The sequence below is a fragment of the uncultured Rhodospira sp. genome (assembly GCF_937138205.1).
Lineage (GTDB): Bacteria > Pseudomonadota > Alphaproteobacteria > Rhodospirillales > Rhodospirillaceae > Rhodospira.
This window is the reverse complement of sequence record NZ_CAKZOT010000071.1, coordinates 1-57,671: the sequence shown is the minus strand read 5'-3', so window position 1 is coordinate 57,671 and position 57,671 is coordinate 1. Positions and strand designations below refer to the sequence as shown.

45 protein-coding genes and 1 pseudogene are annotated in these 57,671 nt (G+C 69.8%); 31 read left to right on the top strand and 15 right to left on the bottom strand.

Annotated elements, in window-relative coordinates:
- Window positions 1-339 precede the first annotated feature (339 nt).
- Window positions 340-933, bottom strand: coding sequence for a uracil-DNA glycosylase family protein (locus tag Q0309_RS09690; protein WP_299440009.1), 594 nt, complete (start codon window positions 931-933; stop codon window positions 340-342).
- Window positions 934-939: 6 nt separating this feature from the next.
- Complete coding sequence (gene cobB / locus Q0309_RS09685) at window positions 940-1,668, bottom strand: Sir2 family NAD+-dependent deacetylase (RefSeq protein WP_299440007.1); 729 nt, start codon at window positions 1,666-1,668, stop codon at window positions 940-942.
- 292 nt (window positions 1,669-1,960) lie between these two features.
- Here cobB and fliF point away from each other — a divergent pair, with 292 nt between their 5' ends.
- From fliF to pgmG, 15 genes are all read left to right on the top strand, one after another.
- Window positions 1,961-3,601 carry a flagellar basal-body MS-ring/collar protein FliF gene (gene fliF / locus Q0309_RS09680; protein ID WP_299440005.1) on the top strand — a complete coding sequence of 547 codons (1,641 nt, stop codon included), beginning with the start codon at window positions 1,961-1,963 and terminating at the stop codon, window positions 3,599-3,601.
- Window positions 3,602-3,631: 30 nt separating this feature from the next.
- Window positions 3,632-4,651, top strand: coding sequence for a flagellar motor switch protein FliG (gene fliG, locus Q0309_RS09675; RefSeq protein WP_299440003.1), 1,020 nt, complete (start codon window positions 3,632-3,634; stop codon window positions 4,649-4,651).
- Between the two features lie 70 nt (window positions 4,652-4,721).
- Window positions 4,722-5,606, top strand: coding sequence for a FliH/SctL family protein (locus tag Q0309_RS09670; protein ID WP_299440001.1), 885 nt, complete (start codon window positions 4,722-4,724; stop codon window positions 5,604-5,606).
- Window positions 5,607-5,643: 37 nt separating this feature from the next.
- Complete coding sequence (fliN, locus tag Q0309_RS09665) at window positions 5,644-6,003, top strand: flagellar motor switch protein FliN (protein WP_299439999.1); 360 nt, start codon at window positions 5,644-5,646, stop codon at window positions 6,001-6,003.
- A 6-nt stretch (window positions 6,004-6,009) separates the two neighbouring features.
- Window positions 6,010-6,852, top strand: coding sequence for a MotA/TolQ/ExbB proton channel family protein (locus tag Q0309_RS09660; RefSeq protein WP_299439996.1), 843 nt, complete (start codon window positions 6,010-6,012; stop codon window positions 6,850-6,852).
- Between the two features lie 72 nt (window positions 6,853-6,924).
- Complete coding sequence (locus tag Q0309_RS09655; RefSeq protein ID WP_299439994.1) at window positions 6,925-8,313, top strand: sigma-54 dependent transcriptional regulator; 1,389 nt, start codon at window positions 6,925-6,927, stop codon at window positions 8,311-8,313.
- A 71-nt stretch (window positions 8,314-8,384) separates the two neighbouring features.
- On the top strand, window positions 8,385-10,553 hold the full coding sequence (flhA, locus tag Q0309_RS09650) for a flagellar biosynthesis protein FlhA (RefSeq protein WP_299439992.1): 2,169 nt from the start codon (window positions 8,385-8,387) through the stop codon (window positions 10,551-10,553).
- Between the two features lie 163 nt (window positions 10,554-10,716).
- Window positions 10,717-11,778 (top strand): GTP-binding protein, encoded by a 1,062-nt coding sequence (locus Q0309_RS09645; protein WP_299439990.1) that lies wholly within the window; start codon window positions 10,717-10,719, stop codon window positions 11,776-11,778.
- Window positions 11,775-12,566, top strand: coding sequence for a MinD/ParA family protein (locus Q0309_RS09640; protein ID WP_299439988.1), 792 nt, complete (start codon window positions 11,775-11,777; stop codon window positions 12,564-12,566). Before Q0309_RS09645 ends, Q0309_RS09640 begins: the two co-directional genes overlap by 4 nt.
- Before the next feature lie 14 nt (window positions 12,567-12,580).
- A complete protein-coding gene (locus Q0309_RS09635) occupies window positions 12,581-14,395 on the top strand; it encodes a hypothetical protein (RefSeq protein WP_299439986.1) in 1,815 nt (604 codons plus the stop codon).
- A 235-nt stretch (window positions 14,396-14,630) separates the two neighbouring features.
- Complete coding sequence (locus Q0309_RS09630; protein WP_299439984.1) at window positions 14,631-15,032, top strand: MarR family transcriptional regulator; 402 nt, start codon at window positions 14,631-14,633, stop codon at window positions 15,030-15,032.
- 131 nt (window positions 15,033-15,163) lie between these two features.
- Complete coding sequence (gene dacB, locus Q0309_RS09625) at window positions 15,164-16,909, top strand: D-alanyl-D-alanine carboxypeptidase/D-alanyl-D-alanine-endopeptidase (RefSeq protein WP_299439982.1); 1,746 nt, start codon at window positions 15,164-15,166, stop codon at window positions 16,907-16,909.
- 148 nt (window positions 16,910-17,057) lie between these two features.
- Complete coding sequence (locus Q0309_RS09620; protein WP_299439980.1) at window positions 17,058-18,383, top strand: UDP-glucose/GDP-mannose dehydrogenase family protein; 1,326 nt, start codon at window positions 17,058-17,060, stop codon at window positions 18,381-18,383.
- A 34-nt stretch (window positions 18,384-18,417) separates the two neighbouring features.
- The gene (locus Q0309_RS09615) at window positions 18,418-20,058 is read left to right on the top strand and encodes an alpha-D-glucose phosphate-specific phosphoglucomutase (protein WP_299439978.1); all 1,641 of its coding nucleotides are present in this window, start codon (window positions 18,418-18,420) and stop codon (window positions 20,056-20,058) included.
- Window positions 20,059-20,103: 45 nt separating this feature from the next.
- On the top strand, window positions 20,104-21,525 hold the full coding sequence (gene pgmG / locus Q0309_RS09610) for a phosphoglucomutase/phosphomannomutase PgmG (protein ID WP_299439976.1): 1,422 nt from the start codon (window positions 20,104-20,106) through the stop codon (window positions 21,523-21,525).
- Window positions 21,526-21,651: 126 nt separating this feature from the next.
- Here pgmG and Q0309_RS09605 read toward each other — a convergent pair whose 3' ends face one another.
- Window positions 21,652-22,602 (bottom strand): glycosyltransferase, encoded by a 951-nt coding sequence (locus Q0309_RS09605; RefSeq protein WP_299439974.1) that lies wholly within the window; start codon window positions 22,600-22,602, stop codon window positions 21,652-21,654.
- 143 nt (window positions 22,603-22,745) lie between these two features.
- Between Q0309_RS09605 and Q0309_RS09600 the strand changes: the two genes are divergently transcribed.
- Window positions 22,746-23,822: a glycosyltransferase family 2 protein gene (locus Q0309_RS09600; protein WP_299439972.1), complete on the top strand. Its 1,077-nt coding sequence runs from the start codon at window positions 22,746-22,748 to the stop codon at window positions 23,820-23,822.
- On the opposite strand, the gene Q0309_RS09595 is transcribed toward Q0309_RS09600, so the two are convergent.
- The 3 genes from Q0309_RS09595 to rfbA form a co-directional block, all read right to left on the bottom strand.
- On the bottom strand, window positions 23,819-25,717 hold the full coding sequence (locus tag Q0309_RS09595; protein ID WP_299439970.1) for a hypothetical protein: 1,899 nt from the start codon (window positions 25,715-25,717) through the stop codon (window positions 23,819-23,821). The genes Q0309_RS09600 and Q0309_RS09595 overlap by 4 nt on opposite strands.
- A gap of 247 nt (window positions 25,718-25,964) precedes the next feature.
- Window positions 25,965-27,725: a type I secretion system permease/ATPase gene (locus Q0309_RS09590; RefSeq protein WP_299439968.1), complete on the bottom strand. Its 1,761-nt coding sequence runs from the start codon at window positions 27,723-27,725 to the stop codon at window positions 25,965-25,967.
- Between the two features lie 50 nt (window positions 27,726-27,775).
- A complete protein-coding gene (rfbA, locus tag Q0309_RS09585) occupies window positions 27,776-28,648 on the bottom strand; it encodes a glucose-1-phosphate thymidylyltransferase RfbA (protein ID WP_299439966.1) in 873 nt (290 codons plus the stop codon).
- 589 nt (window positions 28,649-29,237) lie between these two features.
- Here rfbA and Q0309_RS09580 point away from each other — a divergent pair.
- Window positions 29,238-29,927 (top strand): thioredoxin domain-containing protein, encoded by a 690-nt coding sequence (locus Q0309_RS09580; RefSeq protein ID WP_299439963.1) that lies wholly within the window; start codon window positions 29,238-29,240, stop codon window positions 29,925-29,927.
- Window positions 29,928-29,948: 21 nt separating this feature from the next.
- Window positions 29,949-33,431 (top strand): AAA family ATPase, encoded by a 3,483-nt coding sequence (locus tag Q0309_RS09575; protein ID WP_299439961.1) that lies wholly within the window; start codon window positions 29,949-29,951, stop codon window positions 33,429-33,431.
- Between the two features lie 108 nt (window positions 33,432-33,539).
- Here the strand turns inward: Q0309_RS09575 and Q0309_RS09570 are convergent, their stop codons facing one another.
- On the bottom strand, window positions 33,540-34,529 hold the full coding sequence (locus tag Q0309_RS09570; protein ID WP_299439959.1) for a PRC-barrel domain-containing protein: 990 nt from the start codon (window positions 34,527-34,529) through the stop codon (window positions 33,540-33,542).
- A 376-nt stretch (window positions 34,530-34,905) separates the two neighbouring features.
- Between Q0309_RS09570 and Q0309_RS09565 the strand changes: the two genes are divergently transcribed.
- The 3 genes from Q0309_RS09565 (at window position 34,906) to Q0309_RS09555 (ending at window position 40,201) form a co-directional block, all read left to right on the top strand.
- Entirely contained in the window at window positions 34,906-36,930 is a 2,025-nt protein-coding gene (locus tag Q0309_RS09565; RefSeq protein WP_299439957.1) for a YgiQ family radical SAM protein, read from the top strand.
- Between the two features lie 714 nt (window positions 36,931-37,644).
- Window positions 37,645-39,057 (top strand): FAD-linked oxidase C-terminal domain-containing protein, encoded by a 1,413-nt coding sequence (locus tag Q0309_RS09560; protein ID WP_299439955.1) that lies wholly within the window; start codon window positions 37,645-37,647, stop codon window positions 39,055-39,057.
- A 133-nt stretch (window positions 39,058-39,190) separates the two neighbouring features.
- Window positions 39,191-40,201 (top strand): BMP family ABC transporter substrate-binding protein, encoded by a 1,011-nt coding sequence (locus Q0309_RS09555; RefSeq protein WP_299439953.1) that lies wholly within the window; start codon window positions 39,191-39,193, stop codon window positions 40,199-40,201.
- Window positions 40,202-40,460: 259 nt separating this feature from the next.
- Here the strand turns inward: Q0309_RS09555 and Q0309_RS09550 are convergent, their stop codons facing one another.
- The 3 genes from Q0309_RS09550 to Q0309_RS09540 form a co-directional block, all read right to left on the bottom strand.
- A complete protein-coding gene (locus Q0309_RS09550; protein ID WP_366940585.1) occupies window positions 40,461-40,919 on the bottom strand; it encodes a cold shock domain-containing protein in 459 nt (152 codons plus the stop codon).
- 170 nt (window positions 40,920-41,089) lie between these two features.
- Window positions 41,090-43,081: a Crp/Fnr family transcriptional regulator gene (locus Q0309_RS09545; RefSeq protein ID WP_299439951.1), complete on the bottom strand. Its 1,992-nt coding sequence runs from the start codon at window positions 43,079-43,081 to the stop codon at window positions 41,090-41,092.
- 54 nt (window positions 43,082-43,135) lie between these two features.
- On the bottom strand, window positions 43,136-43,399 hold the full coding sequence (locus Q0309_RS09540) for a hypothetical protein (RefSeq protein WP_299439949.1): 264 nt from the start codon (window positions 43,397-43,399) through the stop codon (window positions 43,136-43,138).
- A 165-nt stretch (window positions 43,400-43,564) separates the two neighbouring features.
- Here Q0309_RS09540 and Q0309_RS09535 point away from each other — a divergent pair, with 165 nt between their 5' ends.
- A complete protein-coding gene (locus tag Q0309_RS09535) occupies window positions 43,565-43,828 on the top strand; it encodes a hypothetical protein (RefSeq protein WP_299439947.1) in 264 nt (87 codons plus the stop codon).
- Between the two features lie 102 nt (window positions 43,829-43,930).
- Here Q0309_RS09535 and Q0309_RS09530 read toward each other — a convergent pair whose 3' ends face one another.
- The 3 genes from Q0309_RS09530 to Q0309_RS09520 form a co-directional block, all read right to left on the bottom strand.
- The gene (locus tag Q0309_RS09530; protein ID WP_299439945.1) at window positions 43,931-46,108 is read right to left on the bottom strand and encodes a DEAD/DEAH box helicase; all 2,178 of its coding nucleotides are present in this window, start codon (window positions 46,106-46,108) and stop codon (window positions 43,931-43,933) included.
- A gap of 353 nt (window positions 46,109-46,461) precedes the next feature.
- Window positions 46,462-46,851 carry a DUF6858 family protein gene (locus Q0309_RS09525; RefSeq protein ID WP_299439943.1) on the bottom strand — a complete coding sequence of 130 codons (390 nt, stop codon included), beginning with the start codon at window positions 46,849-46,851 and terminating at the stop codon, window positions 46,462-46,464.
- 113 nt (window positions 46,852-46,964) lie between these two features.
- Window positions 46,965-47,540: a hypothetical protein gene (locus Q0309_RS09520; RefSeq protein WP_299439941.1), complete on the bottom strand. Its 576-nt coding sequence runs from the start codon at window positions 47,538-47,540 to the stop codon at window positions 46,965-46,967.
- Between the two features lie 118 nt (window positions 47,541-47,658).
- On the opposite strand from Q0309_RS09520, the gene Q0309_RS09515 reads away from it, so the two are divergent.
- Genes Q0309_RS09515 through modC form a run of 3 tightly spaced genes read left to right on the top strand, consistent with a single transcriptional unit; the run spans window position 47,659 to window position 52,228 of the window.
- Complete coding sequence (locus Q0309_RS09515; RefSeq protein ID WP_299439939.1) at window positions 47,659-50,406, top strand: YdbH domain-containing protein; 2,748 nt, start codon at window positions 47,659-47,661, stop codon at window positions 50,404-50,406.
- Window positions 50,407-50,453: 47 nt separating this feature from the next.
- The gene (gene modB, locus Q0309_RS09510) at window positions 50,454-51,134 is read left to right on the top strand and encodes a molybdate ABC transporter permease subunit (protein ID WP_299439937.1); all 681 of its coding nucleotides are present in this window, start codon (window positions 50,454-50,456) and stop codon (window positions 51,132-51,134) included.
- Window positions 51,131-52,228, top strand: a complete 1,098-nt coding sequence (gene modC / locus Q0309_RS09505) for a molybdenum ABC transporter ATP-binding protein (protein WP_299439935.1) — start codon at window positions 51,131-51,133, stop codon at window positions 52,226-52,228. Before modB ends, modC begins: the two co-directional genes overlap by 4 nt.
- A 12-nt stretch (window positions 52,229-52,240) precedes the next feature.
- On the opposite strand, the gene Q0309_RS09500 is transcribed toward modC, so the two are convergent.
- Both Q0309_RS09500 and Q0309_RS09495 read right to left on the bottom strand, forming a co-directional pair.
- Entirely contained in the window at window positions 52,241-52,492 is a 252-nt protein-coding gene (locus Q0309_RS09500; RefSeq protein ID WP_299439933.1) for an XRE family transcriptional regulator, read from the bottom strand.
- Window positions 52,493-52,635: 143 nt separating this feature from the next.
- Window positions 52,636-52,884 (bottom strand): hypothetical protein, encoded by a 249-nt coding sequence (locus Q0309_RS09495; RefSeq protein ID WP_299439931.1) that lies wholly within the window; start codon window positions 52,882-52,884, stop codon window positions 52,636-52,638.
- A gap of 450 nt (window positions 52,885-53,334) precedes the next feature.
- Here Q0309_RS09495 and Q0309_RS09490 point away from each other — a divergent pair, with 450 nt between their 5' ends.
- The 6 genes and pseudogenes from Q0309_RS09490 to Q0309_RS09465 form a co-directional block, all read left to right on the top strand.
- Window positions 53,335-55,131, top strand: a complete 1,797-nt coding sequence (locus tag Q0309_RS09490; protein WP_299439929.1) for an autotransporter outer membrane beta-barrel domain-containing protein — start codon at window positions 53,335-53,337, stop codon at window positions 55,129-55,131.
- Window positions 55,132-55,281: 150 nt separating this feature from the next.
- Window positions 55,282-55,731 (top strand): hypothetical protein, encoded by a 450-nt coding sequence (locus tag Q0309_RS09485; RefSeq protein WP_299439927.1) that lies wholly within the window; start codon window positions 55,282-55,284, stop codon window positions 55,729-55,731.
- An 18-nt stretch (window positions 55,732-55,749) separates the two neighbouring features.
- Window positions 55,750-56,394, top strand: a complete 645-nt coding sequence (locus Q0309_RS09480; protein WP_299439925.1) for a MotA/TolQ/ExbB proton channel family protein — start codon at window positions 55,750-55,752, stop codon at window positions 56,392-56,394.
- Window positions 56,395-56,441: 47 nt separating this feature from the next.
- Complete coding sequence (locus Q0309_RS09475) at window positions 56,442-56,840, top strand: biopolymer transporter ExbD (protein WP_299439923.1); 399 nt, start codon at window positions 56,442-56,444, stop codon at window positions 56,838-56,840.
- Window positions 56,837-57,247 (top strand): biopolymer transporter ExbD, encoded by a 411-nt coding sequence (locus Q0309_RS09470; protein ID WP_299439921.1) that lies wholly within the window; start codon window positions 56,837-56,839, stop codon window positions 57,245-57,247. The genes Q0309_RS09475 and Q0309_RS09470 overlap by 4 nt, the downstream gene beginning before the upstream one ends.
- Window positions 57,244-57,671: pseudogene (locus tag Q0309_RS09465) on the top strand (hypothetical protein); the annotation flags it as partial. The gene Q0309_RS09470 and the pseudogene Q0309_RS09465, both read left to right, overlap by 4 nt.

The following is a 57,671-nucleotide window of genomic DNA, read 5'->3' as shown; positions in this document are numbered from 1 at the left end:
CATCTGATTTATCAACAAAGCTAAGCCATTAAGACAAAACGACTGCAGCGCCCCTTACGGCAGTCTCCACGTCGTTTCTCGGTATGGTCCGACGCGAGGGTGGCGGTGGACGCTGTGCTTCCACTCTGCGGGCCTGCCGGCTCTGTCATACCCGGCGATGATAGAGTCGACTCGTCCGGTCTTCACGACGCCCAGCCGGCTTTGTTGCGTTTTTTGTTTTTCTCGCCGCAGCGCCCCTTTGGGGCGCGCGGCTCCGCGGCTTCGCCGCGCCGGCGCAGTCGCGCCGGCCGGCCGACGAATCGTTGTCACCGCAAGTGAAGCTGCCACACGCCACCGCCGTCAAGGCCGTTCGAGCAGCGTCGCCAAACGGTCTCGCAGCACCGGCAGCAACTCGACCTCGAACCAGGGATGGCGGCGCAGCCAGGCGGTATTGCGCCAGCTTGGGTGCGGCAGTGGCAGCAGGCCGTGTTCAAGCGTGGTGGGGAAGGCGCGCACGGTCTCGGTCAGGGTGCGGCCGCGCCCTTCGCCCAGATAGCGTACCTGGGCGTACTGCCCCACCAGCAGGGTCAAGGCCACGTCCGGCAGTCCGGCCAGCAACGGCGGGTGCCACGTCGGCGCGCATTCGGGCCGGGGCGGCGCGTCGCCGCCACGTGGCAGGCGGCCCGGGTAGCACAGGCCCATGGGGACAATGGCGATCCGGCGATCGTCGTAGAAGGTCTCGCGGTCGACCCCCATCCAGTTGCGCAACCGATCGCCCGAGGGGTCGTTCCAGGGCAGGCCGGTGGCGTGCACCTTCGTTCCAGGCGCCTGGCCGATGATCAGCACCCGCGCCGTCTCGCGCGCCCGCAGCACCGGGCGCGGCCCCAGCGGCAGATGCGCCGCGCACAGCGCACAGGCGCGCGCCGCCGCCACGGTCTCGTCAAGGGTCGGCACGTCGCCCTACCCCGGAATCCCCTCGTTCAGAAGGCGGTCCACATACGCCGGCACAAGCGCGGTCGCCGGACCCTGGATGGCCTCGCGGAACAGCGTGGCGCCGTGGCTGGCCTCCATGTTCAGTTCGACGGTGTGCGCGCGGCCGAACCGGACCACCTCGGCGACGAAGCCGGCGGCGGGATAGACGGTGCCGCTGGTGCCGACGGACATGAACAGAGCACAGCGGTCCAGAGCGTCGGCGATCCGCTCCATGCCCAGCGGGATCTCGCCGAACCAGACCACATGCGGGCGCATCAGGCCGGCCGTGCCACACGCCGGACAGATGTCGTCGGCGCCGAGATCGGTGTGCCATTCGTGCACACCGCCGCAGTGCTCGCACCGGACCTTGAGCAACTCGCCGTGCATGTGCAGGATGTTCGTCGAGCCGCCGCGTTCGTGCAGATTGTCGATGTTCTGCGTGACCAGCAGCACCTCGTCGTCCCAGTCACGCTCCAGCCGGGCCAGGGCCTCGTGCGCGGCGTTGGGCCGGATGTTGTCGGTCAACAGACCGCGCCGGCGGTCGTTATAGAACGCCTGCACGCGCACCGGATCGCGGGCGAACCCCTCCGGTGTCGCCACATCCTCCAGGCTCACCTGGGTCCAGATGCCGCCGGCGCAGCGAAACGTGTCCAGGCCGGATTCTTTTGAAATGCCGGCGCCGGTGAGAATGACGATGGGGCCTGAGCGGGTGGGCATGGCGTGGGCTCCCTCGCGCGGTCGCTTTCTCGATCGGGGGACTGGGTATCACGCCACACGCCACGAGGCGAGAGGGCGAAATGCCACCGGCAACATCTGCCTACCGGTAAGGAGTTCTTTAACCGCCGGTCGCTAGCCTGACGATGGTTCAAGGGCGACCGTCACAGGGTGTTGTCCGGTCTTCCGGCCCGTCGGTTGGGGCGCGGCAGACCTTGTCCCACTTGCTCCGACCCACCGCCACGGCCCGCCGCCCGGGCCAATCGATCAGAGGGGCCATGCCTTGAGCGGCTTCATGGATCAGATGCGCAATCTGGGCCCCGCCCGCCTTGCCGCCATGGCAGGTGTGGTGGTGGCCCTGATCGGCCTTGTCATCTTCTTCGTCACGCGCTTCGCCACGCCCCAGTACGAGCTGCTCTACAGCGGCCTCAATCCGGCGGATGCCCAGGCCATCGTGCAGAGCCTGGAGGAGCAGAACATCCCCTACCAGCTCGCCGCCAACGGCACCGAGGTCCGTGTCCCGACCGAGCAGCGCGACCGGATGCGCCTGCAGACCGCCGAACTGGCGGTCGGCGGCGGCGCCTCGGTGGGCTATGAGGTGTTCGACGAGACCAGCATGTTGGGCTCGACCAACTTCATCCAGAACGTCAACCTCGTGCGGGCGCTGGAAGGCGAACTGGCGCGCACCATCCGCGCCATCGACGGCGTCCGTAACGCCCGCGTCCATCTGGTTCTGCCCAAGCGTGAGGTGTTCACGCGCGAGACCAACGAGCCCTCCGCGTCGGTCATGGTGTCCATGGGGCGCGGCCGGCTGGAAGCCGGGCAGGTGGTGGCCATCCAGAACCTGATCGCCGCCGCCGTGCCGCAGATGGGCACCGACCGGGTGTCGATCATCGACGAGCGCGGCAAGATGCTGACCCGGGGCATGGACGAGGACGGCAGCCTCGCCGCCCTGACCCGCGAGGAGGCACGGCGCGACCAGGAACAACGCCTCGCGCGGTCCATCGAGGACCTGCTGGGTCGCACCCTGGGGCCTGACACGGTGCGGGCCGAGGTCCACGCCGACATGAACTTCGACCGCGTGGTCACCAACGAAGAGATCTACGACCCGGACCAGCAGGTGGCCCGCTCCACTGTGACCGTCGAAGAGAACTACGAAAGCACCGACAGCGAGCCGCCGCCGGTCACCGTCGGCACCAACCTGCCGGAGGGCGAGTTCCAGGAAACCGGGGGTGGCGCCACCACCTCGACCACCGAGAACCGCACCGAGGAAACGGTCAACTACGAGATCTCGCGCCGGGTCACCAACCAGGTGCGCGAGGCCGGCGTCATCGACCGGCTCAGCGTCGCCGTGCTGGTGGACGGTGTGCGGGGCACCAGCCCCGACGGCCAGCCCACCTACGAGCCGCGGCCGGACGCGGAAATGGAGCAGATTGCGTCCCTGGTGCGCTCGGCCATCGGCTATGACGCGACGCGCGGCGATCAGATCGAAGTCATCAACATGCGCTTCGCCGACCTCGACGCCCTGTTCGCCGAGGAAGAGCCCTGGATGTTCATGGGCTTCACCAAGGACGAAATCATGCGCATGGCCGAGGGCCTGGGCGTGGCCCTCGTCGCCATCCTGGTCATCCTGCTGGTCGTGCGTCCGCTGGTCACGCGGGCGTTCGAGAGCCTGCCATCGGGTGCCGACGGCGGCGCCACCGGTCTGCTGTCGGCCGAGGCGGCCGGCGCCCCGCAACTTCCCGGCCCGGCCACCGCGCCGGTGCCCATTGGCCTGGGCGACGACGACTTCGAGGACACCGAGGAACTGATCGACATCGAGAAGGTCGAGGGCCGGGTGAAAGCCTCCAGCCTGCGCAAGATCGGCGAAATCGTCGACAAGCATCCGGAAGAAGCCCTGAGCATCATTCGCACCTGGCTTTACCAAGAAAGCTGACGGCACGCCGTATTTCAGGGAGATTTGACCGTGGGTCGTGTCAAGGAAGACTATCGCAGCCTCACCGGACCCCAGAAGGCCGGCATCATGATGTTGTCGCTGGGCGAGGAATACTCGACCAAGCTGTTCGCCATGATGGACGACGAGGAAATCCGCGAGTTGTCGCAGGTGATGTCCAGCCTGGGCACCATCAGTTCCAACCTCGTCGAGCGGCTGTTCGTCGAATTCGCCGACGCCATTTCCAACACCGGCTCCCTGGTCGGCTCGTTCGACACCACCGAACGGCTGCTGATGCGCTCCCTGCCCAAGGATCGCGTCGAGGCGATCATGGAGGAGATCCGGGGTCCGGCCGGCCGCACCATGTGGGACAAGCTGGGCAATGTCAGCGAGCAGGTCCTGGCGAACTACCTGAAGAACGAGTACCCGCAGACGGTCGCCGTTGTGCTGTCCAAGATCAAATCGGATCACGCCGCCCGCGTCATGGCGCTGCTGCCCGAGAACTTCGCCATGGAAGTGGTGATGCGGATGCTGCACATGGAAGCGGTGCAGAAAGAGGTTCTCGACGGCGTGGAAAAGACCTTGAGGACGGAATTCATGTCCAACCTGGCCCGCACGGCGCGCCGCGACGCCCACGAGATGATGGCCGAGATCTTCAACAGCCTCGACCGCAACACCGAAAACCGGTTCGTCACCGCCCTGGAGGAACGCAACCGCGAATCCGCCGAGCGCATCAAGCAGCTCATGTTCACCTTCGAGGATCTGGTGCGCCTCGACGCCCAGGGTGTGCAGGTGCTGCTGCGCCACGTGGAGAAGGACAAGCTGGGCCTCGCCCTCAAGGGGGCCTCGGACAACATCAAGGACCTGTTCTTCAAGAACATGTCGGAACGCGCCGGCAAGATGCTGCGCGAGGACATGGACGCCATGGGGCCGGTTCGCGTGCGCGAGGTGGACGAGGCACAGAACGGCATCGTCGCCCTGGCCAAGGAACTCGCCAACACCGGCCAGATCGTCATCTCCGAGGGCAAGGAAGACGACGAACTCGTGTACTGACCGGAGCCGCCGGTCCCACCCCGTCTCCGTCACGGCACGGAGACCCCGCGCCTGATGGAGCCGCCCCGCAATGGTCTCGGTGGAGAAGTTTCTGTTCGACCGGTCGTTCGACGAGCCGAATTTCGGCCGTCGACGCGCGTCGGCGTCCCTCGCGAAGGCGCGCGCCGACGAGAACCCCGGCAAGCCGGCGGCGGCGAGCAACGACAGCGAGACCGGTGAGTATTCCGGCCTGGACCGCCGCCGGCGCAGCTCCGACGAGCCGGCCACGCCGCCGCCGAACATGTACACCGAGGCTCAGGTGGAGGCCGCCCGCGAGGAAGGCTACATCAGGGGTCACACCGAGGCGCTGGAAGAGGCCGCCAAGACCGACACCCACGCGCACGCGCTGGCGGTGAAGGCCATCGCCGAGGCGATCAACCGCATGGACGAGGCCCAGCGCGCCCACAACGCGCGCCTGGAACAGCAGGCCATCCGGCTGGCCCTGGTCATCACCCGGCGCATCCTGCCGGCCACGGGCGAACGGACGGCCGCCGAGGAGATCGAACACCTCGTCTCCACCATCATGCCCGAGTTGGCCGACCAGCCCCGGCTGGTGGTGCGGGTTCATGGCGCCATCGCCGAAACCGTCCGCGAGGCGGTGCGCGACCTGCAGGCCTCCAGCGGCTACGAGGGGCGCATCGTGGTGCGGCCCGACAACGCGCTGGACCGCGCCGACTGCCGTCTGGAATGGGGCGATGGCGGTATCGAGCGGGATACGGCCCGCTCTTGGTCGGAGATCGAGGCCGCCGTGGAACGCCAGCTCGGGGAGACGGTGCCGCCGGCCCCGGAGGCCTCGGAGCCGAACCCGGACCCGCATCCGACGACGAAACCGAATGCGGACCTGGCGCCTCCCCTTGAGGTGCCACCCAAACACAGGGGCGCGGTCACGGACGGCGCGGTCACGGACGACGCATGAGCGCGCGGCGCACCGCGCATAGGGAGATTTGGACACCATGGCCGACGAGACGGACTTCAACCTTGATGAACTGGACGAGCCGCAACGGCCCGTCGATTCCGGTGGCCCGGCCGACGAGGCCAGCACGCACGTCCCGGACCGTCCCCGCTCCGCCTCTGACCTGGAAGCGGTGTACGACATTCCGGTGCAGGTCTCGGCCGTGCTCGGCAAGTCGCACATGCAGGTCAACCAACTGCTCAAGCTGGGCCGAGGCGCGGTGGTCGAACTGGACCGCAAGGTCGGCGAGGCCATCGACATCTACGTCAACAACCGCCTGGTGGCGCGCGGCGAGGTGGTGGTGGTCGAGGAGCGCCTGGGCGTGACCATGACCGAGATCATCAAGACGGACCGGGGCTGAGACGCGATGCGCGACAGCGATTTCCTGTTCGAGCGACCCCGCGCCGCCACCGCCGCCACCGCCGACCACGCCGGCGTGGACATGGCGACGGTGGTGGGAATCGGCGGCGCCCTGGTCCTGATCGTCCTGGCGCTGTTGCTGGGCGGCTCGCCCGGGTCGTTCCTGAACCTTCCCGGCCTTCTGATCGTCGTTTTGGGCACCCTCGCGGTGACCCTGGCCGCCTTCACCTTCAAGGAAGTGGCGGGCACCATCGCCGTCCTGCCCCGCACCGTCCAGCACCCGCGCATCGACGCCGGCGACGCCGCCGAGCGGATGCTCGACCTGGCCGAGACGGCCCGCGCCAAGGGCCTGCTGAAGATGCAGGGCGCGCCCCTGGACAGCACGGCGGACGAACCCTTCCTCAACAAGGGTCTGGGGCTGGTCATCGACGGCGTCGCCGAGGACGAGGTCGAGGCCATGCTGCGCCAGGAAATGGACGCCACCGCCGCCCGTCACGCGCGTGCCGTCGGCGTGCTGCGGCGCGCCGCCGAGGTCTCGCCGGCCATGGGCCTGATCGGCACCCTGATCGGGCTGGTGCAACTTCTCGGCAATCTCGACGCGCCGGAGCGCATCGGCCCCAGCATGGCCGTGGCGGTGCTGACCACCTTTTACGGCGCCATCCTGTCCAACGTGGTCTTCTCCCCCCTGGCCAGCAAGCTGGAGCGCAACGCCACCGAGGAACACCTGGTGCGCCACGTCTACGTCCTGGGCGTGCTGTCCATCGCCCGCAAGGAAAACCCCCGGCGGCTAGAGATGCTGCTGAACAGCGTTCTGCCGCCCCATCAGCGAGTCCGCCGCCTCCATGTCTGACCGGATCCGTCCGCGCCACCCGCTCGTGCCCGAACAGCACCCCGGCGACGACGTTTGGGGGGAGGCCCGGCCATGCGCGTGCTGATCGTCGGATCCATGGAGGGTCAGGTCGGCGCGGCCGCGCGCATCGCCGTGCAGCGCGGCGCCAAGGTGGCCCAGGCCAACGACGTGGCGGCCGCGCTCCAGGCGTTGCGCGCCGGGCGCGGCGCCGACCTGGTGATGATCGACGGCCGCTTTGATGTCGCCGCGCTGATCGACGGCATGGCGGCCGAGCACATCGTCGCGCCGGTCGTCGCCTACGGCGTGGAAAGCGATTCCAAGGCGGCGGTGCGGGCCATCAAGGCCGGCGCCAAGGAGTTCATTCCCCTGCCGCCGGACCCGGAACTGATCGCCGCCGTTCTGCAGGCCGTGGCCCAGGACCGCCACGCCCTGGTGTTCCGCGATCCGGCCATGGCCCGGGTGGTGACGATGGCCGAGCAGGTGGCCCCCAGCGACGCCAGCGTGATGGTGACCGGGGAGTCCGGCACCGGCAAGGAACTGATCGCCCGCCACCTGCACCGGGGCAGCCGCCGGGCCGACGGTCCGTTCATCGCCGTCAACTGCGCCGCCATCCCCGAGGCCCTGCTGGAAAGCGAGTTGTTCGGGCATGAGAAGGGCGCCTTCACCGGCGCCGTGGCCCGACGCATCGGCAAGTTCGAGGAGGCCAGCGGCGGCACGCTGTTGCTCGACGAAATCTCGGAAATGGACGTGCGCCTGCAGGCCAAGCTGCTGCGCGTGCTGCAGGAACGCGAGATCGACCGCATCGGCGGCAAGCAGCCGGTCCGCGTCGACACCCGCATCGTCGCCACCTCCAACCGCGACCTGAAGGCCGAAGTGGCCGCCGGCCGTTTCCGCGAGGACCTGTTCTTCCGTCTCAACGTCATCACCCTGCCGCTGCCGCCGCTGCGCCAGCGCCCGCAGGACATCGACCTGCTGGCCCGCCACTTCGCCCGCAAGTACGCCCAGGCCAACCATCTCGCCGAGCGGCCGCTGTCCAGCGCCGCCCTCGCCATGCTGCGCGCCCACGCCTGGCCCGGCAACGTGCGCGAGTTGGAAAACACCCTGCACCGCGCCGTGCTGCTCGCCCACGGCGACGAGATCGGCCCGGAGGCGGTGTTGATCGAGGGTGGCCCGGCTCCGGACCCCGCCGGCGCGGCCTCCGGCAACGGCGGCGCCGGGCCTGGCGGCACCGGCGCCCTGGTGGGGCGCACCGTCGCCGACGTGGAACGCGACCTGATCATCGACACCCTGCGCCACTGCCTGGGCAACCGCACGCACGCGGCCACCATCCTGGGCATCTCCATTCGTACCCTGCGCAACAAGCTGCGCCAGTATTCCGACGAGGGCGTGGCGGTGCCGTCACCCGGCGTCGGCGTGGCGGCGACGGCGGACGACCCGCCGGTCCTGCCAGGGCGGCTTTGACGCGAACCTGAGCCGGCCGCGTAGGCGGACCGGACCCAAGACCTGACACACGAGCACGGAAGACAACGGCGATGGCCGAGCAGACAGGCGGACAGGGGCGGGCCATGGTGGCCCAGGGCGAGTCCGCCGGCGTCCCCGAGGGACAGGCCGGCGGTGGTGGCGGCACCCTGGCCGGAACGTTCGGCCGACTCCAGGACCTCATCCCCAGGGGCGAGATCGGGCTGGCCCTGGGCATCATCGCCATCCTGGTGGTGCTTATCCTGCCCATGCCGCCGTGGATGCTGGACATCATGCTGGCGTTGTCGCTGACGTTCTCGACGCTGGTGCTGATGACCGTGATCTACGTGCGCAAGTCCATGGAGTTCAACTCGTTCCCCATGGTGCTGCTGATCGCCACGTTGTTGCGACTGGCGCTCAACCTGGCCTCGACACGCCTGATCCTGGCCAACGGCCACGAGGGAACAGACGCCGCCGGCCAGGTGATCGAGGCCTTCGGCGGCTTCATCATGGGCGGCAACTTCGTCATCGGCGTCATCGTCTTCGCCATCCTGGTGCTGGTCAACTTCATGGTCATCACCAAGGGCGCCACACGTATCGCCGAGGTGTCGGCCCGCTTCACCCTGGATGCCATGCCGGGCAAGCAGATGGCGATCGACGCCGACCTGTCCAGCGGCCTGATCACCGAGGACGAGGCCCGGGCGCGGCGCGAGGAAATGCAAAAGGAGGCCGACTTCTTCGGCGCCATGGACGGCGCCTCGAAGTTCGTGCGCGGCGACGCCATCGCCGGCATCCTGATCACGATGATCAACATCATCGGCGGCATGGTCATCGGCATGGTGCAGGGCGGCCTGAGCTTCGGCGAGGCCGCCGACGTCTACACGCGCCTGACCGTGGGCGACGGCCTGGTGTCGCAGATCCCGGCCCTGATCGTCTCGGTGGGCGCCGGCCTGATGGTCGCCAAGGGCGGCCTGAAGGACAGCGCCGAGACCACCCTGCTGACCCAGTTCAAGGCCTACCCCAGCGCGCTCGGCATGAGTGCCGTGCTGGCGCTGGCGCTGGCCCTGCTGCCGGGCACGCCGTTCCTGCCGTTTACCCTGCTGGGGCTGGCGGCGGGCGCCAGCGCCCTGTATCTGTCCCAGCAACAACGCAAGCTCGCCGAGGCCGTCGCCACGGCGCCGGCCGACGCCGCGCCGGCCCCGGTGGCCGAGGAGCCGATCTCGACGGCGCTCAGGATCGATCTGGTGCGCCTGGAACTGGGCTACGGCCTGCTGTCCATGATCAACAGCCCGAGTTCATCGCGCCTGACCGACCAGATCAAGGCGCTGCGGCGCTCCCTGGCCATGGAGATGGGCTTTATCATGCCGTCGGTGCGCATCCAGGACAACATGCAGCTCGGCGCCAATACCTATGTGATCTACGTCAAGGAAGTGGAATCGGGACGCGGCGACCTGCGCCCCAACATGTTGCTGGTCATGGACCCGCGCGGCGAGGAGATCACCCTGCCGGGCGAGAAGACGACCGAGCCCACCTTCGGCCTGCCGGCCGTCTGGTCGGACGCCTCCAACCGCGAGGAGGCCATGTTCCGGGGCTATACGGTGGTCGATCCGCCCACCGTGGTCACCACCCACCTGACCGAGGTGGTCAAGGACAACATGGCCGATCTGTTGTCCTTCGCCGAGACACAGAAACTGCTCGGCGAACTGGACAAGGACCATCAGAAGCTCATCGCCGACCTGATCCCCAACCAGATCTCGTCCAGCGGTGTGCAGCGCGTGCTGCAGAACCTGCTGAACGAGCGGGTGTCGATCCGCGATCTGCCGACCATCCTGGAGGGCATCAGCGAGGCCACCGCATCGACCCGCAATGTCCTGATGGTCACCGAACACGTCCGGGCGCGGCTGGCCCGCCAGCTTTGCGATGCCAACGTCAACGGCGAGGGCGTCGTGCCGCTGGTCACCCTGACCAGCGAATGGGAGCAGGAGTTCGCCCAGTCGCTGGTGGGCCAGGGCGACGACCGCCAACTGTCCATGGCCCCGTCGCGCCTGCAAGAATTCATCGTGACCGTACGCCAGACCTTTGAGCGGTTCGCCATGCAGGGCGAGGCGCCGGTGCTGCTGACCAGCCCCGGCGTCCGCCCCTACGTGCGCTCGATCGTCGAACGCTTCCGGCCGCTGACGGTGGTCATGTCCCAAAACGAGATCCACCCCAAGGCGCGGATCAAGACGCTGGGTCAGATTTAGGCGTCCCGCCGGCTCCCGTTAGGACAGATTTAAGGGACACCTGCGTACAGTCGCGGCAGGTGGGGGATCCGGCCGACTGGTCCCGCCCGCGGACTGGGGCACAATTCATGAGTGGTGTCGCCCGCATCATATGCCGGCCGGGAAACGAGGGAACCGCCGGCCCATGCGGTTGAAGTGTTACTCCGCGCCCAGCATGGCGGAGGCCATGGCCCTGATCCGCCAGGAACTGGGGGACGATGCCATCATCGTCTCGACCCAGCGGGCGGCGGGCGACGGCGCCATCCGCATCACGGCCGCCGTCGAGGAGCCGGACCAGGACGGCGACCTGCGGGCCGCGCTGCACGCCGAGTCCACCGAGGGCCTGGAAGAACTGGCCAACGACGCCCGGGTGCAGGAGGTCAGTTCCGCCCTGTCGTACCATGGTGCGCCGGCCCGCCTGACGGAACGGCTGCTGGCGCGCGTGCACGAGGCCGTGGCCGAGGACGGCCTGTCGGCCTGCGCCAATGCCCTGGGCGACACGTTCGCCTTCGCGCCGCTGCCGGAACGCAAGTCTCCGCGCCCCTTCCTGGTCATCGGCCCGCCCGGCGTGGGCAAGACCATCGCCGTCGCCAAACTGGCCGCGCGCGCCCGCCTTGGCGGCCGCCCCGTCGGCGTCATCAGCGCCGATTCCGTGCGCGCCGGTGCCCTGGCCCAGCTCGCCGCCTTCACGCGCATCCTTGAAGTCGACCTCAAGCGGGCGCGCGGCCCCGAGTCGTTGCGCCATCTTGTGGAGGAAGGGATCGGGCTGCATGATCTCGTGTTCATCGACAGTCCGGGCGTGAATCCGTTTTCCCGCCACGACATCGAATACCTGCGAGAGTTGATCGAGGCCGCCGACGTCGAGCCCATCCTTGTGCTGGCCGCCGGCATCGACCCCATGGAAGGCGCCGAGGCCGGCGAGAGCTTCGCCCGGGTCGGCGCGACACGGCTTCTGGCCACACGGCTGGACATGGCCCGGCGCCTGGGCGGCATCCTGGCGGCCGCCGATCACGGGCAACTGATGTTCAGCGAAGTCACCATCAGCCCGCACGTGGCCAATGGGCTGGTTCCGATCAATCCGTTGTCCCTGGCCAAGCTGATCCTGCCCATGCGCCCGCACGAGGGAGGGGCGCCCGAGGACCCATCCGAGACGGCGGCCGAAACACCCGAGTCCCTGTCGCCCTCCGCCACCGAGGCAGCCCGATGACCACGCTTGATCCCACCATGGCTCCACGCGCCGTGCCCCAGGAGGCCGCCCAGAACGTCATGGCCATTGCCTCCGGCAAGGGTGGCGTCGGCAAGACGTGGTTCGCCATCACCCTCAGCCACGCGTTGGCGCGGCGCAACCGGCGTGTCCTGCTGTTCGACGGCGACCTGGGCTTGGCCAACATCGACATTCAGTTGGGCCTGATGCCGCGCCACGACCTGGGTAGCGTGGTGGCCGGCAAGCTGACCCTCAATCAGGCGGCGACCCCCTTCGAGACCGGCGGGTTCGACGTGATCGCCGGCCGCTCCGGCTCCGGCAGCCTGGCCAACATCCCGGCCAGCCGCCTGCAACTGGTGGCCGAGGACCTGGTGTTGATGGGCCGGTCCTACGACAACGTGCTGCTCGACCTGGGCGCCGGCGTCGAGAAGTCGGTGCGTTTGCTGGCCCGGGCGGCGGCCACCGTTCTGGTGGTGACCTCGGACGAGCCCACCGCGCTCACCGACGCCTACGCCTTCATCAAGATCACCGCCATCGAGCGGCCGGAGGTGGATGTGCGCGTGGTCGTCAACGCCGCCAACTCCACCCGCGAGGGCGAACGCACCTACAGCACCCTGCTGAAGGCGTGCCAGGGGTTCCTGCGGATCGCGCCGCCGTTGGCGGGGGTGGTGCGTCGGGATACCCGGGTGCGGGAGTCGATCCGCAATCAGATCCCGCTGCTGACCCGCTATCCCAACAGCGAAGCCGCTTTGGATGTGGAAGCGCTTGCGGACCGCCTGCTCGCCGGGTAGGGAGCCGTCCGCCCATGAGCACCGTTCCGCCGCCCGTTCCGCCGCAGCCCCCGGCGCGGCCCGCCGCGCCGGCCCCGGCGACGCTGACCGTCGTCGATCCCCCCCGGGCGCTCGCCGAGGCGCAGGCCAACGCCGTGCTGCAGGCCCGGGTGATCCAGGCCGCGCAGGGCGGCCGGCTGGCGGTGGTGCAGACGGATCTGGGGCAAATGAACGTGCGCACCAGCCTGCCCCTGCCGGCGGGGACAGACTTGTCCCTGAACCTGCTGTCGCTGGCGCGCGGCACCGCGCTGATGCGGATCACCGCCCTGAACGGGCAGCCATTACAATCAGCCCCGCCCAGCGCCGGAGCGCCCGCCACGGCCGCGCCTGGACCGGCCGCCAGCGGCACCCCAGGCGCCCTCTTGACCACCGGCCCGGCGGCGGGCACCGGAGCGGTGGCCGGGACTCCTGACGCCTCGACCCGGGGCCTGCTGACGGCGACCGTGCTGCGCGGTGCCGGCACAGCGGGTTCGACGGACCCGGCCGCGTCCGCGTCCACTCAGTGGCCGGCGGGAACCCGCCTGACGGTGCGGGTGATGGCCATCCAGCCCCCGGGCTCACCCGGCGTGGTGGCAGGCACGGCCGGAGGCGCGGGGCCGGCACCGGCAGCGGCGGACGTGACGGCCCCGAACGCTGCCGCCGCGCGCGGGTCGGCGGCCCCGCCTGCCTCAGGGGCGCCAACGCCGACGGGTCAGGTGGCTCGCCTCCCGATCGCGCCACCGGGGACCGCCGTTACGCCAGGGGCGGCCAGGTCCTTCGTGTCCGGACCCACGACCCCGGGCGCGTCCACGCCGTCCGCCGGGAGTTCCAGCGGCGTGGCCCATGCCACCGGAGGACAGGCGGCCAAGGCCCCCGCCGCTCAGGGCGACACGTCCCAGGCCCCCAACCGCCTGACCGGGCTCCTGACGGGTCAGCCCTCGGGCGCGCAAAGCCTGATCCGGACGCCCTCCGGCACCCTCGCCCTGCCCGTGCGCCTGGATGCGCCGCCGGGCAGCCAGATCTCCCTGAGCATCGTGTCCAGCGCCCCCCCGGCCTCGACTGGCGTCGGCGCCGCCCCCGCCGTGCCGCAGGGCGGCGGCCAGGGCTGGCCGGCGCTGTCCCAGGCCGTCGACACCCTGGCCCGAACGGACCCGGCGGCGGCGCGGGCCCTGGAAAGCGCGATCCCCCGGCCCGGACCCCAACTGGCCGCCGCCATGGTCACGGTCGCCGGCGCATTGCGGGCCGGCGGTGACGCCCGCCAGTGGCCGGGAGATGCCACCATGCGCGCCCTGGATCGGGCCGGCCCGGCCGGCCGCCAGGCGGCCGAGACGCTCCGGCAGGACCTGACCGACCTGGCCGGCCGGGTGCGGGAAAGCCCGGGCGGCGAGTGGCGTGCCCTGACGCTGCCGCTGTCCGATCAGGCCGAGATCAGCGCCATTTCGGTGATTCTGAGAGTCATCGGTGGCCGGGGCGACCCGCCCGAAGACGCCGAGGGACGCCCCGGTCAGGACGGCGACGGCGGCCAACGGTTTCTTGTGGACGTCACCCTGTCACGTCTCGGGCGGATGCAGCTCGATGGCCTCGTCGAGACGCCGGCGCGGCGCCTGCGGCTGATCCTGCGCACGGCGGCGCCGCTGCCGGCCGACCTGCGCGCGGACTTGTCCGCCATTGCCACGAACAGCCTGGAAGCCCTTGGACTGGAAGGCGGATTGACCTTCCGCGCCGACGGCGCCTTTGTCGATCCCATGCCGGCCACCAGCCCCAAGAGCCCCCCTCCGCCCACCACGCCACCCGGCGGGGTCTTCGCATGAGCGAAACGATCCTGGTTGACGAACGTCAATGCGAAACCATTTCCACGATGTCACGGTTGACGTTCCGCTGCGGCCGCACGGGGGGTGAAGCAATCCAGATTCTCCCTCGAACGTATAAGGCCGAAGATCTCGTTCGAACTACGACGTCCTGCAGGGTTGCATCCGGTCCCGTGTTAGCCTTAGAAGCTTAGGGTCGGTTTCCTGCTGGCAGAACTCCAACGAACTGGTTTTTGGAATGGGTCTGAATACTACCAAATTGACTGTTGATCAGGCGCTTAACCTCTGGCGTCTGACGGTGGTCGAAAGTGTGCGCCGCGACACACCGGATCTGTCCTCACGCCAGATGGCGGTGCTGCTGACCGTCTATCTGACACCGGCGCCGCACACCGTGCGGGGACTGGCGCGCGTGCTCGACATCTCGAAACCAGCCGTGACCCGCGCCCTGGACCGGCTCGGGGAATACGGGCTGCTGGCGCGCAAGGTGGACGAAACCGACCGGCGGAGCGTGCTGGTGCAGCGCACACCGGAAGGCCAAAACTTCCTGGCCGCCCACGCCGACCTGGTGATCCGGGGGGTCGACGCGGCCACATTGGCGGACAACGACCTGACCTCGGTGCCAAGCCTGGAAGTGGCCTGACCCCTTTTCCTGAACGCTTTCGTTCCGTTTGCCGGCCCGATGCCGTATGATCCGGGCTGAAAAGGGGCGCGCCTGTGGCGATCACAAGGCGTCCCACGGGACGATGGACGATGGCGGCAGGGAGAGGGCCGATGGCGCGTGCCTCCGATGGCGAGCACGGGAAGATACCCCGTGGCTGCGACCGTCGCCGGTGGCGATGGGTCCGCGCCTTGGGCTTCCCGCCCGTCGTGGCCCTGGCCCTGCTGCTGGGCACGCCGTCCGGCGCTCACGCTGCGGGGGCACCGCCCCCGCCGCCGCCGCCCACCAAGCCAGAGCCCGCCGCCGTTGGGGCCGTTCTCGATGCTGTCGCGCCTCTGACCGGCGACGCGGGCGTGGCCCTGGCCATGCGGCCGCCGGTGCTGGCGCCGCTGCCCCCGGGGCCGAAACCGGCAGCCCCCCACCTGTCCGAGGCCGAGTTGATCGACCTCGCCGGCTTCCGGCCCGAGCAGGTCGGTTACCTGGTGTATGACCTGGACACAGGCGAATACCTCGCCGGCCACAACGCCGCCCACCCCGCCTTTCTGCCGGCGTCGGTGCTCAAGGTTCCCACCACCGTCGCCGCCCTGGCGATCCTTGGCCCGGACCATCGGTTTCCGACTCTGGTCCGGTTCGACGGCACGCGCGATGGCCCGGTGTGGCGCGGCACCCTCGCCCTGGTCGGCGGCGGCGACCCGGTGCTGGACTCCGACGACCTGCGCGCCCTGATGGCGGATCTCAAGGCGGCCGGCCTGGAGCGCCTCGACGGGTCCTTCGTCTACGATGACTCGGCCCTGATCGCGGCCCCGTCGATCGAGGACTCACAGCCCCCGGAGCACAGCTACAACCCCGGCCTGTCGGCGCTGTCGTTGGACTTCAACCGCGTGCGGGTGGGCTGGGACGGCGAGATCGTCCGCTTTATCGAGACGCACGGCACGCCGCCGGTGGCGCCGGTCCGCCTGACCCGCGACACCGCGACCACGGGCTGGGCGCGACCCGGTCCGTCGTTGCGCCATGCCTTCGCCCCGCCCGGGACCCACGATGACGACGGCCTCGTCGTCGAAAGCTGGCGCATGTCACCCCACGCGCCCTACGCGGGTGCAACCTGGCTGCCCGTGCGAGCGCCCGCCCCCTTCACCGCCGCCGTGTTCCGCGCCCTGGCGGACGAGGCCGGGATCGTCCTGCCCGACCCCGAGCCGGCGCGCCAGCCGGCGCGCGGCCCCATCGTCGCCAGCCACTTCAGCCCCCGCCTCTCGGCCATCGCCGCAGCCGGCCTGAAGCACAGTAATAACTTGCTGGCCGAGCTGGTCGGACTGGCGGCCACCAAGGCGCTGGAAGGGCGACCGCTGCCCATGGCCAAGTCGGCGGCGCGCATGACGGACTGGCTGGCGGAGGCCATGCCCTGGGTGGACTGGAGCGGCTTTTACATGGCCAACCATTCCGGCCTGTCGCCCGACAGCCGCGCCAGTCCCGAGCAGATCGTCTCCATCCTGCGCTTCGCCCAGGATCAGGGGGCGGCGCTGGCACCCGCCGCCTACGCCTCCCTGCTGCCCACGCGCCGGTTCCCCGACCGGGACGCCAGCGTCGTCGCCGCCCGGGTGCGCGCCGGTGCCGGACCGCCGCGCGTGGCCGCCAAAAGCGGCACCATGTACCACGGGCGCGGCCTTGCCGGCTTCGTCGTGGGCAAGGACGGGCACCGCCTGGTGTTCGCGCTGTTCATCTCCGACCTGCCGGCGCGGCGCGCGTTCGACGCGGACTATGCGCATTACGCCGCGTCGGCGGTCCGGCGCGCCCGCGCGCAACTCCGCCGCGCCCGCGACCTGGAACACGCCCTGATCCTCAAGTGGGTTTCGGAGCATTGATGGCGCGTGGCCTGTTGATCCAACTCCCCGTGAGAATTTCACGCTGGCCTGAGCCGCCGCTTCGATGTACAGCGTCCGGGGATAACCACCCCCGCCGGGCCGCCGTATTCCGCGCCCGCGGGACCGCTTTCAAGGGGATCCGTCCGCCATGCGCATTGCGATGATCGGCACCGGCTATGTCGGCCTGGTGTCCGGCACCTGTTTCTCGGAATTCGGCGTCACCGTCACCTGCGTCGACAAGGACGCCAGCAAGATCGAACGCCTCAATCGCGGCGAGATCCCCATCTACGAACCTGGCCTCGACGCCCTGGTGGCCAGCAACGCCGCCGCCGGGCGGCTGTCCTTCGCCACCGAGTTGGCCCCGGCCGTGGCGGAGTCCGACGCCGTGTTCATCGCCGTCGGCACCCCCAGCCGGCGCGGCGACGGCCATGCCGACCTGACGTACGTGTACGCCGCCGCGCGCGAGATCGCCCGCGCCATGACCGGCTACACGGTGGTGGTGACCAAGTCCACCGTCCCTGTCGGCACCGGCCGCGAGGTCGAGCGCATCATCCGCGAGGAACGTCCCGACGCCGACTTCGATGTGGTGTCCAATCCGGAGTTCCTGCGCGAGGGATCGGCCATCCAGGACTTCATGCGCCCCGACCGGGTGGTCATCGGCGCCGAGAGCGAACGCGCGCAGGAGGTCATGCGCCAGCTCTACCGCGTGCTGTACCTGATCGAGACACCCATCGTCTTCACGACGCTGGAAAGCTCGGAGATGATCAAGTACGCGGCCAACACCTTCCTGGCCACCAAGATAACCTTCATCAATGAGATCGCCGACCTGTGCGAGAAGGTTGGCGCCGACGTGCACGCGGTGGCGCGCGGCATCGGCCTGGACAACCGCATCGGCCGCAAGTTCCTGCACGCCGGGCCGGGCTACGGCGGTTCGTGCTTCCCCAAGGACACGCTGGCCCTGGTGACCACCGCCAAGGAGGCCGGCAGCCCGCTGCGCATCGTCGAGACGGTGGTGGACATCAACGCCAAGCGCAAACGCGCCATGGCCGAACGCATCATCGCCGCCTGCGACGGCGACATGTCCGGCAAGACCATCGCCATCCTGGGCCTGACCTTCAAGCCGAACACCGACGACATGCGCGATTCGCCCAGCCTGGACATCGTCCCCGCGTTGGTCGAGGCCGGCGCCACCGTCCGCGCCTTCGACCCCGAGGGCATGGACGAGGCCCGCAAGCTGCTGCCCGCCATCACCTATTGCCAGGACGCCTACGACGCCATGACGGACGCCGACGCCGTCGTCATCCTGACGGAATGGAACGAGTTCCGGGCGCTGAACCTGGAGCGGGCCAAGGAGGCGCTCAAGGCGCCGGTGATGATCGACCTGCGCAATGTCTACAGCCCGGCCGACATGATCGCGGCCGGCTTCCGCTACACCAGCGTTGGCCGCCCGACCCCGCCGGCGCCCGCCGCCTGATCGACCACCCGCGCGCAGCCGGAGGAGGCTACTCATGAGCGCGATCCGCGTGGAACCGACGACACCGTTCGACGACCAAAAGCCGGGCACCTCCGGCCTGCGCAAGAAGGTCTCGGTGTTCCGTCAGCCCCGCTATCTGGAGAACTTCGTCCAGGCCATCTTCGACGCCGTGCCCGGCGGGCAGGGTGCCACCCTGGTTCTGGGCGGAGACGGCCGTTTTCACAACACGGCCGCCATTCAGACCATTCTGCGCATGGCCGCCGCCAACGGCATCGCCCGCGTGCTGGTGGGGCGAGACGGCCTGCTGTCGACCCCTGGCGCGTCGTGCGTCATCCGCGCGCGCGGCGCCTGGGGCGGGATCATCCTGTCGGCCAGCCACAATCCGGGCGGCCCGGACGGCGATTTCGGCATCAAGTTCAATCCGGGCAACGGCGGCCCGGCGCCGGAACGGATCACCGACGCGATCCACGCTCGCACCCAGGCGATCAGCGAATTCTGCATCCTCGACACGCCCGAGGTTGATCTGTCGGTTCTTGGCGAACATTCCGTCGACGACATGGTGGTCGAGGTCATCGACCCGGTGGCCGACTACGCGGCGCTGATGGAAACGCTGTTCGACTTCGACGCCATCCGCGACCTGTTCAAGGGCGGCTTCCGGATGTGCTTCGACGCCATGCACGCGGTCACCGGTCCCTACGCCAAGGAGATCCTGGAAAACCGCCAGGGCGCGCCCGCCGGCACCGTCATCAACGGCGAGCCGCTGGACGATTTCGGCGAGGGCCATCCCGACCCCAATCTGGTCCATGCCCATGATCTGGTGGAACGGCTGTTCTCCGAGGGCGATGACGCGCCGGACATGGGCGCGGCCAGCGACGGCGACGGCGACCGCAACATGATCCTGGGCCGCCGCTTCTACGTCACGCCCAGCGACAGCCTCGCCGTGCTGACCCTGAACGCGGACAAGGCACCCGGCTACGCCAAGGGCATCGCCGGCGTGGCGCGCTCCATGCCCACCAGCCGCGCGCCCGATCGGGCCGCCGCGCTGCTCGGGGTTCCCTGCTTCGAGACCCCCACCGGCTGGAAGTTCTTCGGCACGCTGCTCGACGCCGGCAAGGCCACCCTGTGCGGCGAGGAAAGCTTCGGCACCGGATCCGACCACGTGCGGGAGAAGGACGGCCTGTGGGCCGTGCTGTTCTGGCTCAACCTGGTGGCCGCCACCGGCCAGTCGGTCGAGGACCTGGTGCGCGACATGTGGGCGCGGGTCGGACGCATCTACTACACCCGCCACGACTACGAGGGCCTGCCGAAACCCGTCGCCGAGCGCCTGATGAATGATCTCCGGGCGCGCCTGCCGACCCTGTTCGGCACCAAGCAGTGCGGCCGGTTGGTCATGCTGGCGGACGACTTCGCCTATACCGATCCAGTCGACGGCTCGACCGCCAGCAAGCAGGGCGTGCGCATCCTGTTCGAGGATGGTGCGCGCATCGTCTACCGCCTGTCGGGCACCGGCACCGAGGGGGCGACCCTGCGCGTCTACATGGAACGGCCGGAGGACGATCCGGCCCGCCACGACCTGGACACCCAGGCCGCCGTGGCCGACATCATGACCACCGCCGACCGTCTGGCCGAGATCAAGACCCGCACCGGCCGCAGCGGCCCGACCGTCATCACCTGACCCGTCCCCCCCCCCTGCCGGCCGCCGTCCCACGAGGAGCGTTCCATGTCCGACCCAGGTCCCCGTCCCGCGCTGCATCCGAGCATCCTGCGCGAGTACGATATCCGCGGCATCCTGGGCGAAACCCTGTCCGCCGACGACGCCCGGGTGATCGGCTGCGCCTTCGGCTCCATCGTCGGCAAGGGGGGCGGCGCGTCGGTCTGCGTCGGCCGCGACGGCCGCCTGAGTTCTCCCGAACTGGAACAGGCCCTGGTCGAGGGTCTGGCCTCCACCGGCCTGGAGGTGCGGCGCGTCGGCCTGGGACCGACACCGATGCTCTATTTCGCCGTGCGTCACACCGGCGCGGCGGCCGGGATCATGGTCACGGGATCGCACAATCCGCCCGACCACAACGGGTTCAAGATGCTGCTGGACAAGCGCCCGTTCTACGGCACGGACATCGCGTTGCTGGGCCGCATCGCCGCCGAGGCGGCGTTCCGGCGCGGCAAGGGCCGGGTGGTCGAGACCCCGGTGGCGGAGGCGTACGTCGAGAGGCTGCTTCAGGACTGGGACGGCGGCGAGCGCGCGTTGACCGTGGTGTGGGACCCGGGCAACGGCGCCGCCGGGGCCGTCCTGCCGCAGTTGATCGACGGTCTGCCTGGGAATCACATCATCCTGAACGGCGCCGTCGACGGCACCTTTCCGGCGCATCACCCCGACCCGACCGAGCCGGAAACCCTGGAACAACTCCGCGCCGCCGTGCTGCGCGAGGGCGCCGACGTGGGGGTTGCCTTCGATGGCGACGGCGACCGGATCGGCCTGCTGGACGGCCGGGGGCGGATTTTGTGGGGCGACCAGATGCTGGCGTTGCTGGCCGAACCGGTGCTGGAGGAACGCCCGGGCGCGCCCATCATCGCCGACGTCAAGGCCAGTCAGGCGCTGTTCGACCATATCGCCGCGCTCGGCGGCACGCCGCTGATGTATCGGACCGGTCACTCGCTGATCAAGGCGTACATGACAGAGGTCGGCGCGCCGCTGGCCGGCGAGATGAGCGGCCACATCTTTTTCGCCGACCGCTACTATGGGTTCGATGATGCCCTGTACGCCGCCGTGCGCCTGCTTGGCATGGTCGCCGGCTGGCCCGAGGGCGAGACCCTGGCGACCCGGCTGGACGCCATGCCCAAGCCGATCAACACGCCCGAGCTGCGCTTTCCCTGCCCCGACAGCGAGAAGTTCGCGGTCATGGGCCGTGTCAAGGAAACCCTGACCGAGCGCGGGGCCACGTTCTCCGACGTCGACGGCGTGCGGGTTTCGCGCGACGACGGGTGGTGGCTTTTGCGGGCCTCGAACACCCAGGCGGTGCTGGTCGCCCGCTGCGAGGCGGGCACGCCGGCCGGGCTGGAGCGCTTGAAGGCCGACCTGTCGGAGACACTGGCCGGCGTGGGAATGCCGGTGCCGCCCGAGGTCCTGAACGTGAAGGCGGGGTAAAACCGGCCGACGAATGAACTGACTTCATTCGTCGGCCGGCCGGTGCGACCGCACCGGCGCGGCGAAGGGACCCTGAGACGGACGATTGAATCCTATCGTGGCTCGGTACATGCCGCCATGCCGGCATCAGGCCGGCGGCAGGCGGAAGAGCCCGGTCCACAGGCCGCGCAGAATGGCCCGGGCCTTGGCCGCGCCCTGCTCCTCCAGCAGCAGCACGCGGCCGAACTGGGCGACCAGCGCCGCCACGTCCTGCGCCGCCCAGCCGGGATGCGTGCCACCCCAACCGCGCCACAGCCGCGCCCGGTTGCGGGCCATGGCGTGGTAGCGGAACGGCGCGTGGTTGCTGGTCCAGACCGTGCGGCCGAGCAGCCGGTGCGGCGTCTGCCGGCCGAGCGCGTGGTCGAGCACCGCAGCACCCGCCACGGCGATGCGCCAGCCGGCGCGGCGCAAGCGAAAGCTGAAGTCCACATCCACGTAGTCGATGAAGAAGTCCTCGCGCATCGGCCCGGCGGCGCGGGCGGCCTCGGCCCGCACCAGGGACCCCGAGGCGATGACGAAGACGGGATCCTCCAGCAGCCCGGCGGTCGGAGCCGGCCGCTTGCGCACCCGCCAGCCAAGGCCGGAGACGAACGTCGGCTCCCGCGCGATATCGGGATAACGCAGGCGCGGCGCCAACAGGCCGAACGCGCCCGGGCGGTCGGCCTCGACGCCGGCCAGCACCGCCACCATGTCCGGGGCCGGCGTGCTGTCGTCGTCCATCAACAGCACCCAGGCGAACCCGGCCGCCAGCACTGCGGCGAGCCCCTGATTCTGGGCCGCCGCCAGCCCCCGGTTGTCCGGGTTCTCGATCACATGCAGGGCCGGGTCGGCCGTCGCCGCCTGCCGCAGGGCGGCCTGTGTCGCGTCGTCCGACCCGTTGTCCACGACCACCACGGCATCGACCTGCGCCGCCACGCGCTCCAGCCGTGCCCGCACAGCGGGACCGGTGTTGTAGGTGACGACGACGGCGCCGATCGGTCCCAGGGCCGGGTGACGCGGTTGGGACGGTTGGGTCAGAGGCGGCGGGGAAGGCGTCATGCGGCCGGGACTCTTCGGTGGAAGGGGGGCGGGGAACTCGGGCAGGATAGGCCGGCGGGCCGCGCCTTTCCAGGTGACGCGGGCGGGCGGGCGTGCGAGAAATCCAGAGTGACCCCACCTGCGCGTGCGAGACCTTCTTTTTAATGACGGATACACCCGCCCCCTCTGCCCCCCTGGTGAGCGTGCTGATGGTCTCGTACTACAGCGCGCGGCTGGCCCGCCGGGCGCTCGACCATCTGGCGGCGCAGGACAGGCGCGACTTCGAGGTGGTGCTGGTGGAAAACGGCGTCGGCGACGGCGCCTGGGCACACGAGGAAGCCGCCCGCCGCGCGTTCCCCATCACCGTGCTGACACCGCCGGAAAACCTGGGCTTCGCCGCCGGCAACAACCTCGCCGCCCGGCACGCGCGCGGGCCATGGCTGGCCCTGCTGAACCCGGACGCCTTTCCCGATCCCGACTGGCTGTCGAGCCTGCTGGCGGCTGCCGAGCGCCATCCGCCGGGCACGGCCTTCGGCTCGGTGCAGGTCAACGCGGCCGAGCCGGGTCTGCTGGACGGGGTCGGCGACTGCTGGTGCCCGCTCGGGCTGGCGTGGCGGGGCGGCCACCGGGCGCCGATCGAGACGGCGCCGACCGAGGACCGGGGCGTGCTGGCGCCGTGCGCGGCGGCCGCCCTGTGGGCACGGGCCGATTTCGTGGCGTTGGGTGGGTTCGCCGAGCGGTACTTTTGCTACATGGAAGACGTGGACTTGGCGCTGCGGCACCGCCTGCGGGGCGGGCGGTGTGTCACCGTGGCGGCGGCCCGCGTGCGCCACGTGGGCAGTGGGACCACGGCGCGGCACAGTGTGTTCGGCATCGAGCACGACCGGCGCAACGCCCTGTGGACCGTGGTGCGGACGACACCGGCGGCGTGGTTCTGGCCGCTGCTGCCGCTGCAGGCGCTGGCGCACGGGCTCATGCTGGCCCGCGCCGCGCGGCATGGGGGATTCGGCGCCGCCTGGCGCGGCCTGCGGGAGGGGTTGGCCGCCCTGCCCGGCCCGGACGGCGTATGGGCGGACCGCCGCGCCATTCAGGCGCAACGGACCGCGTCTCTCTGGACGCTGGCCCGGGCCGTGACATGGAATCCGGTCCGCCTGCTGTGGCGCGGCGCGAAGACATGGCCGCCGGAGACGGAAAGGGGCGGGCCGCAACGCGGCAAGGCCCACGAACGCGCGGACGGTTAACCGTACCCGAGGTCTTCCGGCGCCACGCCGAGCAACGAGATGACGTTTTCGGTATCGAACCGGAACTCAATACCATCGTAGGTATAGATGACCTGATAGAACCCGAGTTCCGCTGGTTCTCCCGTGACAGCGAGCGTGTCGCGGATCGGGTTGAACGACTCGACCTCCATCAAGCCGCCGGAAAAGACGATCTCTTGCCCCGGGGACACGGGTGCATCGTCCGTGCCGGGCTTTCCATCTGTGGCCTTGTCGGCGTCGGGCTCATGCGTGGGCTCCGCCAGCCGGCTGTAGATCACTACGGGCAGGCTGGGCTCGACCTCGAGAGAGGAGTCCTCATCGGCCTTGTCCGCAGTGTCGGCCAGCAGGGTGTCATCGTTGACCGTCCCCGATGTGTAAGTGTCGTCCTCCATCTCCGAGACGTCGACGAAATCGTTGCCGCCCGGGGTCACGGTCCCAACCCAGATGATGCTGCCGAATACCAGGTCACCGCTTTGCGAGCCGAATTCGCCGCTCGCCTCGCGCACCTCGGTCTTGGAGGCGGCATCGGTGTGCCCGGCCGCATCGCTTGCCGTAGGGTCCCCGGCGGAGCCGGTCCCGCTGTCGCCGTCACTGTCGGCGGCGGCCCTCGCCTTCGGGGCGGTGTCGGACGCGGGGCTTCCGGTGCCGTCACTGGCGGTCTGGCCCCCGGCGAGGGCCGCGCTGTTGCTTTCTGTGGCACTGGTGGTGCCGTCCGTCGGCGCGCGCGCGGACCCCGGCTGGGCGGCGGGGGCCAAGTCACTGGCCGCCCCCAGAAGGTCGGCAAAAAACAGGTCAGCGTCGACCACCACCTCGGTCGCGGCCAGGGCCACGGCGCCGTCGTGGGACGACGCCCCGGGCACCCCGCCAACCGAACCGGCAAGGATCACTGGCCCCGCATCGCCTTCGCCGCCCCGGTTCGGCTGATCCAGGCCGTCGGCGGGCTGCTGGGCACTGGCGGGATGACCGCCATCGCGGGCCGGATCAACGGACGCGTCGGCGGTCCGGGCGGCGTCCACGTTGCCCGAGCCGTCGGCCGTTCCATCCTCCGTGCGGCCGACGCGGGCCAGCGTGCCCAGGACGCTGGTACTCGAACCGTCAAGGTTGCCGCTTGCCGGAGTCATGGCCGCCACCACCATCGCCATGGCCGAGGCCATGCCGGCACTGTGCAGCATGAAGCCGGTCTGCCCCGACGACGTGCTGGTTCCCGCCCCGTCACCGGTGCTGAGCGCCGTCAGGCTGTCCTGCAGTTGGCCACGGCTGCCCGGGGCCGCGCTGCCCACCGGCGAGGTGCGGCCGTCCAGAGGCGCCTTGCCGGCGCCAGCCGCCGACGGCGACGGGCCGGCCGTCTCGCCGGCCTTGCGCGCCTGCATCAGGGCGGTGGCCACGAACGCGGCCAGGACCACGCTCGGATGCGTGAACAGGGTGGTGACGTTGTCGCCGCTGTCCGTGGCGCGAGGGGCGGCCCGGTCGCCGGTGCCGGTCACCCGCTCGGCCGATCCGGCATGGCGCCCGCCGAAGGAGGTCATCGGGCCCGTCCCCGACATCAACAGAGGCTGGCGCGCCAGGATCTTGTCCACGACATCCCGGAAGCTGTCGCCCTCGACCACAACGCCCGCGTTGGTCCCGGCGGCGACGAAACGGCCGTCGATGCGAGCAAAATGGGCAATCACGTCCCCGGTGTCGGGACGGACGAAGACCATCCACGGATCGCCCTCGTCGGTCAGGCCCGAGTCGGTCTCGACCGGCAAACCGGCCTGGCCCAACAGATTGACCACGCGGGTCAGTTCCGCGCGTTCCTGGTTCGTCCATTGCCCGGAGATCCTGCCCGCCGCGCGTTCGCGCACGTATTCGGGGATCGAAACCAGTGACGCGGCCATGGTGTCCCTCTCCTCCCGAGGGTGCCACGCGCGCCCCACGTGCGTCTCACGTGCGTTCCAACAGCCGGCGCGGCACCCGAAATTAGCTAAAATACAATGTAAATCGCGCTGCAAAGGGTCAATGGTCAATGCCGCAAGGAAAACCATAAGAAAACATGGTCAGGCACAGTAAACTGAACGGTTCGGCCGTGCAAGAGTGTTGCGGGCAGAAGCCCGGACGCGCGGCTCGCCCCGGCACGGCGGCCCGTTATGCCCCCTGCGACGGTCCGCTTCCAGAGGGCGGCAGCGGCGTCGACGCCGCCCGCGCGAAGCGGTTCATCACATCCTTGCGCGGTCCCATCATCTCGACCTGCCCGTCGCGCAGCACCAGCACCGTTTCGACGACCGACAGAAGGGCCGGCTTCTGGGTGACGAGCACCACCGCCCGCCCCGCCTCCCGCGTTTCGGTCACGGCATTGAGCAGGGCCTGCTCGCCCTCGGAATCCTGGAAGGCATTCGGCTCGTCCAGGACCACCAGCGCCGGGTCGCGGAACAGCGCCCGCGCCAGGCCGATCCGCTGCCGCAGGCCCGCCGGCAGGGCGCGCCCATCGGCACCGACCGGCGTGTCATAGCCCTCTGGAAGGCGCAGGATGGTCTGGTGCACGCCGGCCCGGCGCGCGGCGGCAATCACCGCATCGGCGTCGACGGGTCCAAGGCGGGCGATGTTCTCGGCCACGGTGCCGTCGACCAGATCGACCTCTTGCGAAAGATAGCCGATGTGCTCGCCCAGCTGGTCGGGGTTCCAGTTGCGCAGGTCGTTGCCGTCCAGCCGCACAGTGCCCTGGAGCGGCGCCCACAGGCCGACAAGGGTTCGCGCCAGCACGGTCTTGCCGGCACCGGACGGGCCGATCACCCCAAGCGAACCGCCCGGGTCCAGCGCCAGCGACAAGCCCTTCAGGACCGGCAGCCGGTGGCCGGGCGGCGCCACCGAGGCCTGCTGCAGGGCCACGGCGCCGCGCGGCGCCGGCAGCGGCATCCGCTCACGCGCCGGCGCGGCTTGCTCGAAAACCGTGCGCAGGCGTCGACGCGCGCCGTCCACGGCGATCAGGTCAAACCAGTGGCGGCCGATCGCCGACACCGCCCCGAACGCGCGGTCCGACAGCAAGACCACAGCGATCAGGGCGGCGTCCGTCACATCATTGCGCACCACCAGCCACGCCCCGACCCCCAGCATCAGCACCACGCCAAGGGCGTGCATCAGCCCGGTGAGCCCCGCCAGGGACGCCAGGGTGTGCGCCAGCGAGGTTTCATGATTGATCACGGCGTCCCGCTGCTGACGCCACGCCTGGAACACGGCCGGGGTCATGCCCATGGCCACCAGCGTCGGCGCATGGCCGAGGCGTTCCGCGAGGTGTGTGCCGGTGCGGATGGCCTGGGTCTGGGACAACGGCCCGCGCCGCCGGGTCATCACCTTGGGCAGCCACGCCAGCAGCCCCAGGACGAGGGCGATGCCGATGGCCAGCAGGCCGAGACCGGCATGGACCACCAGGATCAGCAGCAGCAACACCGGCACCCAGGGCAGATCGCACAACCGCACCATCGCCCATCCGCCCAGGAACCGGCGCCAGGTGGTCAGGTCATCCAGGACCTTGTCCATGCCCGGCCGGGGCGCGCGGGCGGCGGTGTCGAACAGCACCTCGACCACTGGCGTCCCCAGCCGTCGGTCAAGCGCGGTGCCGGCGCGGATCAGGATCAAGTGCCGGATCCAGTCGAGCAGCCACAGCACCACCATCGCACCGCCGGCCAGCAGGCCCAGCATCACCAGCGTCGGCACCGAGCGACTGGTCAGGACGCGGTCGATGATCTGGAACACATACAGCGGCGTGACCGTTAGAAGCAGTGTCACAAACAACCCGAAGGCCACGGCGATCACGACCTGGGTGCGGAGCTGCGCGACGGCGGCGTTGTAGTCACCGACGCGCGACTCGCCTTTCGATCCGGCCCGGCCGGTCCTGCTGCCCTCAGCCACGATCCATCCCCACGTTCCTGATCACGACGACCGGAGCCGCCCGGCGCCGCCTATGCACCACCGTCGGCCAAGTGGAGAAGATAGCGCCCATAGTCGTTCTTCTCCATCGCCCGGCCCAGCCTGGCAAGCTGCGCGGCGTCGATATAGCCCATGCGGAAGGCGACCTCTTCCGGACAGGCGATCTTCAGCCCCTGGCGCTTGTCGACGGTGCGCACATAGTTGCCGGCGTCGAGCAGGCTTTCATGGGTGCCGGTGTCGAACCAGGCAAACCCGCGTCCCAGGCGTTCCACATGCAGGCTGCCCTTGTCGAGGTAGGTCCGGTTGACGTCCGTGATTTCCAGTTCGCCCCGGGCGCTGGGCCGCACAGCAGCGGCGACGTCCGTGATGTCGGCGTCGTAGATATACAGCCCCGTCACGGCCCAGTGTGACCTGGGGTGTTTCGGTTTTTCCTCAATGGAGGTCGCGCGCCCGTCCGAATCGAAGTCGACGACGCCGTAGCGCTCGGGATCCGGCACATGATAGGCGAACACGGTGGCGCCCTCGCCCCGTTCAACGGCCGTGCGCAGTTTCTCGGTCAGGCCCTGGCCGTAGAAGATGTTGTCCCCAAGGATCAACGCGCACGGCCCGCCGTCGACGAAGGCGCGGCCGATGTGGAAGGCCTGCGCGAGGCCCTCCGGACGCGGCTGCTCGGCGTAGGAAATGGACAGGCCCCAGTCCGTCCCGTCGCCCAGCAGCGCCTTGAAGCTGGCCGCGTCGGCCGGCGTCGTGATGATCAGAATCTCGCGAATCCCCGCCAGCATCAGCACGCTGAGCGGATAGTGGATCATCGGCTTGTCGTAGACCGGCAGCAACTGCTTGGAGACCGCCCGGGTGATCGGATACAGGCGGGTGCCGGATCCGCCGGCCAGGATGATGCCTTTCATGGCGACCTCGTTGGGGGGCGCTGGGCCATGGCCCAAGCTTGGATCGGGGGACGAGCACTCACCCCACCAGGGCAGAGCGCGCAGGCGCCGCACTGTTTCCGATCCATCCGAGGAACGCAAGCCCCGGGGGCATACCGCCCCAGGGCAATCGGGTGAACGACGCCTGTGTGAGCCATTGCCCGCATGAGCAGTTTATTCTTGAATAGAACACGCAGTTCGTCATTGCGAGGAACGAAGTGACGAAGCAATCCAGGTCCTTGTGGGGCGGGGCTCGAACCCGCGCCCCACTGAACCCCGCCCCACAAGGGGCAATCCAGAGCGAACGCATCATGAACGAGCCCTGGATTGCTTCGCCGCCGTCCAAAGACGCCGGCTCGCAATGACGGGTTTTGCGCGGGCCTCTGGCCCTGGTGTTCTATCTCGGCGATGGGAGTCCGCGTTCACCCGATTGCCCTGCACACCGTACGGACGGCGACACCGCCCGGCTTGTGTCCGGCGGCCCCGCCCCCCTATACAGGACGGCAGGATCGTCTTGACTCGAAAGACCGTGCCGCCGCCCGTTGCCTGCCCCAGGATGGAGTTTCCCCCCATGTCCAAGCCCTCGTCCCGCCGTCGCATGGTTCTCACGCTGTCCGGGATCGCCGTCGTGGCGCTGGCGGCGGGGGGCGTGCTGCTCGCCACCGTCGTCCCCGGCTTCGGCGATCCGACGGACAACGGCGCAACGTCCGACTCCTCGGCCATCGCCCAGGCCGTGCCATACGAGCCGTTCACCTGGGGTGAGCCCGACGCGCCGGTCGAGATTCTCGAATTCTCGTCCTACACCTGCAGTCATTGCGGGAATTTCCACGCAGACACGTTTCCGGCCCTCAAGGAGCGTTACCTCGACACGGGCAAGGCGCGCCTGACCCTGATTGACTTCCCCCTGGACAACGTCGCCGGGGCGGTGTCGTTGATCACGCACTGCGCCCCGCGTGACGCCGGCAAGAAACTGTCGGAGATCTTCTACACCGATCAAAGCGCCTGGATGACGCGCACCCCCGCCGAATCCATCAGCGGCATCGCCCGTCTGGGCGGCATGACGCAGGAGGACATCGACGCCTGCCTCAACAACGAGCCGCTGTACCAAGCCATCATCGACGGACGTTCTCTCGCCGACGAGCGCTACGACATCAAGGGCACGCCGACCTTTGTCATCAACGGCCAGAAGCACGAGGGCGGCTACGGCATCGACGAGATGTCGGCGGCCATCGAGGCGGCGTTGGGCGAGGCCGGCGAGTAGCTCGGCGCCTCACACCTCGCCATGGTCCAGTTCACCCGCCTGCGCCTGACCGGCTTCAAGTCGTTCGTCGACCCCGCCGAACTGGTCATTGAACCGGGCCTGACCGGCGTGGTCGGCCCCAACGGCTGCGGCAAGTCGAACCTGGTCGAGGCGCTGCGCTGGGTGATGGGCGAGACCTCCGCCAAGCAGATGCGCGGCGGCGAGATGGACGACGTCATCTTCGGCGGCAGCGGCCAGCGCCCGGCCCGCAACATCGCCGAAGTGACCCTCGACCTGGACAACAGCGACGGCTCGGCCGCCGCCTTCCGCCAGTTCCAGGACCTGGAGGTCACCCGCCGCATCGAGCGGGGCTGCGGCTCGGTCTACCGCGTCAACGGCAAGGAGGCGCGCGCCCGCGACGTCCAGCTTCTGTTCGCCGACGCCGCCACCGGGGCGCGCTCGACGGCGATGGTGTCGCAGGGCCGCGTGGGGGCGATCATCGCCGCCCGGCCGGCGCAGCGTCGCGCCCTGCTGGAGGAGGCCGCCGGCATCTCCGGCCTGCACGCCCGCCGGCACGAGGCCGAAACCCGTTTGAAGGGCGCCGAGGCCAACCTGGAACGACTGGACGACGTGCTGTCGGCGCTGGACGGCCAGGCCCGCAATCTCCGCAAGCAGGCGCGCCAGGCGGCCCAGTACCGCGAACTGTCGGAGGCCATCCGCCACGCCGAGGCGGTGCTGCTGCGGCAACGCTGGCTGGCGGCGATCCGGGGGCTCGACGCCGCCCGCACGGCGGCGCGCGAAAGCGAGCGGACGGTCGGGGACCTGACCGCCCGCGCCGTCGCCGCCGCCCAAGCCCATGACGCCGCCACCGAGGCCCTGGCCCCGCTGCGCGACCGCGCCGCCGAGGCGGCGGCGGCGGTGCAGCGCCTGGGCGTGGAGCGCGACCGCCTGGACGCCGAGGACGCCCGCGTGGCGGCCGCCCGCGCCGACCACCGCTCGCGCCTGGAGCAGACCGACCGCGACACCGTTCGCGAGCAGGCCCGGGTCACCGACGCCGAGGCCGCCTTGGCCCGGCTGGCCGAGGAGAAACAGGCTCTGGAGGCGGCCGCCGCCGGCGAATCCGAGACGCGGGCCGCCAGCCAGCAGCGGCTTCAGGCGGTCAACGCCGAGGTCAATGACCTGGACGGGCAGGCCACGCGCGCCACCCAGGCGCTGGCGGAGGAGGACGCGCGCCGGAACGCGCTCGATCGCCGCATCGCGGACGCAGTCCAGCGCGCCGAGCGGCTGGCGCGGCGCAAGGACGACCTGTCACGGGACCTGGAGGCGGCGCGGGCGCGGGCGCTCGACCCGGCGGCGCTGGAGGCCGCCGCGGCGGCCCTGGCCACCGCCGAACAGGGGCACGCGGACGCCGTCGCTGCTCGCGACCGGGCCGAGGCGGCGCGCGGCGAGGCCCGCGCGGCCTTTGATGCCGCGCGCGAGGCGGTGCAGGGCGTGGCGGCGGAGCGGGCCAGCGTGCGCGCCGAGGTGCAGGCGCTGGAGGGGCTGTTGGCGCGCGAGGCGCCCGCCGGCAAGGGTGGCCCGCCGGTGCTGGAGGCGCTGTCCGTGGCGCCGGGGTTCGAGACCGCCCTGGGGGCGGCGCTGGGCGACGACCTCGCGGCCTCGCTCGACACGGCGGCGCCGGCGCATTGGCTCGACCTGCCGCCGTGGGCCGACCCGCCGCCGCTGCCGCCCGGGGTCGCGGCGCTGGCGGATCATGTCGACGCGCCGGCCGCGCTGGCGCGACGGCTGGCGCAGGTGGGCGTGGTGCGCGACCGCGACACCGGCGACGCGCTGCGCCATGACCTGCGCCCGGGCCAGCGGCTGGTCAGCGCCGAGGGCGACCTGTGGCGCTGGGATGGACTGACGGTGCGCGCCGGGGCGGGCCGGGAGGCCGGGGACCGGGCGGCGGCGCGGCTGCGCACCCGCAACCGACTGGCCGAGCTGGCCGAGACCCTGGCGGCGGCCGAGGCCCGCGTGTCCGACGCCGAATCGCAGGTGCAGGCGGCGCGCGATGCCCTGACCCGCGCCGAGGAGGCCGAACGCGCCGCCCGCGACGGGGTCAAGGCCGCCGACCGGGCGCTGGCCACCGCGCGGAGCGAGCAGGAAGCGCTGCGCCGCAAGGCCGCCGAGGCCGACGCCGCCCTGGCCTCGCTGCGCGCCACCCTGGCCCAGGTCGAGGCCGATGGGGCGGAAGCGGCCGAGGCCGCCGAGGCCGCCCGGGCCGAGCGCGCCGGCCTGGGCGACGGCGCCGAGGCACGGTCGGACCTGGAACGCCTGCGCGAGACCCTGGCCGAAAAGCGTACGGCGCTTGTCGAGGCGCGCGCCGACCATGACCGCCTGCTGCGCGAGATCGGCGACCGCGACCGCCGCCTGAAGGCCGTGATCGCCGACCAGGACTCGTGGTCCAAACGGCTGACCCAGGGCCGAACCCAGCTGATCGACCTGGCGCAGCGGCGCGAGTCCCTGGCCGCCGCCCTGACCGACCTGGACGCGGCGCCCGAGCGGCTGGCGACCGAGCGCGCCACCCTGCGGGAAGCCCTCGACGCCGCCGAGGCGCGCCGCAAGGCCGACGCCGACGCCCTGGCCGAGGCCGAAACCCGGGCGCGCGAGGCGTCCAAGAGTCGCGCCGAGGCCGACCGCGCCCTGGCCACCGCCCGCGAGGAGCGGGTGCGGCGCGACGCGGCGGTCGAGCACGGCCAATCCGCCTGCCGCGAGGTGGCCGGGGCCATCGCCGAACGCCTGGACGTGCCGCCGGACGGCCTGCCCGAGGCGGCGGGATTGCCGGCGGACGAGGCCCTGCCGCCGCTCGACGAGGCCGAGGCGCAACTCGCCAAGCTGGCGCGCCAGCGCGACGGCATGGGGCCGGTCAACCTGCGCGCCGAGGCGGAACTGGCCGAGCTGGACGAAAAGGTCGCCGCCCTGCGGCACGAGCGCGAGGACCTGACCGGGGCCATATCTCGCCTGCGTCAGGGCATATCCGAGATCAACCGGGAAGGACGGCAGCGGCTGGTGGACTCGTTCACCACCGTCAACGGTCACTTCCGCGACCTGTTCGCGCGCCTGTTCGGCGGCGGTCAGGCGCACCTGGAGATGATCGACAGCAACGACCCGCTGGAGGCCGGTCTGGAGATCATGGCCAGCCCGCCCGGCAAGAAACTCCAGATCCTCTCCCTGCTGTCGGGCGGCGAGCAGGCCTTGACCGCCGTGGCCCTGCTGTTCGCCGTGTTCCTGACCAACCCGGCGCCCATCTGCGTGTTGGACGAGGTGGACGCGCCGCTCGACGACGCCAACGTGGACCGCCTGTGCCGCCTGCTGGAGGACTTGGGCACGACCACCGCCACGCGCTTCTTGCTGGTCACCCACCACCGCATGACCATGGCCCGCATGGACCGCCTGTTCGGCGTGACGATGATGGAACGCGGCGTGTCGACCTTGCTGTCGGTCGACCTGCGCGAGGCCGAGCGGTTGCGGGACGCGGATGTGTGAGGACCGAGGCCGGGCGCGCCCCGGGCCCGGACACCCGGACAGGCGAAAAGGAAGGGCCGCGCGCGGCGGCCCTTCCATCCGTTGGCACAGCATCACATGCCGTGAAGCCTATCCTCGATAGGTCTCCATCTGCTCCAGCTGCTCCTCGGTTTGGTCCAACTGGACGGTGACGTCCTCGTCATGCGCGCCGTCCCGGCCAATGTGGATCTGATCGTAGCCGAGCGCCACCGGCTTTTCGCCGATGCCGAGGAAACCGCCCACGTCGACGATCACATGCGTCACGTCACCGCCGTCGCTGATCAGCACGTCACTGACCTCACCGACCCATTCGCCGTTCTGGCCATAGACGTAGGAGTCTTCGAGGTTCTCCGCCGACAGCTCGTTGAACTCGGTTTCGCTCAGGGCCTCGGCGTTCTCGTTGGTCTGCGCCATCGTCCGCTCGGCCGTCCGCTCGGCGTCCGTCTGCTCGGTCTCGCCGGAGCCCGTGACGTTCGCCATGGTCTGCTGACCATCCTCGTGTTCGGTCGCGCCCGTCTGACTCAGGCTATAGGACGTCTCGCCGGCCTGTTCAGCCTCGGCCTCGTCATAGCCCTGCGATTCGAGGACGTCGCGATCACCCGTGTAGCGCACGAAGAAGTTATCGCGATCGTCACTGTCCTTGACGAAGCGCAACTCCTCCATATTCAGGCGGAGACGCTTTTCCTGCAGGTCGAGCATACCGCCGCTATCGACCACGACGGCACTCACCTTGCCATCACGCGAGATCAGCAGGTCGACGATATTGCCCACGTTTTCCCAGTCGGAGGGCACGTCGGAAAAGCCCATCTCCCAATCCGAGTTGGACTCCATGTCCTGACTGGAGCCATCACCGTGGCCACCGGCACCGTCCGGCGCGACGTAGACGTTTTTCTCCAGCAGGCGATCCGCCGTGATGCGATGCTCGTTCGTGGTCATATCGGACGAGCCGCCCTGCGCAGTGGCCGACACCTGAGTCTCAGCCTGCGTCTGCTGCATGTCCTGCCCCGTCGTGCCCGCATGGGCGGTCAGGGGGGCGGCTGCCATCGTCACGATGGCCGTCGTCGCGAGCAAGCGTTTCATCAAAAATCTCCGTTCAGCTGGTGAATGCGGTCTGGCTTGTTCTTTCCTCTTTGCCGCTGCTGAACCAACACGCACCCCGGCGGATGGGTTTCCCGAAAATTCAAAAAAGTCAGGCCAAGGGAAAAAAGCATGGAGGGTCGTGCTATCCTTCGACAGGCCCCATTTCGGATGGGGTTTTCGGCCTGTCGTGCCCCGTTTCGCCTTTTTATGGTGGGTAAGATCGCTGCATATACAACATAAGCAACATGGGGGAACCAAGCGGACCGCGCGATCGGTCGGGCGCACCCGGCCGTGTGAAGCCCGGCCATTTCGGGACACGCCCTTTCGCGATAGGGTGTGTGCCCAGAGTCAGCCTGTCCGGAAGGCCACCGTATCCATGACCGCCGCCCCCTCGCCCCGCCCCCTGTTCTCCTGGCGCAAGCACTGGGCGCACCGCTTCGGCACCGCGCCGTTCCTGCCCATGAGTCGGGACGAGATGGACGCGCTGGGCTGGGATGCGTGCGACGTGCTGCTGGTCACCGGCGACGCGTATGTCGACCATCCCAGCTTCGGCATGGCCCTGATCGGCCGCCTGCTGGAGGCGCAGGGCTTCCGCGTCGCCATCCTCGCCCAGCCGGATTGGACCAGCGCCGAGGCGTTCCAGGCCCTGGGCGCCCCGACGCTGTTCGTCGCCGTGGCCGCCGGCAACATGGACTCGATGGTCAACCGCTACACGGCGGACCGGCGGCTGCGCCACAACGACAGCTACACGCCGAACGACGAGGGCGGAAAGCGGCCCGACCGCGCCACGCTCGCCTACGCCCAGCGGGCGCGCGAAGCGTTCCGGGACACACCGATCATCGTCGGCGGCATCGAGGCGTCCTTGCGCCGCGTGGCGCACTACGACTACTGGAGCGACACGGTTCGGCGCTCCCTTCTGCTCGACGCCAAGGCCGACCTGCTGGTCTACGGCAACGCCGAGCGGGCCATTGTCGAGATCGCCCACCGCACCGCCAAGGGCGAGCCCCCGCGCGCCATGACCGACATCCGGGGCACGGCCCTCGTGCGGCCCGTCGTGCCCGAGGGCTGGACCGAGATCGACGCTACCGCGACCGACCCACCCGTCCGGCCCATGGACGGCCCGGCCGTGGTCCGCCTGCCGTCGTATGAGGCCGTCAAGGCCGACTCGGCGTTGTACGCCCACGCCGCCCGCGTCGTGCATCTGGAGAGCAACCCCGGGCACGCCCGCCCGCTGGTGCAGCGCCACGGCGACCGCGAGGTGTGGCTGAACCCGCCGCCCTGGCCGTTGTCCACGGCGGAGATGGACGCGCTGTACGAACTGCCCTTCGCCCGCGCGCCGCACCCCGCCTACGGCGACGCGCGCATCCCGGCGTGGGAGATGATCCGCTTCTCCATCACCATCATGCGCGGGTGCTTCGGCGGCTGCACGTTCTGCTCCATCACCGAGCACGAGGGCCGGCAGATCCAGAGCCGCTCGCAGGCGTCCATCCTGCGCGAGATCGAACAGGTGCGGGACAAGACGGCGGGCTTCACCGGCGTGATCTCCGACCTGGGCGGGCCGACCGCCAACATGTACCGGCTGGCCTGCACCAGCCCGGACATTCAGCGCGTCTGCCGGCGGCTGTCGTGTGTGTATCCGTCGATCTGCAAGAGCCTGGACACCGACCATTCCGCGCTGGTCGACCTGTACCGCGCCGCCCGCGCCGTGCCCGGCGTGAAGAAGATCACCATCGCCTCGGGTCTGCGCTATGACCTCGCCGTGCGCTCGCCCGCGTATGTGAAGGACCTGGTGACCCACCACGTGGGCGGTTACCTGAAGATCGCCCCCGAGCACACCGAGACCGGACCGCTGGCGCACATGATGAAGCCGGGCATCGGCGCGTATGACCGCTTCAAGCAGATGTTCGACCGGTTCAGCCGCGAAGCCGGCAAGGAACAGTACCTGATCCCGTACTTCATCGCCGCGCATCCGGGCACGACGGACGAGGACATGATGAACCTCGCCCTGTGGCTGAAGCGGAACGGCTTCCGGGCCGATCAGGTGCAGGCGTTCCTGCCGTCGCCCATGGCGTTGGCCACGGCGATGTATCATTCGGGCCGGAGCCCGCTGCGGCCGGTGCGGGGCGCGGGCGGCGAGCCGGTGTTCACCGCCAAGGGCCTGCGCCAGCGCCGGCTGCACAAGGCGTTCCTGCGCTACCACGACCCGGAGAACTGGCCGCTGCTGCGCGACGCGCTGAAGCGCCTGGGCCGCGCCGACCTGATCGGCCCCGGCAAGCGCCACCTCGTGCCCGCGTATCAGCCCACCGGCACCGGCCGCGCGGGCGGCGAGGGCCGACGGACGGGCCGCAAGAAAGGCGCGCAAGCCTTCGTGACGACGGGCGCGGGCAAGGGGCGGCGGTGAGCGCGGTCGTGAGGCGGACTGTCGGCTTGTCGGGGGTTGCCCGTCGACAAAAAAGCCCGTCATTGCGAGGAGCGAAGCCCAAAAACCAAAACTGGGGTAATCCAGGGCAACGTGAGCGATTTCCACCCTGGATTGCTTCACCCGCGTCTGGCGACGCGGGTTCGCAATGACGGAGCCCAGGGCCGACTCCCGGTGCAGACAAGGCCGCACGTGCTTGCCCTTCCCCGGCGCGGACCGGTGTGATGCAAGCAGTCAGCCTGGGCATTTCTCTACTTCTTGTGGCAGTCGGGACAGCAGTAATAGCAGCCGTCAGAATTGGGATAAGTCTTCTTGGCTTCGGCAAGGGCACCGTGACATGTCGCGAATTCTCCAAGATCCTTTCGGTTCTGAACCGCCGGCAAATAAGAGCACGTATACGTATGCACTTCGTGTTCGCCGGTGGGTTGGGGGTTCGTGTTGACAAGATAGCGTGCCATCATCGGCTCCATGTTCGGTTGAAGGAGTGACCCAAAGACGCAAACAACACTAGACGCTCGCACAAGAGGATCAACCCAAAACTGCATATAGTTGTGATTAGCATATTCTAAAACTTTACGCCGCCTTCGCGCCCACACATCTGTTCAGGGCCAGCCACCGCCCGATGGACGCACAGCGCTTCGGCGCCAGCGCGCGCTCCGGTACACTGGCCCATCGCTGTTCTTGATGAGGCTCCCCATGACCGCCGCCGCCGCGCCGCAAACCCATCCGCCCGCCGACGCCCTCGCCGCCGTGCTCGACGCGCTGCGGCCGCTGCTGGGCGATCGCCTGACCACCAGCGCCGCCGTCCGCGAACAGCACGGCCGCGACGAGAGCTATCACGACCCCATGCCGCCCGACGCCGTGGCCTTCGCGGAGAGCACCGAGGAGGTGGCGGCCATCGTCCGCGCCTGCGCCGAGCACCGCGTGCCGGTCATCCCCTTCGGCACCGGCACCTCGCTGGAGGGCCATGTCGCCGCCTTGAAGGGCGGGCTGTGCCTCGACGTCTCGCGCATGACCGAGATCGTCGCCGTGCGGCCGGAGGACATGGACTGCACCGTCCAGGCCGGCGTGACGCGCACGCAGCTCAATGAGCACCTGCGCGACACCGGCCTGTTCTTCCCCATCGCCCCGGGCGCCGATGCCTCCATCGGCGGCATGGCGGCGACCCGTGCCTCCGGCACCAACGCCGTGCGCTACGGCACCATGCGCGAGGCGGTGCTGGCCCTGACCGTGGTCACGGCGGACGGCCGAATCGTGCGCACCGCCCGGCGCGCCCGCAAGTCGGCCGCCGGGTACGACCTGACCCGATTGTTCATCGGCAGCGAAGGGACGCTGGGCGTGATCACCGAGGTCACGCTGCGCCTGCACGGCATTCCGGAGTGCATTCTGTCGGCCGTCTGCCCCTTCCCCAGCCTGAAGGCGGCCGTCGACACGGTGATCGAGACCATCCAGACCGGCGTGCCCATCGCCCGCATCGAGTTGCTGGACCCCAACCAGATGCGCGCGGTGAACGCCTATTCGGGCACCGACTACGCCATCGCCCCGACCCTGTTCCTGGAGTTTCACGGCACCGAGGCCTTCGCCCGCGAGCAGGTGGGGATGGTCGAGGCCATCGCCGGCGAGCATGGGGCGAAGGGATTCGCGTGGGCCGACACGCTGGAGGAGCGCACCAAGCTGTGGGCGGCGCGCCACACCGCCTATTACGCCGGCTTGGCCCTGAAACCGGGGGCGAAGGGCTTTTCCTCGGATGTGTGCGTGCCGATCTCGCGGCTGGCCGCCTGCCTGGAGGAGACCGAGGCCGACTGCGCCGCCTCCCCCGTCACCACGGCCATCGTCGGCCATGTCGGCGACGGCAACTTCCATGTGCTGTTCATCGTCGACCCGGACGACCCGGAGGAGATCGCGGCGGCCCGCGCGCTCAACGACCGCATCGTCGAACGCGCCCTGGCCATGGAGGGCACCTGCACCGGCGAGCACGGTGTGGGATACGGCAAGATGGCTTTCCTGGAGGCCGAACACGGCCCCGATGGCCTGGCCCTGATGCGCGCGGTGAAACAGGCCCTGGACCCGCACGGCATCATGAATCCGGGCAAGATCGTCGCCCCCTGATCCTCCCGCCCCATCCGGAGCCGGTGCGCCGTCCCCCGTCACGAAACTGTCCGTAGGCAGCACCGCCCCGGGCCGCGTAGGATGCCGCGCGGCCACGATGCCCGCGCACGATCCTGCACGCACGGAGGAGACAATGATCCGATTCGGCCGCCGTCTGAACGTGGCCCTTGGTGCCCTGGGGGTGATGCTGGCGCAGCCGCTGGTCGCCGAGGCGGCCGCCCAGGACGGCTACGCGATCGTCTTCAACACCGTCAAGGATGACGGCGGGTTCAACGAGGCGGCCAACGCGGGCGCCAAGCGCGCCCAGGCTGAGTTGGGCATCGCTTTCCGCGAGCGCGTCACCGGCAACGCCGACCAGACCGCCGACGCGTTGCGCGCCTTCGCCTCCCGCGGGGTCGGAAACCTGGTGGCCATCTCGTTCCTCAACGAGCAGGCCGTGGCCGACGTCGCGGGCGAGTTCCCGGACGCCCGCTTCACCCTGATCGACGGCGTTGTCGAGGCCGACAATGTACGGTCCGTGCACTTCAATGAGGACGAAGCCGGCTTCCTGGCCGGTGCAGCGGCCGGCCTGAAAACCGAGAGCGACACCCTGGCCTTCATTGGCGCGTTGTCAATTCCGCCTATCCAGCGCTATGGCTGCGGTTTCATCCAGGGAGTGGCGGCGACCAATCCCGACGCCACGGTGCTGGTCCGCATCCTGGGCGACGACGCCTCGGTGTTCCGCGATCGGGACCTGGCCCGCACTGCGGCCGAGGCGCTGATCGCCGAGGGCGCCGACATCGTATTCCCCGCCGCCGGCATGGCCGGCGAGGGCGCGCTGGATGCCATTGCCAACGCTGGCGGATTCGGCATCGGTGTGGACGTCAACCAGAACGGCTACAACGACCGCGTCCTGACCAGCGCCGTCAAGCGCGTCGACCAGGCCGTCTTCCTCGCCTGGTCCGATGCCGCTGCCGGCACCTGGACCGCCGGGCGCCAGCGCCTGGGCATCGCCGACGACGCCGTCGACTGGGCGGTGGACGACGCCAACGCCGATCTGGTCGCCGATATCCGCGAGACCGTGGACGCCCTGAAGGCCGAGATCGCCGCCAACGAGCGTTCGGTTCTGCCGGTCGACGAGGCGCCCGCCTGCGCGGGCCTATAGTCCGCCTCCCCTTTGCAGGATTTGGGACGAATCGGGCGCTTCTGGAGGCTGTCACGACCTGAACCTGCGCGCGCCGGCCAGTCCCCAAAATCCCCAACAGACGCACGAACGGGCGCCGGTTTCTCAACCGGCGCCCGCGTCAGAAAAAGCCTCGAGTCGCGACCGCCCGCGGCGGGCAGTGGTCTCTTGCCGGGCCGAGTCGCGCCCCATCCTGACCGGGCGATCAACCGGAGTCGTCCGGTCCATCACCCACCGGTCGTCAGATGAGCTCCACCCGGCCGGCCATCGGACCCTTTTTGCCCATGCGGCACATCATCCGCACGCGCTGCCCGGCTTCCAGGTTGGTCAGCCCGGAGTATTCCAGGGCGCGGCTGCCCACGTAGACATCCTTGCCGCCGCCGTCCGGCGTCACGAAGCCGAACCCCTTGTCCGCGCTGAAGAATTTGACGACGCCGTCAATCTCTTCCTCGCTGTCGGAGTCGACCATGCCGCCGCCACCGCCGCCGCCGACATGGGCTCCCTCGGGGACCTCCACCTCATGTATGAAGGCGACCTGGGGTCCCTTCTGTCCCATGGACAGGTCACAAACGATGGTCGCGCCCTCAGGAACGTCACGATAACCCGCACGCTGGAGTACGGAAATGTGAAGGAACGCGTCGGGAGTGCCATCCGTCAGGGCGACGAAGCCGAAGCCCTTGGTGGCGTTGAACCACTTCACCGTGGCCGAAGACCGAGACTGCATAGCGGAGGAAAGACCTTCATACGGTTGAGGCAACAATACCGTTCCAGGGATACCCGAAAATCCCGCCGACGCCAATTGGTCATATGACCTTCCGCCAAATTTTCATCGCCGGCGTGGCCAAAACCGCACCCTTTTTGCCGCCTCGCCTACCGCAGCCCCCCATCCATCGGCAGCGATTCGGGGTCGTCGCCGGACTCCGGGTCGGCCCCGCGCCCACTTCCGTCGGTTGAGCCGCCACCGGGCTTGCCGCCCGCACTGCGATGCACCCAATCCGGTTCCACCCCCGATCGCCCACCCTGCTTGTCGATCATGTTCTCCACCCGCCGGAGATTGCGGGTCACGATGTCCGCCTGGCGTTTGGCGCCGTTCAGATCATAGGTGCTGGCCGACTGGTGGAACGCCTCGCGGGCGGCGTGCAGGGCACCCATGTCGCGGCCCAGCCGGAACAGCAGGAACAGCGCCGATCCCAGGGTGTTCTGGGTGGCCGCCCACAGCAGCGGCACGCGGTCCAAGGTACGCACCTGTAGCGCGGCGTTGGCCGCCTCGACCGCGCGCTTGACGATCTCGACCTTGCGTTCCTGACCGCCGTAGACCTGCAGCACCTGCGCCAGGTCGTGCATGATCTCGCCCCAGCGGTCGGGCGTCTCGCCGGGCGTGAACACCTGCAACGCGGATTGGAAGGCGGTGATGGACTCGCGCAGCGCGGCGGGATCGCCCTCGGCCATGTTCACCCGGTAGCACAGAATGCCCAACCGGTTCTTCAGGCCCGCCCAGTCGTAGGGGTAGAGGTCGCGCTGGAACGATTCCAGCGCCGCCTTGAAGGCATCGGCCGCCTGACGCGGACCGACGCCGCCGGCCCCGCGCTCGACCAGCGCCTGCCGCACCAGCCCCAGCGAGCGGTGGAACACACCCCATTCCGCGTCGGCGTTGCGCGGCAGATGGCGGATGGCTTCCTCGTAGGCCGCCGCCGCGTGCTCCAGCCACGCCGGCTCGTTGGCCCAGGCGCCGACCACGGCCAGCACGTTGCCGTAACAGGCGACGATGTGCGCCGTTTCCAGCCCGCTCAGACCGTACGGCAGTTCGGACAACAGCGCGCCGGCCTGCTCGGCCAGCGGCGGCAGCGTTTCGACCAGCGCCTTGCCCTGGTTTTCCGTGCGCGGTTCCATGGCCGCCAGCGTCACCGCCTTCAACAGAACGTGCCACGACTCGTCGAAGTCCAGCGGCAGATACAGGGCGTTCTGTGGCGACGTCATGCCGATGCGCTCGAGTTCCTTGCTCGACCAGGGCGACAGGAACCGAATCTCAACCAGCCGGCCGGTGCTTTCGGGGCCGCCCCACACCATCAGGTCGGCCATCGCCTCGCGCAGTTGCGGACGGCCGATGGCCACGACGCCGGCCAGCGCGGTGTAGGGGTCCAGGTCGGGCGAGTACGGCAGCGCCTTATCCATGCGCCGGACGCGCAGGCCGGGAAGTGCCTCCAACGCCGCCAGGACGCGGCCGCGCTGCTCGTCGCCCCCCTGCCCCGGGAACCCGGCCACGAGCAGGACCGGCTGGCGCACGCGGGCCACTCCGGCCAGGGCCATCCCCGCCTTCCGGGGACCCCGGCCGCCGCGCACAAGGCTGATCAGGCGATCGACCAACCCGTTGGACCGCTCGGCCGCCGCCGGGTCGACGGCCGCGGCCACGGTGGCGGCCTCGGCGGTGGTCAGTGCCGTCGACGACGACGCGCCGGCGCGATCGCCCTGGTCCTGGCCCAGGTCCACGTCGACCGTCGGGTCCAGCGTGGCAATGCGGTCATTGGCGTTGCGCAGCCGCCGCGACATGCGCACCAGGATGCGCACCGTCATGTCCGGATCCTCGACGAGCTTGCGCAGGAACGCCTTGCGGCCGAACTCGTGCAGCACCACGTCGCCGCGCGCCACGGCGGTGGCGCCGCGCGGGTCGTTCTCCACCGCGCCCATCTCACCCAGCAACTCGCCCTTGCCCAGGGTGGCCAGATGCACCAGCCCGCGCTCCGATTCCTTGTAGAGCGCCACCTCGCCGGACGCGATGACAAAGGCCGAGCTGCTGTCATCCCCTTCCCGAAAGATGACATCGCCGGTGTCGTAGCGTCGGATGGTGGGTTTCATGATGGCCATGGGGGCGGTGTCTTGCTCGCTGCAGAGGGAAAGGCGTGCCGCGCGCCGGGATCGTCAGGTGGGTTCGTCAGGCGGGGAGGCCGGTGTTTCGCGGGCGCGGAACACCGTGTCCCTGTAGACGCGGGCCACCACGCGGTTCGGCGCGGCGCCGTGCGCGGCCTCGATGAACGGTCGCCCCTCTTCGTCGGTATCCATTCTCAGGTCAAGATCGCCCGCCTCCAGCAGGTGCGCCACGCGCTCCGCCGACATCTCCAGGGCCGCCGCGAGGTGGCCGAGGAGCGTGCTGATCTCGTGGTACATCTCGCGCTGTTCGGTCAAGGACGGGTCTCCATCAAGGGGCCGGGACGCGGGTGTGTTCGGGGTATCTTTACCAGCGCGGCGCCAAAGTCTAAAGGGAGGGGCACGCTACCAAAGGCAAAGGCGGGACCGGCCCCATCGCACGGTCTCGTCCTCACCGAACGCCAACCAAAAGGAGGCAGGCGCATGAGCTACGAGCAGGTCGAGGAAGCCTGGGGCCTGATTGACGAAGCCATGAAGCACAAGGAACAGGCCGGCAGGGACCTGGAGCCGGACGAATACTGGGACCCGGTGTTCGCCGCTTCACCGCTCGTGGACGTGGATCGGACCAAGGCCGAAGGCGGCCAGCCCCTGGCCAAGGTGTACCTGAAATCGCCGTACGGCCTCCAGTTCCGCAGCGAATACATGGACTGGATCCCGTTCCGCCACGGCGAGGTCAAGCTGGACTGATGCCGTGCACGGCCGCGTGCGCGTTTCGCCGCCGGGCGGCCGGTGGCGTCATCGCGCATCGCGGTTGAGCGGCGATCGCGACCGGCGCCCGCGCGGATGGCCTCACGCGTCGGCGGCCTGATCCGCCGCCGCCTTGGTCTGGGCGTCGGGGGTGGGAGCCTCGGCTTCCGACGCCCCGGCGTCCTCCGGCTGGTCGGCTGAATCGGGGGCCGGGGGGGTCGCTTTTCGGGCCCGCGAGCGGCGGGTCCTCGGTTTTGGCGCGCTGTCCTCTGATGCATCGCCCGATGACGCATCGCCCGGCGAGGCGCCCGGATCCTCACCGTCGGCGGCCTTTTTCTTCGTGCTGCGACGCGTGCGCTTCGGCTTCGCCTCGGCATCACCTTCGGTCGCGTCGTCTGATGCGGCGGTCTTGCGCCGACGGGTCCGTTTCGGCTTGGGGGCCTCTTCAGCGTCCGCCGCCGGAGCGTCGCTGTCCTCGGACGTCTTTGACCCCTCGGCCGCGGCTTTGGCGGCGGAACTCCGTCGCGTCGCCCGGCGCTTGCGGGACGGCGGTGCCTCCGCGTCCGGGGCCGTTTCCGCATCCGGCGCGGTAGCGTCCTCACGCTCGGGCGGCGGCGCGGCGCCCTCAACCTCTTCGGGCTCCACGTCCTGCGCTGGTCCCGTTTCGACGTCGACCTCGGGTGAGTCGCCCGTGTCGCCGCGCCGGCCGTGCCGTTTGCGCTCGCCGCGCCGGGCCGTCGAGGCGCCCTTGCGGGTGTCACGCGACCGTCCCTTGCTCCGCCGACCGGTGCCGCGCGACCGCTCGCCGGAGCCGTCGTCCTCCGTCTCGTCGGTGCCGGCGGCACCCCCCGATCCCATCGGCACCAGCGCCGTCGTGACGAAGAAGGCGGGCGTGTGGTCGCCGAACGCCAGCACGTCGTCGGCGTGCGACATGGCGCGCACGCCATCGCGGTCGGCGTCGCGGCGTCCCCGGCTCCCGCGACGGTCACGTCCACCGCGCCCGTTGGCGCCGCCACCGCTGTCCGACCCTGTGTTGCCAGACCCGGTGTGGGCCGACCCGGCGCGAGCCGACGACCGGTCGCCACCGCGGCTGTCGCGCCGACGCCGCGCGCCGCCGGACCGGTCCGCCCTCTCCTCGGAGGCCTCGCTCATGATGCACTCCAGTCCTTCCAGGGGCATACGCGGGATGGAGCGGCCGAGCAGGGATTCGATGGCCGCCACGTACTTGGCGTCGTCGGGGGTTGCCAGACTGAACGCGGCCCCCTCCTTGCCGGCCCGGCCGGTGCGGCCGATGCGGTGCACATAGTCCTCGGAATGGGTGGGGATGTCGAAGTTGATCACATGAGAGACGTCGTCGATGTCCAGCCCGCGCGCCGCCACGTCGGAACACACCAGAAGGTCAGCCTCGCCCTCCTTGAAACGCCGCAGCATCTCGTTGCGGGTCGGCTGGTCCATGTCACCGTGCAGCGATATACAGTTAAATCCGTGCTTCTTCAACGATCGGTTCAGGACGTCCACGTCCCGCTTGCGGTTGCAGAAGATGAAGGCGTTCCTGACATTCTCGGTGCGCAGGATGTGGCGCAACGCCTCGCGCTTGTCGATGCGCGGCACCATGGCCAGCTGTTGCGCCACCGTCTCGGCCGCCGTGGCGCGCCGCTCGATCGAGACCTCGCGGGGATTGGACAGGAAGGCGTCCGCCAGCTTGCGGATCTCCTTGTCCATTGTGGCGGAGAAGAACAGCGTCTGACGCAGCGGCGGCAACAGCGTGACGATGCGTTCGACATCGGGGATGAACCCCATGTCGAGCATCCGGTCGGCCTCGTCGATGACCAGCACCTTCACGTCGCGCAGCAGCACCTTGCCGCGCTCGAACAGGTCGAGCAGGCGGCCCGGCGTGGCGATCAGCACGTCGACGCCCTTGTCGAGCGCGCGCATCTGGTCGCCCATGCTCTCGCCGCCGATCAGCAGGGCCATGTCCAGCTTGTGATACTTGCCGTAGGTGGTGAAGTTGTCGGCCACCTGCGCGGCCAGCTCACGGGTGGGCGCGAGGATGAGCGAGCGCGGCATACGCGCCTTGGCCCGGCCGTTGGCGAGAATCTCGATCATCGGCAGGGTGAAGCCGGCGGTCTTTCCGGTGCCGGTCTGGGCGATGCCCAGGACGTCCCGTCCCATCAGAACGTGGGGAATGGCCTTTTCCTGGATCGGGGTCGGGTGTTCGTACCCCACCTCTTCAATGGCCCGGAGTGTCTCCGGCGAAAGGCCGAGATCGGCGAAGGTCATGGTAATCTGGTCGGTCCTCGGGTCAGGGAACGGGGGTGGGAGCGTCACGCGGCAAGCCGGCCCCCGGCATCGTCGAGCCCGCGCCTTCCCTCAACGCGGCGCCGCCCTCGTCGCGGCGGTCGTCCGGACAGTGTTCGCGGGGATGACGCTCTGCTCGGTCTGGATGGGCGCGAGGCCATTCCGCCGGCCAGGAGCTCGCACAACCACAGGCGCACGCACACCATTGTGCACGTGCAGAACACCGCGCATCATAAGGCGCCCCCCTGTGCTGTCAATGACGCCGACGGCCCGGGGACACCGAGGGTGGCGGAGTGTGGCGCATCCGCCGCCACCCCCATCCGCTCGAACGCGCCCTACCGGTCCCGCAGGGCGCGTGTCCAGGCTTCCATGGCCGTGTTGGCCACCGGCATGGGGGCTTCGAGGAACGAGATCTCGAACCGATCCTCCATCTGCACCACGCCGATGGAGCGCGGCCGCACGGCCATCACGTCGGCATTGGGCAGCTTGACGCCGAAACAGAACACGATGTGCTTGGCGGCCTTGATCTCGGGATTGATCTCGCCGCCGATCCTCTGCGTGTGGGCATAGTGATCGAAGGCGGCAATGTAGGCCACCTTTTCGTCCTCGTCGATTTTTCGCTTGTAATATTCAATGATTTCGTCGACCGAGGTCTTGCTGGTTTCCGCGAACGGCAGGCTCATGTGGTAGACGGGGTACTTTTCCTGCAGCGTGTACTGGCGCATCCGAGGCCTCCTGGTCATGACGAGACGGCCCACGGCGCGGGCCGGCGAGGCCGCCAAAAAGCGGATCCCGGGCCGCCGCACGCAATGAGAAAGCGCAATGGGGCCGGCGGAGGCTACTGATCCTTCAAGGATCGCGGGCGCCACTGGTGCACGTTGACCGGCCGTCCCGATTGCGAGCGCATGACGCGCGGGCGCAGCACCTGCTCGATATGCGGCGCGCCCTGGTCGGTCAGCGCGCCGATGCCCTCGCGCGTGGTCGGCTTGCGGCCATAGAAGGCGATCATGGCCTCGACGGTGATTTCCGACCCCGGCGCCGCGGCGAAGGCGTCGGCATAGGGCGGATGACGCTTCAGGGCCTTGGTCAGGTGGTCGGTCGAGTGCGCGCCGAAGCGGCGCCAGATCGAATCCAGCAGCGTTTCCGCGCGTTCCGGCAGCTTGGCCAGATCGACGCGCGGCCGGCTGTAGGCGAAGGCCTTGAACAGCGTCGGTTCCATCGGCCCGTCCGGGTCGGCGACAAACGTCGCCGGCATCAGCTTGTGCCCGGCGTTGGCCACCGCGAAATAGGCCTGCGCCAGAAAGAGCAGGCGGTGCAGCTTGCGCGGGTTGAGGTACTCGTTGTCGTCCAGGGCGCGGTCGAGCAGCCAGAAGGTGGCCTCGAACCCGGACGGCGTCAGTGGCGGATGCGCCATGGCGCGGGACTCCTCTGTGATCGCACCAGATTGTATCGCAGCCCGCACCACCGATGCCACGGGCCGCGTGATCCGGTAGAGTCGCGGATGGTCCCTCCACGGAAGGCCGCGACCGCCCATGGCAGACTCGTCCACGTCCCCCGAGACCCCATCGCCGCCCGAACCCCGGCGGCACCGCCGCCGGCCCGTCTGGCGCTCGGTGGCGCTTGACATGCTGGGGCTGGGTCTGGTGGTGGGCGGAGCCCTGGCGCTGGCCTGGGTGTACCGGGTCCCGCTGATCTCGACCGCCGTTCCCTGGGCGCTGGAGCGCGCCGGGTTGGCGCCGGCCGCGCTGACCGTCGTGGCGGTCGAGGCGGATCGCCTGGAGGCGCGCGACCTGACCCTGGCCGACGGTCGGCTGACGGCCGAACGCCTGTCGGTCACCTATGCGCCGGCGGGGCTGGCGCGCGGGCGTATCGAGCGGGTCGAGATCGCCGGCCCGCGCCTGGACGCATCGTGGTCGCCCGACACGGGGCTCGACCTCGGTCCCCTGGGCGCGGTTCTGGGCGGCAGCGGGGGCGGGGGTTACACGCCCGCGCTGCCCGTCCGGACCGTGCGGGTCACCGACGCGCGCCTCGGCATCGACACGCCGTGGGGCGCCGTGCGCACGCTCGGCGATGTTACCCTGGACGCCTCCGGCGCGGCTCCGGAGTTGACCGCCGACCTGACCGTCTCGGGGGCCGGCCTGTTCGCCACGGCACGGATCGACTCCCGGCCCTGGCCCGACCCGACGGTTGACGGCACCCTCACGGTGGAAGCCGAGGCCCGCGACCGGGCCGGGCTGGCGCAGGGCCTGGGCGGCACCGCCACGCTGCGGGTGGATTGGCGCGACGGGGAGGTGTCGGTTACATCCGAAGCCCTCACGATCCGGGCCGACGCGCTGGATCCGGCCCTGACCGAACCGTGGCCGGCGACGCTAGCCACCCTGGCCGCAGGGCCGCTGAGCCTGCGCGTCGAGTCGCCCGCCGATGGCCCGGCGCCGCGCCTGTCCATGCCGCTGGGGCCGGATCTGACGCCCGGCCAGCCCCGTCTGGACGGCCGCGTCCGCGTTGAGACGGCGCGGCTGTCGGCGACCGCCGACGCCCATGTCACCCGCAGCGACGGACAGATCGTGGCCCGCCTGACCGACGTGACCGCCACCGCCGACCCGGTGCCTCTGGCGGGGGTCGAGGGCCTGTCGGTCGAGTTGACCAGTCCGCGCCTCGACCTCCGGGACGCCCAACTGGCCGGCGCCGCACACGTGGTGGCAAACGCCACAAAGCTGGACATCGCGGGCGTTCTGGCGGGACCGATGCACCTGGACGCCGGCGGATCGGTGGACCTGTCCCTCGCCGGCGGCACGATCACGCTGGACGACGCCGCGCTGGAGGTGTCCGAGGCCCGCGCGGCGGACGGCGCCTGGACCGGTCCCCCCACCCTGACGCTGGCCCTGACCGAGGAGGGTTCGCACACGGTCTCGCTCGACCTGACGGCGGGCGACGCGCCCGCCGTGACCCTCGATGCGGCCCTGCGGCCGGTCATCCTGGGCGGCACGGCCGAGGGCCGGGTGGAGCGCGTGACCCTGGCCGGCCGCTGGCCGCCGTCGCCCGAGGCGCCGCTGCGGCTGACGGCGATGGCGCCCGACCTGCGCCTCGACCCGATCACGGTGACCGACGCCACGGCCGACCTGACGCTGCGGCCCGAAGGGCCGACCCTGGACGTGGATGTCCGCCTGCCGCGCCTGCCCGGCGAACCGACGGGATCTTCACGGTCGGGCCATCCCCTGCGGCCGCTGCGGGTCACGGGCACCGTCTCCCCCGATCCGGACGAGGCCGCGCGGTTACGCGTTGACGCCACCCTCGGCGCGCCCTTCCGCGAGACCGTGGGCACGGTGCGCGGCTGGCTTTCGCGCGATGGCCGCGACGGCCGGCTGACCCTGAACGCCAGACCGTTGCCGCTGGGCGACGACGGTGTCCAACCCTGGCACCTTTACAGCGCGCTGGTCGACCTGAGCACCCGCGCCGGCACCATCGGCCTGCAGGGAACGGCGACATGGCGCGACGGCGGCCCGTTGCGTCCGGACCTGTCGGTCGGCCTGGTGGATGTCGAGGCCGCCTACGGCGCCACGCGGCTGCGCAATCTTCATGGCGTGGTGCGTCTGACCGGGCTGGCCCCGCCCGCCAGCCCCAAACAGGAACTGGCCGCCGCCGTGCTGGACATGGGCCTGCCGTTCACCGATCTGGTGGTCGCGTACCACCTCGACGGCAAGGGCGCGTTCGTCCTGGACAGCGCCCGGATGCACCTGGCGGACGGCAAGATCTCGACCGGCGCGGCCGTCATTCCCCTGTCGGGGTTCGACCGCATTCCGTTGACGCTCACCGTCGAGGGGCTCGACCTGGGCAAACTGGCGGCCATGATGCCGGTGGACGACCTGAACGTGAGCGGCCAGGTCGATGGAAAGGTCCCGCTGGTGATCACGCCCGGCGCGGTGCGTGTCGACGCCGGCCGGCTGGCCAGTGTCGGCCCGGGAACCCTGCGCTACACCGGCGAGGCCCTGCCGGACGGCATGGAGGGCGTCGACCTGGCCCGGCGGGCGCTGGAGAACTTTCAGTACGACGCCTTGTCCATGACCGTGGACGGCGACACGCTGGACGAAATGGCCATGGACGTGCGGCTGGAAGGCGCCAATGAGGCGGTCCTCGACGGCTACCCGTTCCAACTCAATTTCTCGGTCAGCGGCCCCCTGACGCGTTTGATCCAGGAGGGGCTTCAGGGCTACACGATCCCGCAACGCATCGTCGAACGCCTGGAGTCGATGGGCTTGGCGCCGGGGGACGGAAGCCCGTAGGTTTACCCCAGAACCAAACGCAAAGAACGCGGGGGCTCGCATCCCATATGCACGCCATGATCGAAGCCATCCGCCTGACCGTGACGCTGGCCTTGGTGACCACGGTGCTGCTGATGATCGTCGGCACGCCCATCGCCTGGTGGCTGGCGCGGTCGCGCGCGTGGTGGAAGGAGATCGTGGGCGCCGTGGTCACGTTGCCCCTGGTGCTGCCGCCGACGGTGCTCGGGTTCTACCTGCTGCTGGCGTTCAGCCCGACCAGTCCGCTGGGGCAGGCGGCGACGGCGGTGTTCGGCCACGCCCTGCCGTTCTCATTCGAAGGGCTGGTCGTGGCCTCGGTGATCTACTCCCTGCCGTTCGCCGTGCAGCCGATCCGCAACGCCTTCGAGGCCATCGGCGACCGCCCGCTGGAGGTCGCCGCCACCCTGCGCGCCGGCCCGTGGGACCGGTTCCTCACCGTCGCTGTCCCCCTGGCGCGCGGCGGGTTCCTGAGCGGCGCCGTGTTGAGCTTCGCGCACACGGTGGGCGAGTTCGGCGTGGTGCTGATGATCGGCGGCAACATCCCCGGCGAGACCAAGGTGCTGTCCATCGCCATTTACGACTATGTCGAGACGTTGCAGTGGGGCAAGGCGCACATCCTGGCCGGGGGGATGGTCGTGTTCTCGTTCTTGGTGATCCTGACCGTGGGACTGGCCGGCAAGCGCCTGGGCTGGGGGCGCGAGACGCGATGAGTCTGATCACCGCCCTGTTCCGGGGCCGCCTGGGCGGATTTGCACTGGACGTGCGCTTCGACGTGCCGGCGCGCGGGGTCACGGCGCTGTTCGGCCCCTCCGGCTGCGGCAAGACGACGGTGCTGCGCTGCGTGGCCGGCCTGACGCGTCTGCCGGACGCGGCGCTGCGGGTGGACGGCGACGTCTGGCAGGACGGCCGACTGCGCTTCGTGCCGCCGCACCGCCGCCCGGTCGGCTATGTGTTCCAGGAGGCCAGCCTGTTCCCGCACCTGTCGGTGACCGACAACCTGCGCTATGGCCAGCGGCGGGTCCGGGACGTCCCGCACCCGGTGGCCTTTGAGGACGTGGTGGAGCTGCTCGGCCTCGCGCGCCTGCTCGATCGGCCGACGGCGGTGCTGTCCGGAGGCGAACGCCAGCGCGTGGCCATCGGCCGGGCGTTGCTGTCGCAGCCCCGTCTTCTGCTGATGGACGAGCCGTTGTCGGCCCTGGACCGCACCAGCAAGGACGAGATCCTGCCCTATCTGGAGCGGCTGCACGATCGCCTCGAAATCCCGGTGCTGTACGTCAGCCACGATATCGCCGAGGTGGAACGGCTGGCCGACACCCTGGTGCTGCTGGAGGCGGGGCGGGTGCGCGCGGTCGGGCCGCTGGCCGATCTGTTGGCCGATCCGGTGCTGCCGCTGGCCCGCCTGCCGGAAGCCGCCGAGGTGCTGGAGGCCGAGGTGCTGGCGGTGGACGGGGCCTATGGCTTGTCGACCGTCGCCGTGTCGGGCGGCCGGCTGTTCGTGCCGGGCGTGGCCGGTGAACCGGGGACCCGGCGCCGGCTGCGCATCCTGGCCGCCGACGTCAGCCTGCGCCGCACGCCGACGGCCGAGGGTGAGTCCAGCATCCTCAACGTTCTGCCCGCGCGTATCACCGGCGCCGAACCGACGGGCGATCACCTGATGACCGTGTTCCTCGCCCTGGGCGCGGACGGCGGCGGGGCGCCTCTGCTGGCGCGCATCACGCGCAAGTCCTGGGACCTGCTGGGGCTGGCGCCGGGCCAAGCGGTCTACGCCATGATCAAGGGCGTCGCGCTGCTGGACAAAGGGTAGGCCCGGCCCCCGTCAGATCAATTCCAGCGAGATCGACAGGCCCAGCGCTCGCGCCGCGCGCCCCAGTGCCGACAGCGAGATCGTGTCGGCCTGCGGATCAAGCAGGTGGTCCAGATCATTCTGGCTGATCTCCATGCGCCGCGCCATGGTGTCACGAGACAGGCCCTGCTCGTCCATGGCCTCAAGAATCTGCGAGGCCAGCACACGCTTGATGGCGCGCGCGCCCGGATCCTCCCAAGGGGCCTGATCGGCGTTCTTTCGCATTCCGGTCCGAGTCCTTTTACTGATCGACGATAGAACGGACTCGTCCGTTCTATCGCCTCCGCCGCTTCGCGGCGCCGGCGCAGTCGCGCCGGCCAGCCGACGAATGAAGTCTGTTCATTCGTCGGCTGGTATTGCCTGCTCAGCTATTCATCGACCGCGTCCAGGTGAAACCCCTGCGGACACGAGGGGTCGCCGTTGAGGCTCCACGTCGGTTCCTGCTTCTTGGCGGCGCCAAACGGCACCAGCGTATCCTCCACGCACACGCAGCGGGTCGTCTGACAGTACAGAGCCATATGGGTCTTCTCGTCCATTTTCGCCGTCCCGCCGCCGCACGCGGCCAGGACCACCAAGGGCAGCAACAGCGCCGTGGCACAGGTGATACAGTGCGGCATGGTTGACACTCCGGCCGATGGACTTCAGCGAACGTGCCGACGGTCCGCGATGGCGACCGCATCTCGGGCCGATGGCCGTCCGCTCGACTCGCTTACCACGGACCGTGCCCCGCCGCCAGCGTGGGCCGGAAGCGCCCTGTCCGGCCGCGCGAGGCACGTGTTGCCGCCCCGCAACACAGAGCCCCGTTGACCGGCCGCCCGCCCGATCACCACCGCGAGGGCGTGACACAACAAGTGGCCGAGGAGTATCGTTCCCCGTCAAGTGGCCCGGATTTTGTTCAAACCAGATGCAAGGGCATTGATGATGCCAGGGAGCCGCTGAAACGGGTGCGAACGACGTGGCGCGGGACTGGCAGTGCGCGTTCCGGTTGGGACGGATGTCGCGGCGCCTCGGTGCCCCGGAGCACCAAACACGAATCGTGATGGACGAGAGAGGGCGAGGGCAAGGGGATGAACACGAAATCGGTCAAGCAGACACTTCTCGGCTCGGCGTCGGCCATGGTCGTCCTTTGCGGCCTCGGGGCACACGCCTGGGCCGCCACCGACATGATCACGATCATGAATAGCGGCACCGGCGTTGCTGGCTCCGCCAACCACATTCCCTACCTCGAAGACATCCTGGCCGATGTCGGCGAGACCGACAATCGTCACGGCGCCATGCAACTGAACGACACCTACTATGATGGCCGTGTCCTCGATGTGAATGGCGGCCTGTTCGGATCGGCGACGGCGGCCCGGGCCGCCCTGGAAGCGCAAACCGACTGGTCCGGCCTTGGAGATGGTTACGCGGCGATCAACCACGCGGTCTCGGCCTACAGTGGCGACTTCCGGCCTGGGGCGTACAGGATCATCCACCTGTTGTCGTTCGAATCCGATTTCAACAACAATACAACGAACTTTGATCGCGCCGTCTTCGATGACTCGATCACCGCCAGCGGCTTGGTCAGCACGCTCCAGTCCAACGACATCAAGCTGGTGACCTGGATCGACAAGCGGATGGAAGCCAACGGCAACCGTGTGGCGGCCATCGTCCGCAACTCGGATTCCAACACCTACACGGTCGCCCGGATCAACGCCTCGGGAACGGTCGTCTATGAGACGACGACTGACGTCTCCGACATGTTCCCTGAAGGCAAGACGGACTACACCGACATCGCCCTTGAAAGCTACGGCGCCACCCTGGACCGGGGCGCCCAATTGGAGGCGGTGGCCTACGAGGACGGCGTCACGCCGATCGAGAAGATTTTCGCCTCCGTCGTCGAAAACGTGTCCACACAAGAGGTCACCGCCGCCGAAACGGCGCTGCAGGATTCCTCGACGGCCAACAACCGCATCAGCATCCGCACCGTGGTCGGCAACATCAGCAACCGGGCTGGCGCCCTGGCCCGATCGGCGCGGACGGACGAACCCGCGGACGAGGAGGAAGCCACCAGCCTGCGCGGCCGCTTGACCGGCCTGGCGGGAGGCGACGGAGAGGATTGGACCGTCGGCAAACTGGGACTCTGGGCCGAAGGCTCGGGTGCCTTTTTCTCCGACGGCAAGTCGACCGACGAGTTCTGGGGCCACCAGTTCAGCTTCATGGCCGGCGCGGACTATCGGTACAACGATAACATCATGGCTGGCGCGGGCCTGGGCTACGAAAACGTCAACGTCGACTTCAAGAGTGATCGCGAGCGTGACGTTGACTACATGACGATGACGGTCTACGGCGCCTATCTGATCACCGACACCCTGTCGGTCAACGCCCTCGGCTCCTACGGCCTTGGCTTCAACACCACCAAGGAAGCCGCCGGCCTGCTGGCCGACGACGACGCCGACCACCTGTCCCACCGCTTCATCACGGCCGCCAACGTCGCCTACAACAACCTGTTCGATCGCGTGACCACGTTCGGGTACGCCGGCATTTCCTACAGCCACGAATCGTTCGAGGAGTACGAGACCAGCACCGGCGCCACGGTCGACCCCGACGACACGGACCTGGCTCAGATCTATGCCTTTGGCGACGTCGGCTACCTGTTCGAGATCAGTGGCGAACAGAGCGGCACCGTCGAGCCGTACCTGTCCACCCGCCTGGAATATGATTTCGTCCGCGATGGCAACTCCGACCGCTTCGGCGCCGTGCTTGGCGGCGGCGTGCGCGCCGTGGTCAATGACAACCTGAGTCTCGAGGTCTACGGCAACACCGAAGTCGCCCGGTCGGACGAATCCGCCACCGCGTTCGGTGTCAATGCCCGCTACCAGTTCTAGGCCCCCGATCCCAATCCGGACGGCCGGTCACTGTGCGGCCGTCCGGGTTCTTTCATCCCCATGCCGGCCATTCTCGGGTAGAGTGTTTCACGCCTCGACGCAGCACCGCGCGGTCAGGCTCGTTCTCTTTTACGGACGCAAGGAGGCACCATGCGAGTCGGCCTTGTCCCGGCACTGGCGAGTGCCCTGATCCTGACCACGCCCATGGCCTGGGCGCAGGACACCCAGCCGCAAAACCAGGGCGCGGCGGACGGCACCGTGCTGGCGGAGCTGAACAAGGTGGAAACGGTCGAGGCCGGCTGCCGCAGTTTCTTTCTGTTCCGCAACGGCACCGACACCACCCTGACCGGCTTCGAGATGTCGCTGGCCGTGCTCGACCGCGACGGGGTCATCGACCGCCTGCTGACCATCGACGCCGCGCCCCTGCCGGCCCGCCGTACCACGCTCAAGCTGTTCGACATTCCCGACATGGCCTGCGCCGACATCGGAGAGATGATCCTGCACGACATCGCCACCTGCGAGGGCGAAGGCGGTCACGCCATCGACTGCTTCGAGACCCTGACGCTGTCGTCGCGCGCTGGCATTCCCTTCATCCCCTGATCCGGGAGGGACCCCGCCATGGCCCCGTCCGGTCTGATCGACCAGGTGCTCGCGTGGATGGACGCGGGCGGACCCGTCATTATGGTCCTGGCGGTCCTGTCCGTGTATTCGCTGGCCCTGGTGATCCTGAAGGCGGTGCAACTCGCCGGCGTGTTCGGCGGACGCCGCCAGCGCGAGGAGGCCATCGACGCCTGGCAGCGCGGCCGGCCCGACGATGCCTTGCGCGCCATGGCCGAAGCCCGCCGTCCGCCGGACCGGGTGCTGTCCACCGTCATGCGCGGGCTGGATGCCGGCCTGGACCGCGACCGCGTGCGCGAGGACGCCGAACGCAGGGGTAACGTCGAGCTTGAGGCCCTGCGCCGCCACCTGCGCACGCTGGAAGTGATCGCCCTGGTCAGTCCGCTGCTGGGCCTGCTGGGCACCGTGCTCGGCATGATCCAGTCGTTCCAGGACCTGGAGATGGCGGCCGGCGCGGCCAACGCCTCGGTGCTGGCCGGCGGTATCTGGCAGGCGCTGCTGACCACCGCCGCCGGCCTCACGGTGGCCATTCCGGCGGCCGTCGCCGCCAACCTGATGGCCGCGCGCGTCGATCATGTCGGCCACGTCATCGAAACCGACGTCGGCCGCCTGCTGGCGCACGCGCGCGCCGCGCCGCCGGGGTAAGGGCCATGCGCTTGCGGCGGTCACGGCGGACGGGCCTGGTCATCACCATGACGCCGATGGTCGACGCGCTGTTGATCCTGCTGGTGTTCTTCATGGTCACCTCGACCTATCTGGATCTGGACATGATCCCGATGGTCGAGCGCGGCGCCGCCCCCACGGGCCACACGCTGCCGGCGCCGGACACGGCCGCGCCGAGGACGCCCGAGGCCGGCACCCTGCTGGTGCGCCTGGGGCCGGACGGCCGCACGGTCGTGCGCGGGCAGCCCCTGACGGAGGCGGCGCTGGCCGCCGCCCTGACCGCCCGGGTGGCCGCCAACCCCGCGACCCGGGTGGTCATTCTGCCGTCGGGTCAGGCCAACGCCCAGGCCCTGGTCTCGACCCTGGAGATCGCCGCCCGGGCCGGCGTCACCGATGTCCGCGTCGTGCGGTTGGAGAGCCGCCCATGATCCGCCTGCACCGCCCCGCCCCGCGCCCGCGCCCGGACACCATCGTCGCCCTGATCGACGTGGTGTTCTTCCTGCTGGTGTTCTTCATGCTGGTGGGACGCATGGACGCCACCGCGCCGTTCGAGGTGCGGCCCCCGGTGGCCGGCGTCGGCGAGCCCCTGCCCGGCGGCGGTCTCACGGTCTCGCTGGGTCAGGCGGGGCAGTTGGCGCTCGACGGCCGCCCGATCGCCTCGCGCGAGGCGCTGCTGGCGGCGCTTCGCCCCCGGGCCGGCGGCGGCGACCCACCGAAGGTGCGGATCAACGCCCACGCCAGTGTGCCCTTGCGCGAGCTCTTGCCGCTGGTGACGGCGCTGGAAGGGATCGGCCTGACGTCCGTGGTACTGGTCGTCACGCCGACGCCGCCGTGACGGCGGCCGCCCTGCCCCGCCCGCTCGGCTGGACCCTGGCCGGGGCCGGGTCGATCCTGCTGCACGTCGCGGTGCTGCTGCTGGTGGCGCTGGCGCTGACGCCTGATCCCGTGCCGGAGCAAGCCTCCCCCGCCGCCAGCCTGCGCATGACCACCGCCGAGGTGCGCACGGACCGCGCCGAGGCCGCCCAGGCGGAGGGCGAGGCTGCGCCGGAAGCCGAGGCCAAGGGCGGATCGGTGGCCCAGGGCACGGTGCCGGTGGACCGGGCGCAGTCTGTGGCGCCGCCGACCGCGCCCGCCGCCCCTGCCCCACCGCCGGTCGACCAGGTCGCCGCCACGACGACCCCAAGCGAGACCGTGGCGGCGCGGACGGACCCGGCCGAGACGGCGGCGGGCGGTCGGTTCTGCGAGTCGGTCGAGTCGGG

What these genes read in the sequence shown, in the direction of transcription:
- cobB (WP_299440007.1), bottom strand. Translation starts at nt 1,668, where the DNA reads ATGCCCACCCGCTCAGGCCCCATCGTCATTCTCACCGGCGCCGGCATT.
- fliF (WP_299440005.1), top strand. Translation starts at nt 1,961, where the DNA reads ATGGATCAGATGCGCAATCTGGGCCCCGCCCGCCTTGCCGCCATGGCA.
- Q0309_RS09670 (WP_299440001.1), top strand. Translation starts at nt 4,722, where the DNA reads ATGGTCTCGGTGGAGAAGTTTCTGTTCGACCGGTCGTTCGACGAGCCG.
- fliN (WP_299439999.1), top strand. Translation starts at nt 5,644, where the DNA reads ATGGCCGACGAGACGGACTTCAACCTTGATGAACTGGACGAGCCGCAA.
- Q0309_RS09660 (WP_299439996.1), top strand. Translation starts at nt 6,010, where the DNA reads ATGCGCGACAGCGATTTCCTGTTCGAGCGACCCCGCGCCGCCACCGCC.
- Q0309_RS09655 (WP_299439994.1), top strand. Translation starts at nt 6,925, where the DNA reads ATGCGCGTGCTGATCGTCGGATCCATGGAGGGTCAGGTCGGCGCGGCC.
- flhA (WP_299439992.1), top strand. Translation starts at nt 8,385, where the DNA reads ATGGCCGAGCAGACAGGCGGACAGGGGCGGGCCATGGTGGCCCAGGGC.
- Q0309_RS09645 (WP_299439990.1), top strand. Translation starts at nt 10,717, where the DNA reads ATGCGGTTGAAGTGTTACTCCGCGCCCAGCATGGCGGAGGCCATGGCC.
- Q0309_RS09640 (WP_299439988.1), top strand. Translation starts at nt 11,775, where the DNA reads ATGACCACGCTTGATCCCACCATGGCTCCACGCGCCGTGCCCCAGGAG.
- Q0309_RS09635 (WP_299439986.1), top strand. Translation starts at nt 12,581, where the DNA reads ATGAGCACCGTTCCGCCGCCCGTTCCGCCGCAGCCCCCGGCGCGGCCC.
- Q0309_RS09630 (WP_299439984.1), top strand. Translation starts at nt 14,631, where the DNA reads ATGGGTCTGAATACTACCAAATTGACTGTTGATCAGGCGCTTAACCTC.
- dacB (WP_299439982.1), top strand. Translation starts at nt 15,164, where the DNA reads ATGGCGCGTGCCTCCGATGGCGAGCACGGGAAGATACCCCGTGGCTGC.
- Q0309_RS09620 (WP_299439980.1), top strand. Translation starts at nt 17,058, where the DNA reads ATGCGCATTGCGATGATCGGCACCGGCTATGTCGGCCTGGTGTCCGGC.
- Q0309_RS09615 (WP_299439978.1), top strand. Translation starts at nt 18,418, where the DNA reads ATGAGCGCGATCCGCGTGGAACCGACGACACCGTTCGACGACCAAAAG.
- pgmG (WP_299439976.1), top strand. Translation starts at nt 20,104, where the DNA reads ATGTCCGACCCAGGTCCCCGTCCCGCGCTGCATCCGAGCATCCTGCGC.
- Q0309_RS09605 (WP_299439974.1), bottom strand. Translation starts at nt 22,602, where the DNA reads ATGACGCCTTCCCCGCCGCCTCTGACCCAACCGTCCCAACCGCGTCAC.
- Q0309_RS09600 (WP_299439972.1), top strand. Translation starts at nt 22,746, where the DNA reads ATGACGGATACACCCGCCCCCTCTGCCCCCCTGGTGAGCGTGCTGATG.
- Q0309_RS09595 (WP_299439970.1), bottom strand. Translation starts at nt 25,717, where the DNA reads ATGGCCGCGTCACTGGTTTCGATCCCCGAATACGTGCGCGAACGCGCG.
- rfbA (WP_299439966.1), bottom strand. Translation starts at nt 28,648, where the DNA reads ATGAAAGGCATCATCCTGGCCGGCGGATCCGGCACCCGCCTGTATCCG.
- Q0309_RS09580 (WP_299439963.1), top strand. Translation starts at nt 29,238, where the DNA reads ATGTCCAAGCCCTCGTCCCGCCGTCGCATGGTTCTCACGCTGTCCGGG.
- Q0309_RS09575 (WP_299439961.1), top strand. Translation starts at nt 29,949, where the DNA reads ATGGTCCAGTTCACCCGCCTGCGCCTGACCGGCTTCAAGTCGTTCGTC.
- Q0309_RS09570 (WP_299439959.1), bottom strand. Translation starts at nt 34,529, where the DNA reads ATGAAACGCTTGCTCGCGACGACGGCCATCGTGACGATGGCAGCCGCC.
- Q0309_RS09565 (WP_299439957.1), top strand. Translation starts at nt 34,906, where the DNA reads ATGACCGCCGCCCCCTCGCCCCGCCCCCTGTTCTCCTGGCGCAAGCAC.
- Q0309_RS09560 (WP_299439955.1), top strand. Translation starts at nt 37,645, where the DNA reads ATGACCGCCGCCGCCGCGCCGCAAACCCATCCGCCCGCCGACGCCCTC.
- Q0309_RS09555 (WP_299439953.1), top strand. Translation starts at nt 39,191, where the DNA reads ATGATCCGATTCGGCCGCCGTCTGAACGTGGCCCTTGGTGCCCTGGGG.
- Q0309_RS09545 (WP_299439951.1), bottom strand. Translation starts at nt 43,081, where the DNA reads ATGGCCATCATGAAACCCACCATCCGACGCTACGACACCGGCGATGTC.
- Q0309_RS09535 (WP_299439947.1), top strand. Translation starts at nt 43,565, where the DNA reads ATGAGCTACGAGCAGGTCGAGGAAGCCTGGGGCCTGATTGACGAAGCC.
- Q0309_RS09530 (WP_299439945.1), bottom strand. Translation starts at nt 46,108, where the DNA reads ATGACCTTCGCCGATCTCGGCCTTTCGCCGGAGACACTCCGGGCCATT.
- Q0309_RS09525 (WP_299439943.1), bottom strand. Translation starts at nt 46,851, where the DNA reads ATGCGCCAGTACACGCTGCAGGAAAAGTACCCCGTCTACCACATGAGC.
- Q0309_RS09520 (WP_299439941.1), bottom strand. Translation starts at nt 47,540, where the DNA reads ATGGCGCATCCGCCACTGACGCCGTCCGGGTTCGAGGCCACCTTCTGG.
- Q0309_RS09515 (WP_299439939.1), top strand. Translation starts at nt 47,659, where the DNA reads ATGGCAGACTCGTCCACGTCCCCCGAGACCCCATCGCCGCCCGAACCC.
- modB (WP_299439937.1), top strand. Translation starts at nt 50,454, where the DNA reads ATGCACGCCATGATCGAAGCCATCCGCCTGACCGTGACGCTGGCCTTG.
- modC (WP_299439935.1), top strand. Translation starts at nt 51,131, where the DNA reads ATGAGTCTGATCACCGCCCTGTTCCGGGGCCGCCTGGGCGGATTTGCA.
- Q0309_RS09500 (WP_299439933.1), bottom strand. Translation starts at nt 52,492, where the DNA reads ATGCGAAAGAACGCCGATCAGGCCCCTTGGGAGGATCCGGGCGCGCGC.
- Q0309_RS09495 (WP_299439931.1), bottom strand. Translation starts at nt 52,884, where the DNA reads ATGCCGCACTGTATCACCTGTGCCACGGCGCTGTTGCTGCCCTTGGTG.
- Q0309_RS09490 (WP_299439929.1), top strand. Translation starts at nt 53,335, where the DNA reads ATGAACACGAAATCGGTCAAGCAGACACTTCTCGGCTCGGCGTCGGCC.
- Q0309_RS09485 (WP_299439927.1), top strand. Translation starts at nt 55,282, where the DNA reads ATGCGAGTCGGCCTTGTCCCGGCACTGGCGAGTGCCCTGATCCTGACC.
- Q0309_RS09480 (WP_299439925.1), top strand. Translation starts at nt 55,750, where the DNA reads ATGGCCCCGTCCGGTCTGATCGACCAGGTGCTCGCGTGGATGGACGCG.
- Q0309_RS09475 (WP_299439923.1), top strand. Translation starts at nt 56,442, where the DNA reads ATGACGCCGATGGTCGACGCGCTGTTGATCCTGCTGGTGTTCTTCATG.
- Q0309_RS09470 (WP_299439921.1), top strand. Translation starts at nt 56,837, where the DNA reads ATGATCCGCCTGCACCGCCCCGCCCCGCGCCCGCGCCCGGACACCATC.